The sequence below is a fragment of the Microbacterium sp. MTN4-26 genome (assembly GCF_042846595.1).
Lineage (GTDB): Bacteria > Actinomycetota > Actinomycetes > Actinomycetales > Microbacteriaceae > Microbacterium > Microbacterium luteum.
The window spans coordinates 1-57,493 of the sequence record NZ_BTGO01000021.1 but is presented as its reverse complement, the minus strand read 5'-3'; the positions used below and the strand labels follow the sequence as shown (position 1 = coordinate 57,493).

The window sequence follows — 57,493 nt, the reverse complement described above, 5'->3', positions numbered from 1 at the left end:
AAAAGGCCGGTTCGTCACGAATAAGATTGCGACGTGAGGCCGGCGACGCAGGACACTGGAGACGACCGACCCCACCAGCCTGGGTGCCGCAATCACCTTTGACCAACGGAACCGACCAATTTCATCGACGCTGGTGCTGAATCGGCGTTGCACGGTAGTCACGCTGTGGGTCGACTCGAGCACGGCGACCAGCACTTCAGTCATCAACGTAGACCCGGTGACCGGCGGAGGTAGCTGACTGATGACCAGAACCGAGCTGCGATCATCCATTGCCGCTCACCCATGCCTTGACGATGCTACGCCCAGCCAATGCAACAAAGATCATGTTCCCGATGATGTATCGCTTCCACAACCGTCTGGGCTCAGTGATTAGGCGGAAAGCCCATTCAAGACCGACCCGTCGCATCCAGACAGGTGCCTCCCTAACAGTTCCAGCATAGAACCCAAACGCGGCGCCAACCGCCACAGTCGTTATTCCCGTCAGTTCCGTGAGCCTAAGTCCAAGAATGTCCTGTTTAGGGGTTCCAAGCGCAACCAAAACAACATCGGGTTTCGCCTCACAACTTAGGACCGCCTCCCTACAGAGTTCGACGAAGCTCTCGTCGAGCGGCTGAAAAGGCGGAGAATACTCACCCGCTATGGATAGCCCTGGGAAGTCCAACGCGGCGCGTCGAGTCACACGACTGAGAGTGGTTGCATCTCCGCCGAGGAAATAGAAAGACTTTCCTTCCCTGCAGCCTTGCCGAAGAAGCTCGGTGAAGAGCGATGGCCCTCGCACTCGTCCAGCTGACCGCGATCGCGCAACTGCCCGCATCGCGACCACAACTGGCGCGCCGTCAGGGAGATTCAGGCCCGCACCACGAAGCACATCGCCGTACTCCCTGTTTTGCCTTCCAGCAACCAAGCTGTACGCATTCACGAGCCGCACGGGTTTGCTCTCTCGGAGCGCTAGAACCGAGGCCGTTGCGGCGGCGAGAGACGTGACAGCTATCGGCACCCCTCCAATCCGCGTTGTCGAGTGAGGCAGCGAACTCACGCAGTGTTCCCTTCTTGCGGAATGAAAGATGTAGTTCGTTGTAGAGTCGCACGAGGCGCGATATAGAGCGTCAAGACCTGATGGTAGTGGATGGGAGCGGCTCGATTGTCCAGCAAGCTACGAGTGCGCGAACTGGCGCGACAGACCGTGTGGGGCATGCGCTCGGCAACCGCACGAGAGAAGGGTCACGACCTAGGCACCACCAGGCTGCTATCGGGAAGTGGTCGCAGCGGGACCACCTGGATCCAGGAGATGGCTACCGCCGACTCGAATTTGCGGCCGATTTTCGAACCGTTCGACGCACGCCGGGACGTTCGCTTTGGCGTTCTCCCGTTCGGGCGCTACATCGCACCAGCTGAGGAGGCGGCTGATGTCCACTCCGCAGTGCTTCCAGTCCTCACGGGGCTATACAGATCGCCTTGGTCGGATCAGCTAAGCACCCCTCGCCTCGGGCGCCGGTATCGTGGCCGGCTTATTAAGGACATTCGAATTCTCTGCTCCGTAGGTTGGCTCGCGAAGTCGTTCCCAGAGGTCCCCGTGGCGCATGTCGTCCGTCATCCATTCGATGTCGTCCACAGTGGAAACGCCCTGAACTGGAGCGTAGATCGACTGGACTTTTTACTCGAGCAGGCCTCCCTCGAGGCGGATCACTTGTCCGAGCAGGCCTCAGCACTACGGAAGCTTCGCGAGCCGTGGGAACGCGCTGTCGCACTCTGGGCCGTTGAGAATCACGTGGTGTTCCGCACGCTACCGCAAGCAGGAGCCCGGCTAGTGATCTACGAGGAAGCAGTGCGCGATCCGTCCTCTCTTGCCCCCCTCTGGGATCACTTCCGGATCCCACTGAGCCAGGTAGGTGACGCGGATCGACCGTCCAAGATGACCCGACCCGGCAGCCACATACTGAGCCAAGGTGCGCGCGTTCGTCCTGCACCAATTGACGAAGAAATGAGGCGGTCAGGAAGCGAGGTACTGGCGCTCTTTGGCTTTGACCGCGCATTCGCCAGTGACGGATCAGTCGATGCTTCACTGCTTCGGGCTCTTTGGAAAGACCGCGCGTTGTCGAGCTGATCGCGCCGGAGTCACACTCAGGGGACTTTCGCTCTAGCATGGCAAGCACGAGGGCGGTTCACGCACGCGAGAAGTAGGCCGCGATCGTCACTCATGCCAGCGACCGAGATTGAGGCCCAATGAGACGACGCGCATTGATCACTGGAATCACCGGACAAGATGGTTCCTACTTGACGGAACTATTGCTCGGTAAGGGCTATGAGGTGCATGGTGTGATTCGCCGTGCGTCAACATTTAATACAACCCGAATCGACCACCTCTACACCGATCCGCACAACCCCGACGCCAAGCTGTTCCTGCACTACGGAGACTTGAGCGACGGTGCACGCCTGGTCACCTTGATGGCGGAGATCAACCCGGACGAGGTTTACAACCTCGCGGCGCAGTCGCACGTCCGTGTGTCTTTCGACGAACCAGAGCACACCGCCGACACAACCGGCACGGGAACGATCCGCCTCCTCGAGGCAGTCCGCCTGTCGGGCATCGAGACTCGCTTCTACCAGGCGTCGACCTCCGAGCTATATGGCGCAACCCCTCCCCCGCAGAACGAGGAGACGCCGTTCTACCCTCGCTCGCCCTACGCGGCCGCGAAGCTCTACAGCTACTGGATCACCAAGAACTACCGCGAGGCGTACGACATGTTCGCCGTCAACGGGATCCTCTTCAACCACGAGTCGCCCCGTCGCGGTGAGACCTTCGTGACCCGCAAGATCACGCGGGCGGTCGCCCGCATCAAGGCCGGCGTGCAGAAGGACATCTACCTCGGAAACCTCGAGTCGATCCGTGACTGGGGTTACGCCGCCGAATATGTCGAGGGCATGTGGCGCATGCTGCAGGCAGACGAGCCGGAGGACTTCGTGCTGGCGACCGGTGTCGGTTACACGATCAAGGACTTCCTCGAGACCTCGTTCGGCCACGCCGGGCTCGACTGGCAGGAGTATGTGAAGTTCGATGAGCGCTACCTGCGGCCCACCGAGGTCGACGCGCTCATCGGCGACCCGACGAAGGCAGGCGAAAAGCTCGGCTGGGTTCCCACGATCGATGGGAAGGAACTGGCCAAGCTCATGGTTGACGCCGACGTGAAAGCGTTGGAAGAAGGCCCGGAGTGGATCGACAAGGTCAAGCTCGCTTCGTGGGGCACGGCCGACGCGGTCGCGGCGGCGCGATGAGCGGCGGGTTTCGATACGCCGTCGGCGGCTACTCAACCACCGGAGAGTGTGAGGCGCAGCTTTGAGCAGCAGCGACGGCGTGGAGTACACGCCTCAGGAGCTTGACCGCGATGCGACGTTCTACGTCGCCGGTCACCGTGGGCTCGTCGGATCGGCGATTGTCCGCAAGCTCGAGTCGTCGGGTTTCGAGAACATCGTCGGAAAGACCTCCGCCGAACTGGACCTCAAAGACCGCGACGCCGTCTTCGGCTATATGGCCGACGCCAAGCCCACCTACGTCGTGCTCGCCGCGGCGAAGGTTGGCGGGATCATGGCCAACAGCACCTACCCGGTCGACTTCCTGAGCGACAACATGCGCATCCAAGTCAACGTGCTCGATGCCGCCCTCGCGAACGATGTCGAGCGCGTGCTGTTCCTCGGGTCGTCGTGCATCTACCCGAAGTTCGCCGAGCAGCCCATCCGGGAAGACTCGTTGCTCACCGGTCACCTCGAGCCGACGAACGACGCGTACGCGATCGCGAAGATCGCCGGCATTCTGCAGACGCAGGCGGTGCGCCGTCAGTACGGCCTGCCGTGGATCTCGGCGATGCCGACGAACCTCTATGGTCCGAACGACAACTTCTCGCCCAAGGGTTCGCACGTGCTTCCCGCACTCATCCGTCGCTACGACGAAGCGGCAAAGTCAGGAGCGTCGTCGGTCACGAACTGGGGCACGGGAAGCCCCCGCCGCGAGTTCCTGCACGCCGACGATATGGCTGATGCGTGCCTGCATCTCATGGAGCACTACGACGGGCCCGACCAGGTCAACGTCGGCACCGGGTCCGACGTGACGATCAAGGAGATCGCCGAGACCATCGGCGAGGTAACCGGGTTCACCGGCGAGACCGAGTGGGACACATCCAAGCCCGACGGCACCCCGCAGAAGCTCCTCGATGTCTCGAAGCTGGCTGAGGCTGGCTGGACGTCGAAGATCTCACTGCAGGAAGGCCTCGAGCGCACCGTCGCCTGGTACCGCGAGCACGTCGACACCCTGCGCGAGTAGGGACGTGTTCCGGCACATCGTGCTGTTCCGCATCCACGACCACGTCAGCGATGCGTACGTCGACGCGGTGATCGACACTCTGGAGAGCTTTGTGCTCTTCCCGGGCGTCGTGTCGTGGACGACCACCCGCTCCCTCGATGAGCGCAAGGGGCGCATCGTCGTCGAAGATGCGACGTTCGAGTCTCGGGAAGCGTTCGAGCGATTCCGCGCCGACCCGGCGCTCGTGAGCGCCGCGCAGACGATGTCGGAGATCGCGGACTGGTGGGTCGGCGACTACGAGACTTGACGGGAGAGCAGTTCTTCGATCAAGACCACGCACCCTGGCCAGAGTGGATCGGGCAGCGCATCAGCGGGGAACCAGCCGAAGTCGTGCGCTTCGTGGCGAGGGTTGGGTGCACCTGTCGTTCGAGCGACGAACGACAGGCCGATCGCATGCTTGCGAGGGTCTGAGCCAACAGCAATCTCACTGTCGGGAGTGATGTCTGGCGGAAACCACTGATACACGTAGCTCGGCTGCGGATCGAGCGGGAGCTCAAGATCAACCGCGAGTGTGTCGTCGGCGTGGCGGAGAAGCGCGTCGCGGATGGTTTCGCCTCTCAAGACGCGGCCACCCAGGTGGCACCACACCTCACCGAATGGCGAATCGCGCCGTATGAGGCCGACCTCGCTTCCTCCCCCCTCGGGGTCGCGCAGCAGGATGAAATCCACGCACGCGATGGGCATCGATTCTTCGACGAGACGGTAGAGATCGGGCGGAAGAAAGCTCACGGGTCGATTCTGCCGCTGACGCGCGTCGTGACGCTCCGCGTTCGATACGCTGACGAGACCGCCATCTTGGTCTTCGAGGGAACCGACATGCGCATCTCTGCTCGCGCGGACTACGCCGTCCGCGCAACCGTTGCGCTGGCCCGGACGTCGGGCGATGAGCTTGTGCAGGCGGAGCGGATCGCCGAGGAGCAAGGCATCCCCGCCAAGTTTCTGGAAGGAATCCTGCTGACACTGCGCCGCGCGGGCCTCGTGCACAGCCGCCGAGGAGCGAACGGCGGCTACCGGCTGGCGCTTCGTGCCGACGAGATCTCGATCGGCGACGTCATCCGCGCCGTCGACGGCCCCCTCATCTTCGTGCGTGACGAACGCCCCAGCGAGCTTGACTACCCACCGGCACAAGACTCTCTCGCCACCCTGTGGGTGGCGTTGCGATCGAGCGTGCGGCGCGTGCTCGACGCAACCACCGTCGCCGACATCGCGACGGGTCAGTTGCCAAGCATCGTGACCGGCCTGGCCGCCGAACCGGGTGCCTGGGAGAACGGGCCCGCGTAACCGCACGTTACGAGTGCGAGAACATCTCGTCTCTCGAGTGGCGCCTTCGATCCACCTCCACCAGAATTCCTACTAGTTCAGTCGGTTTTGTTGGGAAAGGCGACTCTTTTGCAAACACTCATTCTTCTCGCGCTCGTGGGGCTCGGTGCGCAGCTGGTCGACGGCGCCCTCGGCATGGCATACGGCGTCACGTCGACGACGCTGCTCCTCGCCATCGGAGCCAACCCCGCTGCGGCGAGCGCATCCGTGCATCTCGCCGAGATCGGCACGACTCTCGCCTCGGGGGTGTCTCACTGGCGGTTCGGAAACGTCGATTGGCGTGTGGTCCTGCGCATCGGCGTGCCCGGCGCGATCGGCGCCTTCGCGGGCGCGACCTTCCTGTCTCAGCTCTCGACCGAGGTCGCGCGTCCGATCATGAGCGCGATCCTGCTCACGCTCGGCGTGTATGTGCTCACCCGATTCACTTTCCGCAGCCTGCCGAAGATCGACCGCTCAAGACGGCTCGGCCTGCCGTTTCTCGCCCCGGTCGGACTCATCGGCGGCTTTCTCGATGCCACGGGCGGGGGCGGGTGGGGGCCGGTCGGCACGCCCGCGCTTCTCGCGAGCGGACGCATCGAACCACGCAAGGTGATCGGTTCGATCGACACCAGCGAGTTTCTCGTAGCGCTCGCGGCAAGTGTCGGCTTCCTCGTCGGTCTCGGCACCAGCGGATTCGACTTCGCGTGGGTGCTCGCCCTTCTCGCCGGCGGGCTAATCGCCGCCCCCGTCGCCGCGTGGCTGGTGCGCAAGCTGCCGCCCCGGCTTCTCGGATCATTGGTCGGCGGAGTGATCGTCTTCACGAACGTGCGCACGCTTCTGCTCGAGTTCGACACCACGGGGTTCGTGACGCCGTGGGTTCTCGCCACCGTCGGTGTGCTCTGGGCCGCCGCTGTGGTGTACTCCTGGCTTGCCCACCGTGCCGAGAAGACTGTGCTCTCAGCCTCGGCTGAAGCGGAGACGGATGAACTGCCCGACGAGGTCGCCTCGCGAAGGTGACGGCAGCGGACACCGGCGACCCTGCGGGCATCAGGTCGCCCCCAAGTCCTGCGCATGCTTTCGTGACAGACCCGAAACGCACGTCTGGTAGATGTAAACGTGGTGTCGATGCTGGCACGCTCTGATCCCAGATCTCGCAGCATCACTAGGGGGGCACATGAAAGGCATCGTTCTTGCCGGAGGTTCAGGGACGCGGTTGCATCCTGTGACGCTGGGGGCGTCGAAGCAGCTGGTTCCCGTCTATGACAAGCCCATGGTGTATTACCCCCTTTCGACGCTGATGCTGGCCGGGATCGACGAAATCCTCGTGATCACGACGCCACATGATGCGGCGTCGTTTGAGCGGTTGCTGGGTGATGGGTCGCAGTTTGGTGTGTCGATCTCGTTTGCGGTGCAGCCGTCGCCGGATGGGTTGGCGCAGGCGTTCACCATCGGTGCGGACTTCATCGGCGACGACACTGTCGCGCTGGTGCTGGGTGACAACCTGTTGTACGGCCCGGGGTTGGGTTCGCAGCTGTCCCGGTTCGCCGACATCGATGGTGGGGCGGTGTTCGCCTATTGGGTTGCGGAGCCGTCCGCGTACGGGGTGGTGGAGTTCGATGACACCGGTCGCGCTGTGAGCCTGGAGGAGAAACCCGCTGCGCCGCGGTCGAACTACGCCATCCCGGGCCTGTACTTCTACGACAACGACGTGGTCGAGATCGCCCGGAACCTTCAGCCGTCAGCGCGGGGCGAATTGGAGATCACGGACGTGAACCGGGCATACCTGGAAGCAGGGAAGCTGCAGGTGCAGGTCCTCCCCCGCGGCACGGCGTGGTTGGACACCGGGAAGTTTGACGACATGCTCGACGCTGCCGAATACGTGCGGACGATCGAGCGGCGTACCGGGATGAAGATCGGTGCTCCGGAGGAGATCGCGTGGCGGCAGGGGTTCCTCACCGACGAGCAGCTCGCTGAGCGTGGAGTGGCGCTGAAGAAGTCCGGATACGGGTCCTACCTGTTGGGGTTGCTGGAGCGGGGGGAACGCTGATGCGGTTGCTGGTCACCGGGGGTGCCGGGTTCATCGGCTCCAACTTCGTCCACCACGTCCTGGCCCACACCGACCATGAGGTGACGGTGCTGGACGCGCTCACCTACGCCGGGAACCTCGCCTCCTTGGACGGGCTCCCAGAGGGCCGATTTCGGTTCGTGAAGGGCGACATCACCGACGCCGGCCTGGTGGACGAGTTCTTCGCCGGGGCGGACGCGGTGGTGCACTACGCGGCGGAGTCGCACAACGACAACAGTCTGGATAACCCGCGCCCGTTCCTGGACACCAACATCATCGGCACCTACACGCTGCTCGAAGCAGCCCGGAAGCATGAGGTTCGGTTCCATCACATCTCCACCGACGAGGTCTACGGGGACCTGGAGCTGGATGACCCGGAACGGTTCACCGAGACCACCCCCTACAACCCGTCATCGCCGTATTCATCCACGAAGGCCGGGAGTGATCTGTTGGTGCGGGCGTGGGTGCGCTCGTTCGGGGTGCAGGCGACCATCAGCAACTGTTCGAACAACTACGGGCCGTTCCAGCATGTGGAGAAGTTCATCCCCCGGCAGATCACAAACGTGATCCGCGGCATCCGCCCCAAGCTCTACGGCAAGGGGGAGAACGTGCGGGACTGGATCCACGCCGACGACCACTCCTCCGCCGTCCTCACCATCCTCGACAAGGGCCAGATCGGGCAAACCTATTTGATCGGGGCGGACGGGGAGAAGAACAACAAGACCGTCGTCGAACTCATCCTGCGGTTGATGGGCGAGCCCGCTGACGCGTATGACCACGTCACCGACCGGGCCGGACACGACCTGCGCTACGCGATCGACTCCACACGCCTGCGCACCGAACTCGGCTGGACACCGAAGTACTCCGACTTCGAAGCGGGGTTGGCGGCGACCATCGACTGGTACCGGGAGAACGAAGCCTGGTGGGCACCCGCGAAAGACGGTGTTGAAGCGTTCTACGCCACCCGCGGGCAGTAGGCGGCCACCGTTTCGTCTCGCTCCGCTCGCTCAACGACCGGCTCCGGCCCGAAGGACTCCATGACGCAGTTTGGTAAACCCCTCACCCGCACCGAAACCCCCATCCCGGGGCTGGTCGTGTTCGACCTGCCCGTGCACGGCGATTCCCGGGGGTGGTTCAAGGAGAACTGGCAGCGGGAGAAGATGACCGCTGCGGGGCTACCGGATTTCGGGCCGGTGCAGAACAACGTCTCCTTCAACGACAAAGAAGGCACCACCCGCGGGATCCACGCCGAACCCTGGAACAAGTTCGTCTCCGTCGCCACCGGCCGCATCTTCGGCGCCTGGGTCGACCTGCGCCAAGGCCACACCTACGGTGCCGTGTTCACCACCGAACTCGACCCCTCGAAGGCGATCTTCGTTCCCCGCGGGGTCGGGAACTCGTACCAAACCCTCGAACCCGACACCGCGTACGCGTACCTCGTCAACGAGCACTGGTCCCCCACCGCCGAATACGCCTTCCTCAACCTCGCCGACGAAACCATCGCCATCGACTGGCCTATCCCGCTGGATGAGGCGGAGTTGTCCGAGAAGGATAAGAACCACCCTCGCCTGGCCGATGTCACCCCCATCCCGCCGAGAAAGACGCTCGTGCTCGGCGCCAACGGGCAAGTCGGGCGGGCACTCCGGGACCTCTGGGGCGATCGGCCCGATGTGGAGTTCGCCACCCGAGCCGACATCGACCTCGGTGACCCGACTTCGCTTGCACACGCACGACCGTGGACACAGTACGACACCATCGTCAATGCGGCGGCCTTCTCAGCCGTTGACAAGTCTGAGACCGTCGACGGTCGCCGCGCCGCGTGGACCGTCAATGTCACGGCCGTGGCCGAGCTCGCTCGAATCGCCACCGCGCTCGGCGCCACTCTCGTGCAGATCTCGAGCGACTACGTCTTCGACGGCACCAAAGAGGGCGAGTACGACGAAGACAGCCCGGTCGCGCCACTCGGCGTCTACGGCCAGACGAAGGCTGCCGGCGACGCCATGGTCGCCACGGTGCCCCGCCACTTCATCATCCGCACGAGCTGGGTCGTCGGCGATGGCAACAACTTCGTCCGCACCATGGCATCTCTGGCAGAGCGCGGTGTGAACCCCGCCGTGGTCGACGACCAGCGCGGCCGGCTCACCTTCGCCTCAACGCTCGCGGCCGCCATCCAACACCTCCTGACCGTGCAACCCGAATACGGCATCTACAACGTCACCAACGCCGGCGAGCCGATGACCTGGTACGAGATCGCCCGCCGTGTCTTCGAGATCACCGGCCACGACCCCGACCGCGTCACCCCGACCACAACGAGCGAGTACTACGCCAAAGCCACCACGCCCGTGGCGCCACGACCCGCGAACAGCACGCTCGACATCGCTCGTCTCGTCGCGACGTGTTTCACCCCGGAGGAGGCCGCGGTTGCGCTCAGGAACTACCTGCGAGCTGGCGACGCGGTGAATGTCAGCGTGTAGTCGAAACTCCTCGGCAGGAGGCGCTGGGCCGGCAGCGCACCGGGGCCGCACGAACCCGAGCCGAGACCGGTCTGCCCCGCGTCGAGGTTCAGCCACACACGGTCCGATGCACGAAGTTCGTTGGGGTGCGTTGCGGCGTCGAGGTTCTCGGTTGTCCATCGACGCACGGTGAAGTCGACATGCGGATCGCTTGTGATCGTGAGCACCGACTCCGGAGACGCGACGCGCAGCCACCGGGCGTGCCGGCGATTGCCATTCTCCTGCGGCATCAGGTACGGCGTCTGCATCTCGTCCACCGTGCGGCGCCAGCGACCGAGCCGCGCGGCGCGCGAGCTGTCGACATACGACTCCTCCGGGCCGGGGCCGTACCACTCCACGTCGCCGAATGCGTCTGGCAGGCTCATCCGCAGACCGAACCGCGGCAACGGCACATCCCAGTCACCCAGCGGCTGCGCCTGAACCCGTAGCCTCACCGCCGCTTCCTCGGCTGACCAGGTGAGCCGTGTGTCGAAGGCCAGGTCGCTGCCATCGAATCCGAGCCGTCCCGGCACCACCACGGCATAATCGGCCACCTCGATCGCTCCCACGCGGTAGCGCGGCAGATCGAGACCTATCTCTCGCCAGCGGGCTTCGTGAGGCTCCCAGGAGAAGTCGCGATCGTTGTCGATCACGGCACGCCAGGTGTCGAACCGCGGTGCACCGACCTCGATGCCGGCCAGTGACCGCAGCCGACCGTCGGTGCCATCCAGGATCGCGGAGCCGACGGTGATCTGCTCGCCGTGCGGCACGGGGCTGATCAGATGGGCGACCGGCTGTGCGCGCTCGGTGACCACAGACTGACCCCACGCCACCTCATGTCCCGCGGGCGCCCAGGTGGTCGGTTCGCGGAGCACCGCCCGCACCGTCACCACGCGCTCCGTGGCCGGATCGTGGTCCGGCACATCCAGCGCCAACGGCAGGCGCACCGTCTCGCCGGCAGGCGTGTGCGGGAGGGCGAGATCGCCGGCTGCCACCTCAACGCCGTCGTCGGCGACCGACCACCGAAACGCCAGGTGCGACAGATCGGTGGCGTCGTAGTGATTCCGCACCACGACCTCGCCCGACGAGACGGTGATGCGCACCGGCTCGAACACCTTCTTCAGCTCGTGCAGGCCCGGGCTCGGCGTGCCGTCCGGGAACACGATTCCGTCGGCGATGAAGTTGCCGTCGTGCCGGACTTCACCGAAGTCTCCGCCATAGGCGAAGAACGTCTCACCGTCGGCTGTTGCCTGCCGTAGACCGTGGTCGAACCACTCCCACGTGAAGCCACCCGCGATCCGCGGGTACCGTTCGAAGATTTCCTGGTACTCCGCGAGGCCACCGGGGCCGTTGCCCATCGAGTGCACGTATTCGCACAACAGAAACGGCATGGCCCGGCGCCGCGCATCGAGGTCCGCATCCGGAAACGGGGGCTCCTGACGCTGGCCGATCAGCTCGAGATCGCGATGGGTGGTGTACATGCGGCTGTAGACGTCGACGTACTCGCACGACCAGTCGCGCTCGTAGTGCAGCAGCCGCGACGGGTCGCGTTCCTTCGCCCATCGCGCCATCGCCCCGAGATTCTCACCGGTTCCGCACTCGTTGCCCAGCGACCACATCACCACGCTCGGGTGGTTCTTGTCTCGTTCCACGAGCCGCTGCATGCGGTCGACCAGCGCATCCCGCCACCGCACGTCTTCGGCAGGGTTGCCGGCCAGCTTGTGGAACCAGTCCACCGGAAAGAATCCATGCGTTTCGAAGTCGCACTCGTCGATGACCCAGAGGCCCAACTCGTCGCACAGCTGCAGGAACGCCGCCTGAGGCGGGTAGTGGCTCGTGCGCACGGCGTTGATGTTGTGGCGCTTCATCATCTCGACGTCGTGCCGCATCCGCTCCAACGAGACGGAGCGACCGGTGTCGGGATCGAAGTCGTGTCTGTTCGTCCCGCGGAACAGCAACGGTCGACCGTTCGCGATCAGCACGCCGTCGACGACCTCCACCCGACGGAAGCCGATCCGCAGCCGCACGCGCTCCCCCTCGGTCACGAGCTCGCCGTCGTACAGCCGCGGTTCGTCGGCCGACCACGGCTGCACCGGAATCCGCACCTCGTCACCCGATGCGATGTCGAGGTCGAGTTCGGGGATGATCACTCGCGCGGGAGTCGAGGACTCCACACGAAGCACCCCCTCGCCGCGGAGGTGGTCGTAGTCGGCGTGCACGAAGTGATCGTGAATCGCCGCAGCGGGTCGCCCGAGGAGGGTCACGCTGCGGAAGATGCCCGACAGCCACCACATGTCCTGATCCTCGAGGTAGCTGCCCGACGACCATTGGTGAACCCGCACCGCCAGCACGTTCTCCGCATCCCGCCGCAGCAGATCGGTGACGTCGAACTCGCTGCGCAGCCGGCTGCCCGAGATCACCCCCACCTCGATCCCGTTCAGCCAGATCTTGGCGAGCGAGTCGACGCCGTCGAAACGCAGCAGCACGCGCTCGACCTGCCAGTCCGCCGGCACGCGGAATGTGCGCCGGTAATCCCCCGTCGGGTTCTCGTGCGGCACATACGGCGGATCGACCGGGAACGGGTAGCGGCGATTGGTGTAGGCCGGAGCTCCATGTCCGTGCAGCTGCCAGTGCGCGGGCACGGGGATGCTGCCCCAGGACTCACCCGGGGGTGCGACGTCACCGATGAAGTCGACGGCCGCATCCGCCGTGTCGCTCAGCCGGAACCCCCACGTGCCGTCGAGCGAGAGCTCAGGCGCATCCGAGACCGCGTCGGCGCGCGGCGGGATGGCGCCGCGCAGCGGGAACAGCTCCTCGAAGTACCGGAACGGACGATCCATCGCCACCGGGGCATGGACGAGCCCACGGCTGCGGTCATCGGCAGCCAGGTCGGCCGCGACGCGATCGTTCATCGCGCTGAGACGGTTCATTCCTTGACACCTCCGGTCGTGAGACCCGACTGCCAGTACTTCTGCAGGTAGAGGAAGACGACCACCAGCGGCACGATCGACACCAGTGATCCCGTGATCACGGTGGAGAACTGCGCCGACGCACCGCCGCCCGCCTCACTCGCGGCCTGCAGCTGCGCGAGCCCGAGTGTGAGCGGGAACAGCGTCGGGTCGGAAAGCATGATGAGCGGAAGGAAGTAGTTGTTCCACGTCGCCACGAGGGCGAACAGCAGCACCGTGACGAGACCGGGAACCATGATGCGCAGGGCGATCTGCCAGAAGATGCGGAATTCGCCGGCCCCGTCGATGCGGGCGGCTTCGAGCAGCGTGTCGGGGATCGACTCCTCGGCGTAGATGCGCATCAAGTAGACCCCGAACGGGCTCACCAGTGAGGGCAGGATGATGGCCCACACGGTGTTGGTGAGCCCTGCTCCGGCGAAGAGCAGATACGTCGGGATCGCGAGGGCGGTCATCGGCACCATGATCGCGCCGAGGACGACCGCGAAGAGGAACTTCTTCGCGGGGAAGTCGTACTTGGCGAAGGCGTAGCCGGCAGCCGCCGACAGCAACGCCGCGCCGACGCCGCTGACCACCGCGTACAGCACGGTGTTCCAGATCCACACGCCGAACACACCGTCACGCAAGGTGAACAGCTGCACGAGGTTGTCAATGAAGTGGTTCTCGTCGGCGAACCACAGACCGAAGCTGGTGAACAGGCCGGTGTTGTCCTTGGTCGACGCGATGATCAGCCAGAACAGCGGAATGAGGAAGTACCCCGCGCACAACCACATCACGACGGTTAGCACCGTGCTGCGCCCCTCGCCGGGAGGCATCCCGGTGCCACGGCGGCGGGCGGACCGCGGGGCGTCGGCGGTGGTGACCGCCCGAGTCATGGTCGTGGTCATCGCCGGGCTCCCTTCTCACGACGCGCGGTGGACAGCTGGAACACGTAGGAGACGATCATGATGATGAATCCCAGCAGGAAGGCGATGGCCGCGGCGTAGTTGATGTCCTGGTTGGTGAACGCCAGGTTGTAGGCATAGAGGTTCGGGGAGAACGACGACCCGATCGCGTTCGGGGCGATCTCGTACAGCAGCTTCGGCTCGCTGAACAGCTGGAACGACCCGATCACCGAGAAGATGCCGGTGAGCACCAGCGCCGAGCGGATCGAAGGGATCTTGATGCTCCACGCGATGCGGAACTGGCCGGCCCCATCGATACGAGCCGCCTCGTACTGCTCCGCGGGGATTGCCCGCAGCGCGGCGTACATGATGACCATGTTGTAGCCGACGAACTGCCACGTGACGATGTTCATGATCGAGCCGAGGATGTTGTCGGGCGACAGGAACTGCGGCGACCCGAGCCCCAAGGCCCGCATCACCTGCGCGATCGGTCCGAAATTGTCGCCGTACAGGTATCCCCACATGAGGGTGGCGACCACGCCGGGCACGGCGTAGGGGATGAAGATCGCCAGGCGCGCGAACTTGCCGCCCCGAACCCGAGCGCTGTCCAGGGCGAGGGCGAAAAACAACGCGAGACCGAGCATGATCGGCACCTGGATGACCAGGAACAGCGCCATGCGGCCGAGTCCGCCGAGGAATCGCGGATCCGTCATCGCTCGCGCGTAGTTCTCGAGGCCGACGAACGCGTCGCCCCCGATCAGCTGCACGCGGAACAAGCTCAGGTAGCCGGCATACAGCAGCGGTACGAGCAGCATCGTCACGAACAGCAGCAGGAACGGAGCGATGAACAGGTACGCCCAGACGTTCCGCCGCTGTCGGTCGGTGAGACCCCGCCGCGATGCGATTGCCAGACCGGTCATCGGTCTCTCCTCTCGGTGGATGGGGGCGGCATGCGCCGCCCCCATCGGTCTCAGTCCGTGACGACCGTGAAGCCCTGCGACTCGCCGTACTCGACGAGTTCGTCCTCCCAGGCCTGCAGAGCGCTGACCAGATCGCCCTTCTCGGTGATCGCCGCGCCGAGGGTCTCTTTGAAGCTGGCGCTGGCGAAGTCGTTGTAGGGAAGCCACTGCCACGACGGGTCGACGGTCGCCGAGATGTCGGCGAAGAGAGCGTTGACCTCCTGGCCGCCGTAGAACTCCAGCTCCTGATCACGGAACTCCGGCATCTCCTGCACCTCGACCGAGGCCGGGAAGAGGAACTGTTCGGTGGCGAGCATGACCGTCGACTCCGGGTCGGCGTTGAGGAACTTCACGAACTCCGCCGAGGCGATCGCCGCATCCGAATCCGTGGTGACGGCCATCGCCGATCCGCCCTGGTTGCCCGATGCCGGCGCCGAGGCATCCCACTGCGGCATCTCGGTGGCCCGCCACAGTCCGCTGGTGTTCGCCGCCGTACCCTGCAGGAACACCGGACCCCACGCGGCCGCCAGCCAGCTGGCATACGTGCCGTTGGACATGCTCTGGTACCAGTTGTCGTCGAGCTGGGGTGCAGTGTCGACCAGGTCGCGCTCGATGAGGCCGCCCCAGAAGTCGATGACCTGCATGACCTCGTCGCTGTCGAGGTCGATCGTGACGGTCTCGTCACCGTCGAAGGCGAACGGCTGCGCGCCGGCCTGCCAGAAGAGGGCGAGGATGGGCGAGAAGCTGTTGCCCGGCAGATCGGTGATGTAGGACCCGGTCTGCTCCTTGATCGCCATCGCGGCCTGCTCGTACTCGTCCCACGTCGTGGGCACCTCGACTCCGGCCTCGTCGAAGATGTCGGTGCGGTAGAGCTGCCCGGTGGGCCCGGCGTCCTGCGGCAGACCCCAGACGGCGTCGTCGTAGGCGACCTGGCCCCACGTGCTCGGCACGTACTCGTCTTCCAGGTCAGCCGCGCCGTAGGGGGTGAGATCCAGCACGCTGTCGGTGATGGTGAAGGACGGCAGGAACGAGTACTCGATCTGCACCACATCGGGCACCTCGCCCGACTGCACCGCCGCGCGCAGCTTCTGGTACTGCGCCGTCGCGCCGCCCTGGTTCGACAGCTGAACGGTGATGTCGGGATACTTCTCCTCGAACAGGTCGATCTCGTTCTGGATGTCGGGCACCCACGACCAGAAGTCGATCGTCGTCGGGGTGCTCATCGCCTCGTCGATCTGCTCCTGTGTGATCTCGTCCTGGTTCGCGGACGGAGACCCGCCGGGCGTGGAGCATCCCGCGAGCACGACTGCGGCAGTACCGGCCAGCGCGGCTGCTTTGATCACTCGGCCTCTTCGCACAGCGTTCATTGACTTCCTCTCTCAGAGTTTGTGGATCGACTTCGATCCGGAGCCCGGTCGCCCCGAGAAGGGGAGACGGAGCTCGGAGAGGGCTGCCGCCGACGACCGCTATGGCGTGAATTTACGTTATCACGCACATCGGTCTAAACGTAATCTTTTTATCAATGCCAGCTTGAAATCGGATCCCCTTGATCAGAGATCGTGTCGATCTCATCGATCGTCTGCAGGAGGATCGATCGCATCAGATCGTGCGCGGCGTCACCGTCTCGTCGCTGGATGGCGCCCGCGACATCTACGTGCCGTTGCAGCGCCACGACGTCGGGCTCCGATGGCACGAGGCCGTGCTCGGTGCGGCTCACGAGAATCTGCGCGATGAGGGAGTCCAGCCGCGCGAACATCGCGTTGCGCGAGAGCAGCAGCACGCGAGCATGAAATTGCACATCAAGCGCCAGGAATGCCTCGCCGTCACCCTCCTCGCCCGCAGCCCACAGCTTTCCCGCCAGAGCGATGAGATCGCTGATCTCCGCCGACGTCGCGCGCTGGGCGGCCAGTCGAGCCGCTTCGGGCTCGACTGCGGCACGCAGTTCGACGAGGGCAGCCAGCTGCGCAGCACGGTCGGGCGAGGCAAGACGCCAGCGGATGATCTGCGGGTCGTAGAGATTCCACTCCGTGTCCGGCAGCACGACCACCCCGACGCGCCGGCGCGAGACCGCCAGCCCCATCGACTGCAGCACGCGAACGGTCTCGCGCGCCACGGAACGTGAGATGCCGTAGGTCGACTCGACGTCATCGAGCGTCAGGACGGATCCGGCGGGAAGCTCTCCCGCACAGATCGCAGCGCCGAGTTCATCCAGAACCTTCGAGTGCAGGCCGGCGAGGGAAGAGAGGCCTTCCGTGGGATGCGAGGCAGTCATGAAAGCTGAGGTTATCAGCCTGGCCAGCCGTTGAGATCATACGAATGGACGCCTCGGCGGTGTCAATGCTCAGCCGACGAGCAGCGGCGCACCCGGTCGGTCATACGCCATCGACGGCGCCTGGGTGGCGAGCTTACCGCCGCTCACGTCGACGAGAGTGCCGGTGATGTACGAAGCGAGATCGCTCGCGAGGAAGCACAGCAGGTGAGCGACATCCTCCGCCGTCCCCCAGCGCCGGAGGCTCAGCGTACTGAGCCGCTCAGCCTGAGCCTCGGCCGACATCTCGGCGAAGCCGTTCATGTCGGTGGGGATCATCCCGGGCGCATACGAGTTGACGGTGATGCCCCACGGTCCGAGCTCGCTGGCGAGCGTGCGGGAGAACTGCACGACCGCCGCTTTCGAGGCCCCGTATGCGGCTGCCCCGACGCTCGGCACGATCGCGGCGAACGAGGCGGCGTTGATGATGCGACCCGACGACTGCCCCTTCATGTGCGGGATGACAGCGCGGCACGTGTTGAAGGTGCCGCGTGTATTCACCTCGAACGCGCGGTCCCACAGCGCCGGATCAATGGCATCGACGTCGCCTTCGGCATTGATGCCGGCGTTGTTCACCAGCACATCCACCCGCCCGTGCCGAATGATGATGTCCTCGACGGCCTCCGTCACCGCATCCAGCTGCGTGACGTCGACAGACCGCCAGTGGATCTGGTCGCCCCCGTCGTCGGGAACGGACAGGTCGAGCCCGATCGTCACGGCTCCCTCGCTCGCGAACGTCTCGGCGATGACGCGGCCGATACCCCGCGCGGCTCCGGTGACGACGACCACTCTGCCGTCGAGTGCGATCTGCATCGATACCCCTTTTCGTCGGAGTAAACATACCTTATGTAGTGTTTGAGATGAAACGTAATCTTTTTAAAGGAGGAACGATGGCGGAGCAGATCACCCGCGTCGCGTGGATCACCGGGGCAGGTAGCGGGATGGGGCGCGCGAGCGCGCGGCGACTCGCGCGATCGGGCTTCGCGGTGGCCCTGTCGGGCCGGCGCGAGGACGCGCTGGACGAGGTCGCGCGCGAGATCAGGAGCGAGGGCGGGACCGCCGTCGTCGCTCCGCTCGACGTCACCGACACCGCTTCGATCGCCGCGTGCCACGACCGCATCCTGGCTGAGCTCGGCACGGTGACCGACCTCGTGCTCTCGGCAGGCCTCAACGACCCGCAACGCTCCTGGCGAGACCAGTCACTGGAGAGCGTCAACGCCATCGTCGCCACGAATCTCCTCGGCCCCGTGGGCGCGGTGCAGGCCGTGCTGCCCGGCATGCGGGAGCGAGGCGAAGGCACGATCGTCTTCATCTCCTCTTACTCCGGGTGGCGGTTCTCCCCCGACGCGGGCGTCGCCTACAGCGCGAGCAAGACGGCCCTGTCCTCGCTGAGCGAAACCCTCAATGCACAGGAGAACGTGCACGGCGTGCGCGCCTGCAACCTCTGCCCGGGCGACGTCGACAGCGACTTCCTGTCGATGCGTCCGTCAGTGCCCGATGCCGTCGCACGCCAGTCGATGCTCAGCCCCGACGACGTCGCCGCCTCCGTCGCCTTCGTCATTGAAAGCCCCGCCACGGTGTGCGTGAACGAGTTGGTGGTGACGCCCGTCAAGAAGCGTGGGTGAGCCCGGCTGACGACTTCGGCTTTTTTTGCCTTGACGACTGTCGAATCTTTGTACTATACTCAGGGCTAACGACAAAGTGCCCATTGTCGCTCCTTCGCTGGACGAGCATGACGTCTCGTCCACCCGCAGACGAGTTTGGGCACCGACATGTTTTCTCCCGGCGACGAGTCATCCGAGGCCGCGCAGCGCACCGCGGCGTTCGTGCACCGTCTGACCGAGGCCAAGGCCGAAGAGGCTGCCGCGGCCGCGAAGACATCCGCGATCCTGGCGGAGGCTTACGCGTTCACCCTCGAGCAGACGGAACGCCTGCGCTCGGCATCGGCCAGAGAGCGCGAAATGCCTCTGCGCGCAATGGCCGCGGAACTCGCAGTCGCCTCGAGAATGAACGACCGCACGATGCAGACGCATCTGTTCGAAGCCCACCGCACGGTGACCCAGTTCCATGAGACGTGGGAGTCGTGGCAGGCGGGCCGGGTGTCCCGGGCGCATGTGAAGGTGATCGTCGACACGGGTGCTGAGCTTGCCGATCCGGGGGCCCGGGAATCGTACGAACGGGATGTGCTCGACTATGCCGAGACCACCTCCCCCGCCCGAGTCCGGTCGTATGCGGAGCAGGTCGCGGAGAACCTCAACCCGAAGAGCATGCAGGAACGACACGACGACGCAGTGCTGGACCGACGCGTGTGGGTCGACGACCTGCGAGATGGGATGTCGATGCTCGGGGTGATCGGACCGTCCGTGGAGGTCCACGGGGTCTACGACCGGCTCACCCGGCAGGGCAAAGCGATCACAGCCGCCGACCGGAAGGCACGACGCGACGCCGCAGAGAGAGCGTCCGGCGAGCACGCGTCCGGGGACGGTGCACCATCCGGGGCGGCCGGTGCGGACGTGGGGACGGACGGTGCCGACACAGGGGCGAGCTTCGGGCTCGATACCCGTGCCAACGGGGCGGAGGCCACCGGGGATGCGACCACCGACGCGGGTGTGTGGTTCGACGAGCGGACGCTGAACCAGATCCGCACCGACCTGCTCCTGGACATGATGCTCACCGCCTCCCCCTCCGTCGACCCGACCGGCGGTGCGGGTGGGTTGGGTGCGATCCGCGCACACGTGCAAGTCACCGTCCCGGCCACCACACTCGCCGGAACCACCGCCGGTGGGGCGGAACTGAACGGGAAATGCGCCGTGGACCCCGAAACGGCGAAGATCCTCGCCGGCAACGCCCCCGGCTTCGACCGGGTCTTCCTCGACCCCATCACCGGTACCGTCCTCGCCGTCGACCGACGCTTCGCCACACCGGCGCAGAAACGGTACCTGGTGGCCCGGGATATCCGGTGCCGGTTCCCCGGATGCCGCAGACCCGCGATCGACTGCGACATCGATCACCGTGAAGACTGGGCCCTCGGCGGCAAGACCGACATCGACAACCTCGGCGCGTTCTGCGAAAGCCACCACACCCTGAAACAAGCCGCCGGGTGGACCGTGACACAACTCCCCGGCGGCAGGCTGCACTTCACCGCACCCTCCGGGCTGGAATACACCGACAACCCACCACCACGGGTCATGTTCACCCCCGACCTCGACAGCGGGCCAGGCGACACGGACCCACCCGAGTCAGAAGCATCCACGCCGCCGTTCTAGGGCGATACGTCCGACCTCGTCGGCCTCCGACGAGGCAAGCGCAGCAGTAACGCAATCGCGCGACCGGTGGCCCGCGAGGGGTGCCTGAGTTGGTGCTCATGCCCGCGGCCGCCGACAAACATGGGCCTGCGAGCCCCCCGGACGTTCGCTGCACTTCAGACGACTGCCTACTGCCTCCTTAATTCGTTGGAAACGCGACGGTAACCCGGCGGGGTCGCGTGACCGATAACGTTCCAGAGTTGGGCAGCGGAGTTCGGTGCATTCATTGGGGGAGCATCGGGCAGTGATGTTGTCCGCGTCATACGAGGTTGGGGACTCATGAAGACGAAACAACGGCGTCTGCTGTCGGCTGGGATCGCGGGAGCGCTGGTGATCGGCGGGATCAGCACCTGGTCCATCACAGCGGCCAACGCAGACAGCCTCTCCGGCTCGGTGTCGGTGGTGCTGGACTTCACGGACAGGGACACGCCCACCGCGACGATCGTCTCGCAGAACCTCTCGGCCGTCACGGCCTGGGGAGTGGCCGAACTTTCGTACGGCAGCACCGTGAAGCGGTGGGGTCCCACGAAGTACGACGCGGGCGAGAGTCGCACCTACTACCACGAGATTCCCGGGTGCACGTGCGAACTCGCGGCCAGCGCGACGGCCATCGCCTGGGGCTTCCACGAAGACGGCGACCGAGAGCCCGACTGGACAACCGGCGAGATGACCACCGCGGATCCGCGCGTCACCGTCATCGGATGCGACGGCCCAACGCCGACGCCCACCCCGACGCCGACCATTACGCCGACACCCACGCCGACGCCGACGGTCACCCCGTCACCGACGCCGACGGTGACCCCGTCGCCGACGCCCACCGTCACGCCCTCCCCGTCGCCGACGGGATCGCCGACGGACACACCGACACCCGACCCGACAGCGACTCCGGCGGCAGCCACCGGGCAGCTCCCGGCGACGGGCGGCGTGATCGGATGGACCCTCGGGCTCGGAGCGCTCGGTGCCGCGGCTGTCGGCACGGGAGTGTGGCTGCGTCGTCACCGACGGGTCTGAGGCGCGGTAACGATCGCGCTTTACGCAGCAATCACACAACGAACGTCGAGGAATCGCCGGTGTGGGCCGTCTGGCATCGACCGACGGCCCACCTGCTGGCTAGCCTCGAAGGTGCGGGCGCTCTGAGCCGCCACGCTGGAACGTTCACCAATCTGGGGGGATCATGAACGCTCGCCGACGCACGCTGTATGCGCCGCGGCAGTCTCGACCGCTGACGCCGTGGTGGCGCTATGAGGTCGGCGGACTGCCGGTGTGGGCGATGATCGTGATCGTGCCGGTCGTGGCCGCGCTTGTCGGCTACACCGTCCTGAACATTCCGAGCTGACGGCAACGTCGCCCCGCCAAGCCGTGGCTCCGTCCCAACACGGTGCCCACGCGCGAGACCCCCGGATTCCTCCGGGGGTCTCGTGTTCTCGTCAGAGGGCCGCCCAGATGGTGGCAAGCCTCGCCGCATCGGGCATCGGACAGTTCGCGTCGTACCAGCTCTGCGGCAGCGGCTCGTCCGCGGCCGCATACGTGTCGTCGACCGTGAACTCGCCCGAAGCGGGCGTGGGCGGGTTGTGCGAGACCACCGTGTTCGATGCGCTCGCGAAGTTCCATCCGCGAATCGACCCGGCGATGAAGCTGTCCGACGCCGTCGCATTGGTGACCGGATCCGTCGTCTTTCCCCACAGCGTGTTCTGCGCCGTCATCACATGTCGCCCGGCACCGATCGGGTAGCGCCCGGTGCCCCGCAGCCCGCCGATGAAAGCGGAATGCGCGAGGCTCACTCCGCTCGTGTGCTCCATCATGAGCACCTGCGAACTGGATGGAAAGAAGACACTGTCCTCGAAACGAAGGTTGCGGATCCCGCCGCTCCCGCTCGACCGGCTCGCCTGGACCGTGTCGCAGTGCGAGCTCGATCCCGCCGCCTTGTAGGCCGGCGCGACGTAGCAGCCGAGCAGCGAGACACCGTCGATCGAGTAGTTGTTGGCGATGCGGAACGCCATGCGATCCGTGTCGTCATCGACCTGATTCGGCAGCACGCACTCGACGAACTCAACCCCGCTCGTATTGGCGTTGTTGGCGGTGATGTTCAGCTGACCGACCGTCGACCATGCCAGCGCGAAGTCCTGAGCGTCTCGCACGAGCACCGCTTGACCGCTGAAGTCGAAGCCCACGACCGAGATCCCCGAAACGTTCACGAACGCGTAGCCGCGGCTGGACGCTTGAGCGATCGTGCCACTCGCGGTGACCGTGCCCCAGCCATCGCGCGGCACGACCAGCACGCGCCACGTTCGACCGCCCGCGTTGATGCTCTGCAGCACGCCGTAGTCGGTGGAACCCGCCCCGTAACCGACGTCGAAGACACCCGGCTTGACCGCGATCTTGATCTTGCCCTGCGGCTGCTGCTGGATGGCATCGGCGATCGCATTCTGGATCGTCCACCAGTTCGGCTCCACCTCCACCACGAGGTCGAAGGCGTCGCCCGGCTCGGGCGTGCGTGCCGGCCAGTGCGACCCGGCCGGGCCGTAGGCGCCGGACGCCGAAGCGGGTGGCTCCGGCACCGGCGTCGGCACAGGGTCTGTCGGCACCTCGCACGAGGGATCGATCGTCGCCGCGCTCGCGCGACCCGGCATCACCGCCTGCGCGACCCCGAAGGCCGGAACCGCGAGAAGTGCGGCACGAAAGACGTCGCGCCTACCCCAACCCGTCTTCTCTAAATGCTGCGCTGACTCCACGATCGCCCCAACCGTCGTCGAACACCATTGGGAAAAGAAGTACACCAGCGGGGCGGGTGTGACAAGAGTGAATATTCAGCAGCGTCAGGCGAGGGCGGACCAGACCGTCGAGAGCCGCGCCGCGTCGGGCAGCGGGCAGTTCGCGTCGTACCACTCCTGGGGGAGGAGATCCCCTTGCTCGCCGTACGTCGCGACGTCGACGGTGAACGCCCCCGTTGCAGGCGCGGGGGGCGTCTCATCGGTCGTGATCACGTCGGCGACGCTGTCGAACTGCCAGGACTCGCGGATGGAACCGAGAATCAGGCCCCCACTCACCGCCACTCCGGTCACCAGATCTCCCTGGGAGACCGGCTGCCCCCACAGGGTGTTCTCCCCTTCGATGAGATGAAGGCCGTCTGCGATGGGGTAGCGTCCGGTACCCCGAAGGCCCCCGATGAAGGCGCTGCGCACCAGCGACACGTTCTGCGTGTGCTCGGCCATGAACACCGCGGAGCTCGACGCGTAGAATACCGAATCCTCGATGCTGATATCGCTCACGTTGCCCGCACCGGATGACCGGCTGGTCTGAAGCGTGTCGCAGTGCGCCGAAGAGCCCGCGACCTTGTAGGCGGGCGCCACGTAGCAGCCGCGCATGCTCACGCCCGAGGCGGAGTAGTCGTTCGCCACACGCAGGGCCATCCGGTCGACGCCGTTGTCGGTGAGGTCGGGCAGCACGCACTCGACCATCTCGACGTCGGACAGCCCGTCGTGATCATTGGACGTGCCGTTCAATCGCCCGAAGGTGGACCACCCGATCGCGACGTCTCGGCAGTTTCGCACCACCACACCGGTCGTGCTGAAGTCGAACCCGATCAATGCGACGCCGGCGAGGTTGACGAAAGCGTAGCCGGCCCCGTCGGCAACCGTACCCACACTCGTCACCGAACCCCAGCCGTCGCGCGGGGTGACAAGAACGCGCCAGTCCCGTCCCGTCGAACCGACATCTCGCAGATCACCGGTTCTCGTCGATCCGGACCCGCCGCCTGCACTGAACGCGCCCGGTCGAACGAGGACCTTCACCTTGCTCGTCGCCCCGGCAGCGGCGATCGCCGCGGCGATCTCGCTCCACACCGGGTCTACCTCGACAACCGAGTCGAACGCGTCATGCACCCAGGGAGTGCGGGTGGGCCAGTGGGAGCCGTCGGGGCCGAAGAAGCCGCTGGGCGCGTTCAGCTGCGGCGCCGGTTCGAAGAGCTCCACGGTTGCGCCGCCGCCGCCGGCCTCCAGCGGAAGCGAGGCGGTGAGGGTTGCGGTGCGGTCGACGTCGCTGCCGAGCGCACTCGTGACGATGTACACGGTGAAGGAGGACAGCGCGTTGCCATCGCCCAGCACGATGACCGCGTCAGCGCCCGAGTATTCGATGCTTCCCGGCAGAGCCGGTTCGGTCAGCACGGTCTCGGCGGTCGGCGTGAACCCCGCTGCCGAGAAGATATAGGTGCCGGCCGGAAGAGCGCCACCCTCGACCGTCTCCACCCGCAACGCGGGGTACTCCCCGACGGTGTCCACCGAGGCGGTGGACGGTGTCACGGTGGGTGAGACCGTCATCGCCGGGACCACCGTCGTCGAGACGATGACCGGTGCCGCCCAGGCACCGGCTTTCAAGAGTGTGCGTCGGTCCATACCGATGCCTGACAGTTCCACGATCGCCCCAAATCGGTCGTCGGATGTAGGTGCTGCACGCGAAACCCTAGAGGAACACTGCGCCGGATCTCGGTACATTCTCCCGGTGAAACGCGGAATTCACATTGACAGCGCCGTCGGCGCCTGATCAGACGCTCGTCGTCACCACGTATGCTGGAGGCCGTGCCTGCTCCATCCCGTTCCCCTCGCGCCCCGCGTGGACGGGCGGCACAGCCGGCAAGGCGTTGTACCGTCGCTCTCATCCATCCGGCACGGAGGCCGTGATGCGAAAGGGAACCGTGATCGCCGTACTGCTGACTCTCGCCGTGCTCGCCGCCGTCGCCACGGGCATCGTGCGACGACTCGACATCGACGCGCTCCGCGAGCGCGAGCTCGACGACTGGGCCGAGACCGCATCCCGCTGAGTCACGTTCGGCACGCTAGAGTGCCGGAAAACACGAATGGGGACTCGTGGAACTCCGTGACTACCTGCGCATTCTGCGCGCGCACTGGATGGGCGTCGCGCTGCTGACGATCCTCGGACTCGCCGTCGCGCTCGGGTGGAGCCTCCTTCAGCCGCGCATGTACACCGCGAGCACCAGCGGGTACGTCACCGCACAGGAGTACGCACAGAGTTCCGGCGGTGGATCGCCGCTCGTCGGCGACCAGCTCGCCCGCAGCAAGGTCACCTCATACCTCGACATGGGCACATGGCGGGTCGTCGCGGAGTATGCGATCGACGAGCTCGGGCTGGAGACGGCCCCGGAATCGCTCGTGCACCGCGTCGACGTCTCGAACCCGCTCGACACCGTCGTCATCCACGTCGACGCCACGGCCTCGTCCCCCGAGGCGGCCCGCGATCTCGCCGAGGCCTGGATCCGCGGAATGACCGCCGCGATCGACCAGATCGAGGGCGACGGCACCCCCGGATCCGCCGCCGTCACCCTCATCCCCGGCGACTCCGCCGTGCTCCCCACCTCGCCATCGTCGCCGAACATCGAACTCAACGTCGCCCTCGGCGGACTCATCGGCCTCGCCCTCGGCATCGGGTATGCAGTGCTGCGCAGCGTGCTCGACCGCCGCGTGCGATCGGCCGACGACATCGAGCGCGAAACCGGCGCATCCGTGGTGGGCACCCTCCCCCTCGAGCGCGACCTCGACAATCACCGCGAGGTGCTCTCGTTCGCCACACCCGACGCCCGCGCACCCCGCACGGCGCTCACCGAGGCGATGCGCGAACTGCGCACCAACCTGCGCTTCATGGACGTCGACAACCCACCGCGCTCGATCGTGGTGACCAGTCCCCTCCCCGGTGACGGCAAGTCGACGACCGCCGCCAACCTCGCCATGAGCCTCGCCGCCGCCGGCGAGCGCGTCGCCTTCGTCGACGCCGACCTGCGACGCCCCGTCGTCGCGAGTCTGTTCGGCCTGCCCGAGGGCGCCGGCCTCACCGACGTGCTCTCCGGCCGGGCACGCGTGCAGGATGTCGCCCACACCGTCGGCGCCGATCGCAACCTGCTCGTGCTGCCGGCCGGGCGCATCCCGCCGAACCCGAGCGAGGTTCTCGGCTCCCAGCGCATGCGGGAGCTCGTCGAGATGCTCACCACGCACGGGCTGGTCATCATCGACACCCCACCGACCCTTCTCGTCAGTGACGCCGCCGTGCTGAGCGCGTCGACCGACGGCGCCCTCGTGGTCGTGTCGGCTGGACGCAGCACGTTCGAGATGCTGGAGAAGTCCCTCGAGAACATCTCGCGCGTCAACGGCCGGGTGCTCGGCGTCGTGCTCAACAAGATGCCGCGGCGGCGCGGCGCGCAGGACTACTACGGCTACGCCCCGGCGACCGGCACCGAGCCCGAAAACGCGTCAGCAGCTCCCCACGGCTGGACGGTCGTCAGTGGGGTGGGTGGCGCCGCACCGCGCTCGAATCGCCGCCCCGGCGTGTAAACGTCATGTGACGGACGGCGGCGCCCCGTCCACCCGGGGGTACTGTCGGCCCTGTGCAGCCGACGTCTCTCCGCCGCCGGTCGCGGCGATTCCCCGCCACCGCTGTCCGCGGGGCGATCGTCGTGGGGGCGGTGATGAGCGTGATGACTCTGGCCGGGTGCGCGGACACCCCGCCACCCGAGCCCACGCCGACGCTGAGCAGCGCACCGACGACGCCGCCCGTCGACACGAGCAGTGTGCGGACGCTCATCGACAGCGAGCGCTCGACACCCGACCTCGTCGTGGGTGAACCGGCTGAGACCGTCGGCGGGGAGAGCGCGGTGCAGGTGTCATACGACAGTGGCGGCGCGAACGTCACCGGCGTGCTCCGCATCCCCGACGCGGACGGACCGGTTCCGATCGTCGTCGTGGTGCACGGCAGCGTCGACCCGGAGGACTACGAGACCGGGCGCGATCTCGTCCCGGAACAGCGAGCGCTGCTCGACGCCGGATTCGCCGTCTTCGCCACCGACATGCGCGGCTATGCCGGATCCGATTCGGCCGACACCGCGGCGAACCTCACCATCGATCCAGGCTTCGGCTGGTCGACGGTGCTCGACTGGGGCATGGCGCTCGATGTCGTGAACGCGCTCGAGATCGCCCGAAGCGGGCAGATCGACGGCGTGGATCCCGATGCCGTCGGTCTGCTGGGGCATTCCCTCGGCGGTCTTCTCGCTCTGGATGCGGCCGTGATCTCGCCGGGCGCGTCGGACCTGGTCATCGCGATGAGCGCACCGGCATCCGACCTCGGTGAGGCCCTGGGTCAGGTCGCCGAAGACGACCCCGACCTCGCGGACGAACTCGCCGCCGAGGGCATCGGCCTGCCGGACGAGGACCCGGAGTACTGGGCCGACATCTCACCGGCCACGTTCTTCGACCGAGCGACCGCGCCCTTGCTGCTGCTGCACGGATCGGCCGACGACGTCGCTCCCGCGACGTGGGCGCAACAGACCGCCGATGCGTGGACGGCCACGGGCGGCACCGCCGAGGTCGTGGTTCTCGACGGGGGCGACCACCACCTCGAGCCGCGCCGCAGCGAGGGAGACGACATCATCGTCGCTGCTTTCGACGCCGTGCTGCGCTGACTCTGCGGGGGCAGAAATCCGTCACATGTCCGTCATGAAACGATCACGTGACGAACAGGTTCCCCCTGCGCTCAGCGGTCTACAGTGAACGCAGCGATGCTGCTTGGGGAAGCATCGCTTTCTTGTGCCAGTGGGGAGGCGCATATGGATCGGCCGCGTGTTGCGGTGATCGTTCGGTACGGACTGAATCCGAACGCCTGGGAAGAGCGCCATCGACGTGGTGAGGTCGCGGACAGGACTCCGTACGGGTACCACCTCGCCGAGTCGGCCTTCGACCTGGAGTGGTCGACCGACCGCGTCGAAGGCTCCACCGCCCGCTGGTGGCGCATGACGGTCAAGCGCGTGCTCGGGTTCGACTTCATCCACGTGTGGCGCAACCGAGACGCCATCGCCCGCGCCGACGCGGTGTGGACGCATACGGAGCGGGAACACCTCGCCGTCGCGCTGCTCAAAATGCTGCGACCTCACCGATATCGCGCGGCGAGCATCGCGCAGTCGGTCTGGCTGTGGGACCTGTGGCCCGAGCTGTCCGGCATCCGCACCCGCTTCTTCCGCCACCTGCTTCGCCGGCACGCCGTCGAGATCGTGCTGAGCCGCATCAACCGCCACGACGCCCAGCACCTCGCGCCCGGTCGCACGGTGCTGCGCGTTCCCTTCGGCACCCACTTCGCCGATGCGGGCGAGCCGGGCGAACGTGCCGAGCCTCGCGTCGTGGTGGTCGGCAACGACCGGCACCGCGACTGGGACCTCATGGCCGGCGCCGCGCGCGCGATGCCCGGCGTCGCCGTCGATGTCATCTCACTGTCGGATGAGGTGCGCGCCCTCGACTGGGCACCCAACGTCACCGTTCGAAGCCTTCGGCAGGCCGACCTGCTCCGCACCCTGTATCGCTCGGCGACCGTGGTCGCCCTGCCGCTTCACGCGAACCGGCACGCCTCCGGCTGCACCGTCGCGATCGAAGCCCTGTCCGCAGGCGTGCCCGTGGTGGCCACGGATGCCGGCGGAATCGACGAGTACCTCGACGGCACCATGCACAGCGCGCTCGTCCCCCGCGGCGACCTCGACGCGTTCACCGCGGCAATCGCCTCGCTCGCGCGCGAGGGCGCCCGGGAGGACACCTCGCTCCCCCGCCGTCGCGGCCTCAGGGAGGTCGACTACATCGCGCGGCTGATCGCCATCACCCACGCCGTCCTCGCCGGGCGGCCCGTCGATCCGGCGGTCGAGGAGTTCGGCGCGATGAGCGGTGCAGACGACCCGGAGCCGGCACGTTGAGCGCCCTCGACTTGCTCCTGGCAGCGCAGCGCACCAGAGATCTCGTCTTCAGCAAGCTCGCCGCGGGCGGTTTCGCGAGCTTCGGACCCGCGTCGCGCATCCTGCTCCCCACCCGATTGTCGGGGGTGGCGAACGTGGCGGTGGGCGACCGGGTGCTCATCGGCGCCGGGTCGTGGCTCATCGTGCCCGAGCAGCGAGCGCCCGGACCGAACATCGTCATCGGAGACCGCGTGCGCATGAATCAGACCTCGATCTCGGGCGTGGAGCGCATCGACATCGAAGAGGGCGTCGCCATGGCGCGGGGCTGCTACATCTCCGACCACTCGCACGGCTTCGACGACCCCGACGCGTTCATCCGCGACCAGCCCCTCTCCCGCGTCGCCCCCGTGCGAATCAAGCGCGGCGCGTGGCTCGGGCAGAACTGCGTCGTCATGCCCGGCGTCACCATCGGCGCGGGCAGTGTCATCGGAGCCAACAGCGTCGTCACTCGAGACATCCCCGACCGCACCGTCGCCGCCGGAACTCCCGCACGAATCCTCAGGAGTCTGCCGTGACGCTCGCCGCATCCTCTCCCCTCCAGCCCGGCACGTCCCACCAGGCGCGCGACTTCGTCTTCACGTTCTCGTACGAGTCCTACGCCGACGCGCACAAGCGCGGCATGATGCGCCCGCCCGATCGCCTGGTGTCGACGCTCATCGACAGCCCCGAGGTGCGTCGCGTGCTCGTCGCCGACCCCTTCCGCTCGTGGATCACCAGCTGGGTGCGAGCGCTCGTCGACATCCGCCACCGGGCGCGCGAGACCGACAAGTTCCGCCACGTCAGCCCGATGCGCATCGCACGCGCCGACCCGGTGCGCGTCGACGACGTGGCCGAGGTGTACCGCGACTACGAGCGCATCGTGCGACGCGCGGCGGAGGCCGCCCAGCTCGAGCAGCCGGCGTTCGTGACGGCCAGCCCCCTCGTCGGCGGCTTCACCGGCCTCGACTGGACCGGCGGCGCGCTGTACTACGCCCGCGACGATTGGCTCAGCTCCCCCGCGAGGCGCCGCTACTGGCCGGCATACCGCGAGGCGTACCACCGCATCGCCGCCAGCGGTCGCGCGGTCGCCGCGGTCTCGCAGGAGATCATCGACCGCATCGAGCCGACGGGGCCGCACCGGGTCGTGCCCAACGGAATCGAGCCGCGGGAATGGCTCGGCCCGCAGCCGACGGCACCGGACTGGCTCAGCCGCATCCCCGGCCCCCGCGCGGCCTACCTCGGCACCCTCGACTCCCGCCTCGACATCGACGGGCTCGAGACCCTCGCCGTTGCCCGACCCGACCTGCACATCGTGCTCATCGGCCCGGTGCCCGACCCGTCGTACATCCGCTCACTGCGCGGCAGACCGAACATCCACATCCGCGGCGAAGTACGGCGTCAGGAGGTCGTCGCCGTGCTGCGCAATGTCGAACTGACGCTTCTCGCCCACCGTCGCACGCCGCTGACCGAGGCCATGAGCCCGCTCAAGGTGTACGAATACCTCGCCGCCGGCAGACCGGTGCTCGCCACCGACCTGCGCCCCGTCCGCGGCCTCGGAGACCGAGTGCTCCTGGCCGAATCCGTATCCGACTTCGTCGACCTGCTGGATCCCGCACTGGGAATCGGGCTCCAGGAAGAACCGGCGAGAGCGTCGTACATCGCAGCCAATGCGTGGACGGCGCGACATCGAGAAATCCTGTCGCTCCTGGGCGGCTGATCACAACCGCTCCGACCATGTCGGGGCACGAAACTCTGGGGGTTTCACAATGAGTACTGGGGACGTCTTGCTCGTCTGTTCCGGCGGCGGCCATCTGCGCCAACTCGCCGGATTCGCCGAACGCCTGGGCTACCTGCCCGAGAACCAGGTGTGGGTGACCTTCCGCAACGCGCTCAGCGAGTCACTGCTCGAGGGCCGCCGCGTCATCTATGCGCCGTTCACGGCCCCGCGCGACGGCAAGAACTTCGCCAAGCTCGTCGCGATGTCGGGGTCGGTCTTCCGCCATCACCACTTCGTCGAGGCGGTGAGCACCGGGTCGAGCCCTGCCGTCGCCTTCCTGCCGCAGGCGGCGATGCGGGGCATCCCCACCCACTACATCGAGAGCGCCGCGCGCGCCGACGGACCGTCGATGACGGGGAAGATCATCGCCAGGGTGCCGCGCATCAAGACCTATACGCAGTACCCGGCGTGGGCAGACCAGAAGTGGCAGTACCGCGGGTCGATCTTCGACGAGTACGAGCCGGGGCCGCGAGAGGTGACACCCCGCACACCGCGCAAGGCCGTCGTCTCCGTGGGAACGCAGGAAGGGTATCCCTTCACCGCGATGATCGAGGCGATCGTCCCGCTCGTGACCGACATGGACGAGGTGCTCTGGCAGACGGGCGACGCCGATGTTGCAGGACTCGACATCGACGCGCGGGTCGGCGTGCCGCACACGGAGTTGAAGGCCGCGATCCGAGACGCCGACGTCGTTCTCACGCACGCCGGCGTCGGGGCGGCGCTCACCGCCCTGGAGGCCGGCAAACATCCGATCCTCCTGCCGCGACGCGCCGAGCAGCACGAGCACATCGACGGGCACCAGATGCAGGTGGCGCGGGAGCTCGATCGTCGCGGGCTCGCCACCCTGCGGCTGCCGGACGCGCTGACCCGCGACGACATCATCGAGGCGGCGCAGCGCTCCGTCCGGGTGACGACTCCGCCCCCGTTCTCCCTGCTGCCCGCCGGCCGTGCACGCGTGAGCGGCTGAGGGGGCCGATGGATTCCGGGAACCTCGACCGACGCACCTTCCTGACCGGTGGCATGCTCCTCGCGGTCGGTGCCGCCGTGACCGCATGCGCGCCGTCGGATCCGCTCGTGGTGGTCACGCCCACGCCTCTGCCACCGTCGCCGACGCCCACCGGCAGCAGCCGGCCGGGGACGAGCGCGACCTTCGGGCCGAATGGCACGCACTATCCCGAAGAGCTGCCCTGGCTCGGTGACACCGCCGTGCACGAGCTCGAGGCGGAATGCGACTGGGTCGACATCGGCCGACAGCTGCAGCGACTCACCCCGCAGCGGGTTGCGGAGGGGGCCGTCATCCGTGTCGCACCCGGAAGCCTCCCGGGAGACGGTGCCACCTCATCCGCACGCCCCGCTCTCGGCGGATTCGGCGACCCGGAGTGGACCCGCAACGTGCTCATCTGCCCGAGAGACGGCTTCGGCTCGATCACGATCGCCGACGTCGGGATCCGCTTCGATCAGTGCTCGCGGCTGTCGCTGTTCGGCTTCGTCAGCGCGGGCAGCTTCGCCCTCACGCAGTGCACGAACATGCAGCTCGGCTGGAGCCGGTTCGCATCGGCCAACATCACCCGCGGCGGCGACGCGCTGGCCTTCTACGAGCTCGTGCTCGGATTCCGCCAGAACCCCGAAGACACCGTCGGCGTTCGACCGACCGAGTCGTTCCCCATGACGAACATCAGCCGCTACGGGTGCGTGTTCGGACCGTCGGTGAAACCCGCCGACAGCGACGCGCACTGCGACACCGTGCAGCTGGAGGGAACCGGCGACGGAGAGTTCGGCCCGTTCCTCAGCGTCGACTGCGTAGACTACGGCTCGTCGAACGCCGCGATGCTGCTGCACGATCGCCTCGTGAGCGCAGAGTACCAGCACTGCATGATCCTCGGCGAAGAACTCCCGTGGCGCATCTATCCGCTGCAGCCCGGCGACTACGAGGGCACGCCGAACGCCTTCTCCGGCGGATGCCGCGATGTGCGGCTCACCGACTCGGTCGTCGCCGGAGCGGTGGGGCGCATGGGTTTCACGATCGTCGAGAACAGCACCCTCAGCTACGAACCCGTCGACTCGCAGCAGCCGAGCCAGAGCGGAGCGTGGCGCGTCGACACGGGTGTCTCGGCGTGGAGCGCCGACGACATCATGTCGCGTCAGGACATCCCCGACTACGACGACGCCACGCTCGCGGGCATCTGGACCTGGTGAGCGGCCACCCTCACCGATCGCGGCTGCGCAGGTCACGGCGCAGGAGGCCGGCCGTGGATGACGCCGTGGGCGCGGGTTCCACGGGTCGCGAGTGGTGGGCCCGGGCCTCCGGCTCCCGCCGCAGCGGCTCGCTCTCCGCCGCCTCGGCGAACGTCTCGGGCTCCATCGGCTCGAGCTCCTCCTCGAGGATCGCCTCCGCATCCTGTTCCTGCTTCGGCGTCTTCGGCGCACGGACCCGCTTGACGAACTCGAGAATGCGCGCGACGTCGCGTCGATAGCCCGGGAGCAGGAACAGCGGGGCGACGCACACGAGCGCGGCCCCGCATCCGACCAGGATCTCGAGGATCGCCACGGGGCTCGGCACCAGGCGCGACACGAAGTACGACGCCACGAACGCGACCATCGCCATGACGGCCGGCCGGAGGATCGGCAGCACGATGTCGCTCCCGCGCACGAAGGTGCCGCGGATCGCGAAGGCGAATCCGGGAACGAGCAGCAGCAGGCTCATCACCCCGTAGGTGATGACGAGACCGTTCAGCCCACCCCACCAGATGCCGAACACGTAACCCGCGATGATGAGCGGCCGGGCGACGAGGTCGTAGACGAACTGGCGGTGCGAGTGCCCCAGCGAGATGTAGATCCAGGTTCGCAGGCGCCCGATCGCCTGCGCGAAGCCGGCGATGGCGAGGAGTGTGAAGATCGTCGCGGCCGTGGACCAGCCCGGACCGAGCAGCAGCAGCACGAGGGGCTGCGCGACCCCCGCGGCGATCGCGTAGGTCGGGAGCGTCAGGTACCCGATCACCAGCGCGGCGCTGCGGATATAGCGGCGATAGCGTTCGCCCTCCTCACGGAGTGTGCTCAGCACCGGCAGCGCGACGCGACCGAGAGGCCCGTTCATCTGCTGCAGCGGCAGCAGGAAGAGCGCATACGCCCGCGAGTACTGGCCGAGGGCGGTCGGTCCGAGCGTCGCACCGATGATGACGTTGTCGAGGTTCTTCTCGGCGTAGCCGAGCAGCTCAGCCCCGAAGATGCTGCCGCCGGTGCCGAGCAGGGGCCACGTCTCCTTGACGATGCGGGGTGGCCCGAACCGCGGTCGCACGATCGCCCACAGCACGACCAGGCGCACGAGGAACTGGGCACCGGCCATGGCCACGAGAGCCCAGAACCCCCACCCGAGGAACGCGGTGACGATGCCGACGACAACGCCGAACGCCATCGTCGAGACGTCGAGCGAGGCGAGCGTGCCGAAGCGCAGCTCCTTGGTCGCCCGGGCCTGCAGGGGCATCACGAGCCCGCTGAGGAAGACGCCGGGCGCCATCAGCAGGGTGATCTGCACGAGCCGCGGCTCGTTGTAGAGCGCCGCGATGAGCGGGGCACACAGCGCGACGATCCCGGCGAGCACCATGCCGATCGCCGCGGACAGCCACAACAGGCTGCGCCACACGCGTTCGCTGAGATTCTGCGCCTGGATGATCGCGCCGGTCATGCCGAAATCGCGCACGAGCTCGGCGATGCCCATGACCGCACCCACCATCGCGATCAGACCGAAGTCCGCGGGGGTGAGCAGCCGCGCCAGCACGATCGTCGAGATCATCTGGAGTCCGGCGCGACCCCACAGGCCGCCCATCGTCAGCAGGATGCCCCGGCTGGCCTTCTGCGCGAGATTCGCCGTACTCATGCCGCACCCACGCGCGTGGTGTCATCCCGCGTCCAGGCGATGTCGGCACGACGGGCGAGGAGCCGTCGCGCGCGTCGGTGCGCGGTCAGGTAGACGCCGGCGTACACGGCGAAGCCGATCCACAGGCCGGGGCGCCGCCACACCCGGCCCATGAGTGCCCTCGCACCGGTCGGCCCCACCGGCGGCGCGAGATGAGGGAACCTTTCGGCGAGCTGGCGGTTGCCCGCGGCGATCCGGGTGTTCCGGCCGACGAGAGCGCCCACCGTCGCGGGCGCGTCGACGCAGAAGTCGAGGTCGCGCGGAGTCAGACGTTCCTCCGGAGCGAACAGCCGCTGGATGAAGAGGTCGTCGGCGATCACATCCGGAAAGCGGTCGAAGCGGTCTCGCCCCGCAGCGGTCAGCATGTAGACGCCGGAGCCGATGTGTCCGCTCGCCCGGTAGTCGGTGAGCGCCCACACCCGGTAATACTGGCGCACCCACCACGAGCGAGACGGGGTCACCTGCATGGCCGGCGCCGCCACGAGGAGCGTCGCGTCGGCCTCGAGGCGGGCGGCGAGGGTGGCGAGCGTCGCTCCCGGGACGCGCACGTCGGCGTCGACGAACGCCACCGGATAGCGCACGACGGCGTCGCTCCCGAGGTTGAGTGCGGCGATCTTCGACGCCGTGCCGGTCTCGACCACGCGCACGCGGGGGTCGACGGCGAGCGCTCGCGACACCGTCTCGTCGGTGCAGCCGTTGGCCGCGACGATCACATCGATGTCGTCGACGGCGGAATCGAGAAGCCCGCGCAGCACGCGGGCGATGACCGCCTCCTCGTCGTGCGCCGGGATCACGACGCTCAGCGCGGTCATCCGGCCACCCGAGCCTCGAACACCGTCGCGTCGCGGGTCTTCGTCGCCTCCCACGTGTCCTTGCCCTCGGTCATGGCCCACGCCGCGACCCCGTAGAGGATGCTCAGCAGCAGCAGCGTCTGCATGAAGGCGAAGGCGTCGTAGAAGAACATCGCCGTGGCATATCCGACGGCCGATGTGGCGATCGCGAACGTGAGGAAGCGACGACTCTCGGGCGCGGACGAGCGAAGCGTGAAGCGCATCATCACGAAGACCGGCCAGACGAACAGGGCCACCAGACCGACGATGCCGAGCACGCCGGCTTCCAGCAGCGTTCCGAGCCACTGGTTGTCGAGAATCTGGGCGTTCGCGTCGTCGCCCACGACGATGCGGCTTCCGACGCCGGTGCCCGCGAGCGGATACTGCGCGAACTCGTCGAAGGCATCGGGAAGGTCGGCCAATCGCCCCTGCCCGGCCATCCCGGGGCTCGTCAGCTGCGAGGCGATGACCCCCTCGATATCGAACAGCGACAGCACCATCGTCTCGACCAGCTGCGGCAGAACGAGGCCCACCACCACCAGCAGCGGCAGTCCGATCACCATGAGGATCCCGGCGAGCTTCGGCCGGAACACCAGGAGGAAGAGGAACATCACCCCGAGGGTGACGACGCCCGTGCGTGAGACCGCGGAGAGCATCCCGACCAGCATCGCGCCGATCGCCGCCGTGTAGACGAGCTTGCGGGTGAAGGCGAACCGCGGCCACGGGCTGAATCTCATCAGGTAGATCGCGATCGGAATGATCATGCAGAACAGCACCGCGAGGGCGATCGGATGCTGCGACGAGGCGTACGCCCTCCCCCCGCCGGCGCGGAGCGATTCGGCGTCGTCGCGCAGGATCGTCAGCGGCAGGAACTGGTGGAGCATGAGGAAGATGTTCTGCCGCGTCAGGCGCTCGACGAAGGCGAAGAAGCCGACGAACGCACCGGCGAAGACGATGACGTTGAGCAGGATCATCGTCACGAGCTCCGTCGAGAGCATCTGACGCGTCAGCACGATCACCGACAGCAGGAAGGCGAGCTGGAAGATGTTCGCGAAGCCGCCCGAGATGAGTTCGGTCTCCGTGAGGGTCACGGCGTTGACCATGAGCGAGGCGAACATCGCCCACAGGAAGATCGCGATGGGCCACCCCCACACGACCGGCTTGAGAGACGAGGCCCCTCGCCGGAAGATCGAGACGGCGAGCGCGATGAGCAGGCCGGCGATGAGCACCCGGTACGGCTCGAGGGCGAAGCCCACCTGGATCGGGAGGGCGTAGCGACGAATCGGGACGAAGAGCACGACCGCCGTGAGCACGAAGAGCATCGTGGTCCAGTTGAAGAAGCCGCGGCGCACCACGAACAGTCCCGCGACGACGAGCAGCACCCCGCCGATGATGAGCGGATCGAGGAAGAGCACCGCCACGATCACGACCGCTCCGATCGCTACCGCGAGCACGACGTCCCAGGGCCTGGTGCCCCGCTTCGGAGTGCTCGGCGTGAGCGAGTGCGCGGTGGTCTGAGAGTCGACCGACACCGAAGGCCCCTACGCTCGCGAAGCGGCGTCGTCTCGATTCAGCAGCTCATCGAAGTCGTCGTGAGCCGACCGGCGACGGCGAGAGCGCGGAGCGGCCTCCGCTTCGGCCGAACCTGCCCCGACGAGCTCCTTCTGACGCTCTTCGACGGGTTCGGGCACCTCATCCGCGTGTCCGTGAGGCACATCGTCCTCGTCGTCAGCGCCGGCGTCATCGTTCACGTCGTCCTCGTCGGATCCGGTCCGACGCCGACGGCGATCGCGAACGGCCTCGATGATGAGGGCGATCGCGACGAACAGCAGGAACACGCCGACGGTCACGACGACCACCGGGATGGCGGGGTTTCCGCCCTCCGGATCGCCCGCGACGGGGGCGTTCAGCTCGTCGAGACTCAGCCGGATGTCTTCGGCCACGCCCCACTCCTCCTGCTGGGCGAGGACCATCTCGCCGAAGACGGTGGTCGCCACGGCGGCGATCTCCTCCGCCCGCTCGGCCGAGGTGGCGACGCCGACGATGTCGATGATCGGCAGGGTCAGACGCCCCCCGAACTGCTCGTCACCGGCAGGCTGGGTGGTGCGGCGCACCGCCGAGATCCCCTCGCCGTCTTCGAAGTCGCCGGTGCGTGCGGCGACCTCGGCGGCCACCTCGTCACTCGACGCCATGTAGGCGAGGATGATCGCGCTGTCGGACAGGTTGATCGGCGTCGGGTCCTGCACGACGACCTCCTGCGCCTCCGGATCGTCGGACTGGGGCAGCGCCGTGGTCTCCCCCGGGATCTCGACCTGGAAGTAGTCCGGCTGCGGCGACGTCAGCAGCACGGTCGACGACGCCATATAGGAGCGGTCCGCTCGCGGCTCGATCTGGCCGTCCTCGACGGTGAACCCCGCCAGCAGGCCGGCCGCCACCGCGACGACGAATCCGATGATGAGCAGAACCTTCTGGTTCAGCAGTCGACGCAGATACGTAGGTTGTTCCATGGGCACCGTCACTCTCCCCCTGAGTTCAGCTCCATGACGATCCGACGTCCCCAGGGACCGGCACGGAGGCGGCGCAGTGCCGGGCCGCTCGACAACTTTCCCACCGCTGTGTTGCGTCCGTGTTAACACGGTGGGAAGACCGATCGCACAACGCCGCTGACGCTTGCAACCGGCACCGAAACCCGCGAATGTGAGTCGCGACGACGGCGCCGCTGGGGAAAACCGGTGCCGTTGACCTTTTCTGGGGGAAGGACACTGGGGTGGAGAACTCTCTCCAAACCTCGGCGGCGCGCAGCACGCCGCCGACGGCATCCGACGTGACGATCGTCGTCTGCACACGGGACCGCGCAGGCATGCTCGCCGGGGCTCTCGATGCCATCGTTCGCGCAACGCGCAGCGCCGAGATCGTCGTGGTCGATTCGGCATCGACCACGACATCCACCCGAGACGTGGCCGAGGCTGCCGGTGTCCGATACATCCGCTCCGACGTCCCCGGCCTCTCGATCGCACGGAACCTGGGGCTTGGCACCGCAGATCGTCCGATCGTGGTGTTCACCGACGACGACTGCGTGGTGGATCCGGGATTCCTCTCGCCGCTGATCGCGCCGTTCGCCGACGCCGCCACCGTCGGCGTCACCGGACGCCTCCGCGACCACGACGACCGATCCGCAGCACCCCCGCCGACCGTCGACGTTCTCACCCGCGTCGCGGACGGTCTGGATGCCGGGCACGGCGCACTGATGGCGTTCCGGCGGGACAGCGTGCTCGCATCGGGAGGGTTCGACCCCGTTCTGGGCGCCGGCCGGCGCTTCGGCGGCGCGGAGGACCTGGACATGTTCTGCCGCATCCTCACCGGGGCGGGGCGGCTCGTGCGCGTGTCGGCCGCCGCCGTGACACACGTCAACACGCGAGACGACGACGACTACACCACTCTCAACGCCGCCTACGGGCGCGGGCTCGGCGCGATGCTCGCGAAGTGGCGTCGCACGCACCCCGGGAGCAGCTGGACGCTTCTCGGCATCGTGGTCCGCCGCGTGGCGGTCGGATCCTTCCGCCGCGCCCGCACACGACGAGGGCGCGCTGCCCAGCGGGCCTATGTGGCGGGACTCCTCGCCGGGTTCTTCTCGGCGCGACGGCGCCCGGTCGACGGCGAGAACCTCGTCGACACCGATCCGCCGGAAGCCGTTCCCGCGAGCGGTGCGGGCGTCCGAGCAGAGGAGGTCGGGTCGTGAGCAAGGTGTCCGGAGTGCTGAGGTCGCTCGTCGATCCCCGCACGTATGCACAGGCGTTCCGGCTGCTTCACTTCGCCGCGTACTCGCACGTTCAGCAGGTGAGGCTGCTCGACCGCGGCGCCGAGGTCAGCTTCGCGCCCAACGTCTCGTTCCGCAACGCCGAACGCATCCGTCTCGGCGCAGGCACGCACATCGGGGAGCACAGCATCATCTGGGCGGGGAACGCCACCGGACGCATCACCCTCGGCGAGAAGTGCCTGCTCGCGCCGCACGTCACCCTCACGGCGTCGAACTACCGAACCGACCCCGGCGAATTCGTCATGGACCAGCCGAAGATCGAGCGGGATATCACCATCGGGCGTGACGTCTGGCTCGGTGCGAACACCGTCGTCGTGGCGGGGGTCACCATCGGCGACGGCGCGATCGTCGCCGCGGGCGCGGTCGTGACGAAAGACGTCCCGTCCGCCGCCATCGTCGGCGGCGTCCCCGCACGCGTGCTGGGATGGCGCGGCGGCACGGAGCCCATCGAGACCGGGCCCGTCGAGACCGGGCCCGTCGAGACCGGGCCCGTCGAGACCGAGCCCGTCGAGACCGAGCCCGTCGAGGACGCGGCATGAACGGCAGCGCGCAGGCGGCCGTGATCGTCGTCAACTACAACACGCGGGACGAGACGGCCACCGCGATCCGCACCCTGCGCGAGAACACCGCGACGTCGCTCGAGGTCGTGGTCGTCGACAACGGGTCATCCGACGGCAGCGCGGTCGCACTGCGGCAGGAGTTTCCCGACATCGCCGTCGTGGAGGCCGGCGAGAACCTCGGCTTCGCGGCAGGCGTCAACCTCGGCGTACGCCACTCCGCCGCTCCGTATGTGGTGCTCCTCAACCCCGACACCGAGGTGCTCCCAGGGGCGGTCGACGACCTCGTCGCGTTCGCACGTACCCACCCCCTCTTCGGCGTCTATGGCGGTCGCACCCTGCGTCCGGACGGAACGACCGACCCCAGCTCGTGCTGGGGAGCGATGTCGCTGTGGTCGCTCCTGTGCTTCGCGACCGGCCTGTCGACCGCCTTCAAACGATCCCGCGTCTTCGACCCCGAATCGCTCGGCCGCTGGCAGCGCGACACCGTGCGGGAAGTGCCGATCATCACGGGATGCCTGCTCCTGACGACACGCACGCACTGGGAGCAGTTGGGCGGAATGGACGAGCGCTTCTTCCTCTACGGCGAAGACGCCGACTTCTCGCACCGTGCCCGCGCTCGCGGACTGCACCCCGTCGTGGTTCCGTCCGCCACCATCGTGCACGCCGTCGGAGGGTCGACCTCTTCGAGTGGACGCAAGATGTGCATGGTCATGGCCGGCAAGGCCACGGTGCTCCGCACGTCGTGGCCGACGCCAGCGCGCGAGATGGGCATCCGATTCCTCGAACTCGGCGCGCTGCTGCGCCGCCGAAACCCCACCTGGGATGAGGTGTGGCGGCGCCGGGGCGACTGGCGCGACGGGTACCCCCGCGCGCGCAGCACCGTGTTCGGGCTTCCCTCCGCACCCGAAGATCCGTCCCGAACACACCGCACCGCCGCCACACCGACGTGAGACCCATCCGGCACCACCCGACCGAAAGATGACGATGATGACCGCTCCGCACACCACGCTCGTCGACGCGCTCCGTCACACCGCGCGCACCGTCGGCGAGACCCACGGGATCCTCTACTACGACACTCCGGATTCGTCGCGGCATCGTCGCTACGACGACCTCGACCGCAACGCGCGCACCGTCGCGCACGCCCTCACCGCACGGGGGCACGGCCTCGGCGACATGGCCGTCATCGGTCTGTCATCCGGCCTCGAGTGGGCGGACGCTGCCTGGGGCACCCTCTATGCCGGCATGGCCTTCATCCCCGCCCCCGTCGCCGGCTACGGGACCGGGGCGGTCATGGGAGAGCGCATCGCCGGGATGGCGCGCGCGGCCGAGGCGACCGTCTTCATCACCGACGCCGGCGTGCTCGAGCGCATCGACGCCGCTTCACTCGGGATGGAGGTGCTCCTGCTCGAGGAGCTGCTCGCAGAGGGCGACGCCGACGCATGGTCGATGCCTGCGCTGGACGGGGACTCGATCGCCTACCTGCTCTACACGTCGGGATCGACCGGCGACCCCAAGGGCGTCATCGCCACGCACTCCACGGTGCTCGGCACCGCAGACGCCGCACGGGACATGTGGGACAGCAGCCCACGGGCGACACTCGTCGGCTGGGCGCCGATGCACCACATCATGGGCCTGATGATGCAGGTCATCATCCCCGCGATCAACGGCGCACAGGCCGTGGCGACGGGCACCGAACAGTTCCAGCGCCGGCCGGTGATCTGGTTGCAGCTGATCAGCAAGCACGGCGGCACCATGAGCGCCGCCGGCAACTTCGCCTTCGCCCTGGTCACACAGCTGGCCACCGACGAGCAGATCGCCGAGCTCGACCTCCGCAGCCTGAAAGTGCTGTTCTCAGGCTCGGAGCCGGTTCGCCCCGAGACGCTGCACGCCTTCCTCGAAAGGTTCGCCTCGACCGGGGTGACCGAGCAGATGGTCGCCCCCGTCATGGGCATGACCGAAGCGAACATGATTTCCGGCAAGTTCCCGGACGACGAGCTGATGATCCGACGCTTCGACGCCGAGCGACTCGAAAACGGTCAGCTGGTGCCCGCCGACGGCGACGGCACCGTCGAGTGGGTCTCCTGTGGCCGTCCCACCGATCAGACGCAGGTCGTGATCGTCGACCCCGAGACACTGGAGCCCGTGCCGGATGGCATCGTCGGGGAGATCTGGGTCGCCTCGCCCATGGTCTCGCCGGGTTACTTCCGCCGACCCGACGCGACCGCCGAGACCTTCGGTCACACGATCGGCGGATACGACGGCGCATTCATGCGCACCGGCGACCTGGCCGCGATCCTCGACGGTGAGCTGTTCGTGACGGGCCGCCTGAAGGAGATGATCATCGTGCGGGGTCGCAACCTGTACCCGCAGGACATCGAGGCGGCCGCCCGCACGGTCTCGCCCGCGATCGGCATCGGAGCGGCGTTCGAGCTCACCGGGCACCCCTCGGTGGTCGGCGTCGTGCTCGAGGTGAACGAGGAAGCCCTCGCGGAAACGCAGGAGAGCATGGATGCCCTCGGCGCCCGCGTTCGGGACAGCCTCATGTCGCGAAGCTCCCTCCCCTCGCTCGCCGTGGCCTTCGTCACCGAAGGCACCCTTCCCCGCACCCCCACCGGCAAGGTGCGCCGCATGCCCACTCGTTCTCACATCGAGTCCGGCACGCTGCGCCCTCTCTACTCGTCAGGGTTCCGCCCAGTGCTCACTCCCGCCTGACGAGACTGCCGGGCCGGACACCCCACATCCCAGCGAGATCCGGCCCGGCAGGTCCCTCCCCGACCGCCACCACCGTTCATCATCCACCCTCGAAGGAGACCGGAGCATGTCTGTTCCGCCCGTTCTCGCCCACGACTGCCTGCAGAAGACCGCCGCCGCGCACGGCGATTCCCGCGGCATCCTCTTCCACCCGAGCCTCGACACGTCGGAGTTCCGCGGCTACGCCGACCTCGATCGACGATCCCGCGCCATCGCGCACGCGCTGACCGAGCAGGACATCGGCGTCGGCGACCGCGTCGTCATCGCCCTGAGTCCCGGGCTGGGATGGGTCGACGCCGTCTTCGGAGCGCTCTACGCCGGTGCCGCCTTCGTTCCGACCCCTGTCGCGGGATACGGGCTGCCACCGGCGATGGTCGCCGAGCGGGTCGGTGCCATCTCTCGTGCGGCGGGAGCGTCCGTCATCATCGCGGACGAGACGCTCGCCCCCGTGCTGGCCGCGGCTGACATCGACATCCCGATCGCCGTTCTCAGCGAGCTGCTCGTCACGGGAGATGCGGATGCGTGGATGCCGCCCGCGATCGATGCCGACGCGATCGCCTGGCTGTTCTTCACCTCGGGCTCGACGGGCGATCCGAAGGGCGTGATGGGAACGCACCGCGCCCTGCGCGCGACCGCGGACGCAGCGTCGGAGCTGATCGCTGCCGACGAGACCTCGACCCTCGTCGGGTGGCTTCCCCTGCACCACGCGATGGGCCTCATGATGCAGGTGCTCGTGCCCGCGGTGAACGGTGGAAAGGTCGTGCTCACGACGACCGAGCAGTTCCAGCGCAGGCCGATGTCGTGGCTGCACCTCATGTCGACCCACCGCGCGACGCTCACCCTCGCCGGCAACTTCGCGTTCGATCTGTGCGTCAAGTTCGCGACCGACGCTCAGGTCGCCGAACTCGACCTGTCGGCCGTGCGGTGCTTCGTCTCGGGGAGCGAGCCGGTGCGTCCGAGCACCGTCGCCGCCTTCACCCAGCGCTTCGCCTCGACGGGGCTCGACCCCGCGACGGTCGCTCCGGCGTTCGGGATGACCGAGGCCATGTTCATCACGTCGAAGCCGCTCGGGGTGCCGTACACCGTCAGCCACGTGGACGCCGACCGCCTCGCCACGGGAGAGTTCGTCCCATCCGCGGCCGAAGACGCCGTCGTACTCATCTCCTGCGGCGTGCCGAGCGCTGAGACCCGCCTCGCGATCGTCGACCCCGACACCCTCGAGGCGGTTCCGGAAGGCGTCCTGGGCGAGATCTGGATCTCCTCGCCCGCAGTCTCACCGGGATACTTCCGCCGTCCCGAAGCGACGGCCGAGACATTCGGATACACGCTGGCCGGTGACGACGAGGCGTACGTGCGCAGCGGCGACCTCGGCAGCATCGTCGACGGCGAGCTCTACGTGACGGGTCGGCTGAAGGATGTCATCATCCTGCGCGGACGCAACATCCATCCGCAGGACATCGAGTCCGCCGCGGCCGCGCTCTCACCCGCTCTCGGCGTGGGGGCGGCGTTCGAGCTGGAGACCGGCCAGCGCATCGCGCTCGTGATCGAGTACGACCCCGATCTGGCCGTGGAACCCGTCGAGACGCTTCTGGCGCGTCTGGAAGACGAACTGGTCACGCGCTTCTCCCTGCCCGCGATCGCGATCGGGCTCGTGTCGGCCGGCGGCGTACCTCGCACCCCGACAGGGAAGGTCCGCCGTGCTCCGGCCCGCGGGCTCGTGGCATCGGGGGCGATGCCCTACCTGCATGCCGTCGGTCTGGAATCCGCCGAAGCCGCACCCGTCTGACCGCATCACACACCGTACGAACACGAAGGAGAGAACATGTCCGACACCACGACCGCTCCCACCGATGCTGTGTCGTCGATGACATCCTGGCTCATCGACAGGATCACCTTCTACGACCAGGTCGATCCCGCGATCATCACCCCCGACGCGCCGCTGACCGAGCTCGGCCTTGACTCGATCTACGTACTCACGCTCTGCGGCGACATCGAAGACACGTACGCCGTCGCCGTCGATCCGACCTTCTTCGGCGAGTTCGCCACGCTCGGTGAACTCGGCGAAGGGCTCGCCGCGCGGGTCGCGGCCGGCTGAGGAACCCTGCCGCTGACCATGTCGCGAGACACCGATGCGCCGCCGAAGAGAGACATTGTGCACGTGCGCGAACGCGCCGTGCACTGGGTGCTCGGGCGCTGCGACGCGCCGCGCCGGGAGCTGACGCACATCGCCGAACGGTGGGTCGAAGACATGGTGACACGCGAGCTCGGACTGCGCTGGCGCGGGATCGATCGGGGATCGGGCGGCGAGAAGCCCCGACTTCGAGGGCTCGACGCCGACTTCTCCGTGTCGCACAGCGGTGACGTTCTGCTCGTCGCGGTCGGGGCCGGTGACGGGATCGGCGCCGATGTCGAAGCGGCACCGTTCACCGCTTTCGATTCCCGGGCCCTGCGTCGGCGCATGTGCTCTCCAGCCGAAGCGGCACGCTCCGAGAGTCTCGACTCACTCGCGCGACGGCGTTGGCTGGCTCCGACCTGGACCGCCAAGGAGGCGGCCGCGAAGGCGACCGGCGAGGGGCTCGGCCTCGACTTCCGCACGCTCGAGGTATCCGCCACGCCCGCACCCGACGACGCCGAGGCGGTTTGCCACATCGCGGTCGCCGACGCCAGCGGCATCGTCGCCGTCCCCCTGATTCTGCGGAGCGAGGGATCGGTTCTCACGGGATCCCCGCTGACCGTTCGAACCGTGACCGAACCGCGCCTGGCTTCCTGAGGAGCAACGATGTCGACGACTGTGACCGCGAGCGATGAGATCGCACCCGAGCGGCCGACCCGGCCGCACGCCGAATTCATGCAGATCTGGGAGGAGGGCTACGTCTCCAACCACATCTCGTTCGAGAACATGCAGACCCCCGGCCTGCTGATCGCCGAGGGAGGCCCGCTGCTGCACCCAGACGGCTCCCTCGATCGAGTTCGGATCCGCGCCTTCGTGCAGGGGGCCGTCGCGAGCACCGAGTCTTTCCGCCTTCGCCTGCAGCGCTCGTTCCTCGGGCTGACACCGCCGGCCTGGGTGCCCGACGACGACTTCGATCTCGATCGCCACCTCGTGTTCTCCGACACTGCTGTGGATCCCGCCACCGCAGACCTGCGGCGCCTCTCCGGCGCCGAGGATCCGGTCTTCTCGCTGCGGCATCCGCTCTGGCGGATCCGGATCACCGCCCTGACCGACGGTCGCGTCGCGGTCGGGATGATGTTCCACCACGCCATGACGGATGGGCTGTCCGGGATGCGCCTGTTCTCCACCGTGACCCAGGCAAAAGCCGACGAGCCGTTTCCCGAACCGCGCGATCCTTTCGCTGCCGTGCCGCCGGCGCGTGCCTGGCACCTGCCGGGGCTCGCGCTCGAGGAGTGGTGGCGCCGCGAGGGTTCGCTCGGCGCAGCGTGGCGCTCCTACTGGAGCCGCCCGGTGTTGCGGCGGATCCGTCGGGTCGGGGCGCGACTGCTGCTGCCGCTGCGCTATGGGCGAGGCGGCGAGGCCGCGCGCCGCGCGGCACTGCCTCCGCGCCACTCGGCGTATCGCGCGCTCGATGCCGGGCTCGCCGGTCGCCGCGCCCGGGAGCACGGCGGCACCCTCAGCGATCTTCAGGCCGCGGCCATGGTGGGAGCGTGGCCGGGCGAGCAGCGCGTGGTGAGTCTGCGGTTCCCGGTGTCGTTCCACTCGTCGGCCGCGTCGCACATCCGAAACCACGTACGCGACATGTCGGTCTCCGGCGATGCCGACGCCGATCTGTCCGCGACCGTGCGCGCGATCCATCGTCAGGTCGAAGAGCGCGACGACGACAAGCCCTACCCGCCGGCGCCCGGATTTCCGATCGGCTACAGCACGCTGCTGCCCTGGGTCTCCCGGCCGCGCTTCTTCGCGGGGGCGAAAATCCTCGATGTCGCGCCGTTCCCGGCGAGCCTCGGAACGGACAGCCTCGCCGCCGCGGGCATCATGTACAACGGCCGGCTGTTCATCGGCGCCAACATGTCCACGACCGCCGATGTCGAGCAGACCGTCGGGCGCATGTACGAGCTCATGACCGGCCTCCCCGACCCCGGTCGCCCGGTCGCGTGAACGGGAACGGGAACGCGCCGACCGTCACGGTGGTGCTGCCGTCGTACCGGCGGCTGCACCGCCTTCCGCCACTCATCCACGAGTACCGCGGCCAGGGCGCCGATCAGATCGTCGTCGTGCTCGACGGTCCGCACGAGGGCTGGCGCGATGAGCTCCCGCTCGGCGACGACGCCCTCGAGATCGTGCAGCTGACCGAGAACGTCGGACTCGCCCGCGCCCGCATCGCCGGGCTCGAGCGCGCCCGCGGAGACGTGGTGCTCGCCGTGGACGACGACGTGATCCCCGGCCCGGGGCTGGTCGCCCGCCATCGTCGATTCCACGCCGAGGGCGGCGCGCGGGTGCTGCAGGGCTACATGCCCGTCTCCCTGCCGACCCGACGCGGGTCCGACCAGGCCCCGACCTATCTCTACGCGCGCGACTACGATGCGCAGGTCGCCGGGTGGCGGCGCGGCGACTCCGACACCATCCTCGGCTCCCTGTGGGGTGGGAACGTCTCTCTCCCCCGATCGCTGTATCTCGCGGTGGAGTCGTTCAGGGCTTCGGAGCGTCTGGAGTACAACGAGGATCTCGATCTCGGCATACGCCTGGCACGCGTGGGGGCCACCGCGGTCTTCGACGATCGTGCGATCGCCGCGCACCACCATGCCCGCGGCATCACCGCATACATGAGGGAATGCGAGGTGCGCGGACAGGCGGTCGCCGACCTCGAGCGCCGATGGGGAGAGCGCCCCGGCCAGCTCACGCCGATGGTGACGATCCCCCGGTCGTACTCGCGCGTGCTCGGCGCGATTCAGCGGCGGATCGCCGATCACGACCGAGGGGGCGCGCTTCAGGCAGCGGTCGTCGGCGCGTACCGGATGAGCGGGGCCCTGCACGCCTGGCGACTGCAGGATGCCGCGACACGGCTGCTGCGGCGGGCGCTCATCATGCGCGGCTACCGCCGGGCGCTCGAGGCTGAGCGCACGTCGCGCGTCGACACCGCCGTCATGCGGCCCGGAACCTGACCGTCGGCGGTGACGCGCGTGGACGCCCGCCCCGTTCCGATCGATCTGGCCGACGCGATCGATCTCGGCCACGCATGGATGCAGGGGATCGCCGAACGGAACGGCATCCGCGTGCTGCTGCTGAAGGGACCGACACTCGCCCGGCAGGGGGTACGGCCCGCGCATGCTTCCGGCGACGTCGACGTGCTGGTGAGCCCGGACCGCTTCGAAGCGTTCCTTGCGCTCATCGAGAAGGCGGGCTGGCAGCAGTTCCCCGACACCTTCGCGAGCGCTCGCTTCACCCTCCATTCGCGCACGCTGAGACACCCGGACTGGCCGCACTCGACGGACGTGCACCGCTACTTCCCCGGATTCCTCGCCGACCCGCTCACCGTCTTCGACCTGCTATGGCATCGTCGCGCCGAGGAGGCGTTCGCACACCGGGTCTGTCAGGTGCCCGATGCCGCGGCGAATCGGCTGATCACCGCTCTTCACGCGTTGCGGGGCGGTCCGCAGAATCCGCGTCACCAGCGCGACCTGGCGCATCTGCGGCAGTCACCGCTCACGGGAACGCAGCGCGACGACCTCGTCTTTCTCGCGCACGCCACGGGATGCGCGGTGACGCTCGAGACGGAGCTGCGCGCGTGGGGGGTCGACATCGTGCCTTCAGCGCAGGAGCGGTCGGCGCCCGGGCTCGACGACTGGCGCGACAAGGTGCGCGGCGCGCAGACGCCGGCGCTGCTGTGGTGGACCGCCTGGCGGCGCGCCCGAGGCCTCGATCGCCTGCGCGTCATGTGGCGGGCCATCTGGCCGAGCCGCGAGGACATGCTGCGCCATCGTCCCGGCGTCCGCGACCGTTGGGCCGACATCATGCTCGCCCGCGTGCGGCGCTGGGGACGCAGCGCCCGGTCACTCTCCCGTGCGCTCGGATGGGCGGTGTCGCATCCCTCCATCGACGGACGCCAACCCTCGCGTGAGCAGGTCGCGGAGGAACGCTGAGACCTGCGCGGGCACGTCATCACTCGTCGGCTGCGACACGGAGATCACGCGTTCGCAGATCTCCGCCTCCGTCCCACCCTCGGCGAGCGCACGCCAGATGACTGCCGCCGAACCTTGCAGAGCGACGGGGGCGCGGTCGTCCCGCAGCGAGCAGGCGACGACGTCGTCTGCTCCGGTCCACGACACATCCGGCGCCACAGCCCAGTGCGCGGCCCCACGCTGCAGCAGCCCCGCCTCCTCGAGCTCTCTCACGGCCGATGCGACGAGAGTCGCAGCATCGTCCGACGGGGGCGTGCCGTGCAGACCGACGGCGCTGGCGCGCAGCGTCTCCATGGACGCCCCGGACGCGTGCCGCCAGAGCGTCGGGGCGACCCCCGCGAGAACATGGACGACAGCCTCACCGCCGGCGTCCTCGCCGTCGGTGTCGTCGTCGCGCCGGAGCACCGCGATGCGGTCGGGAGAGGAGAGGCCGACCGCATCGAGGTGAGGCGAGCGCGCGTACGGCTCCGGAGCCACCTCAGGCGGGGGTGCCGCCACGAGGGGCGGTTCGACGAGTTTCGTACCGGCTGGTGCGGCGCCGACCGCGGCCCCTGTCGCTGTCGCCGCCGGGAGGACTTCACCCCACACGTCGCTGAGCTCGCGGGCATCGGCGTAGGTCGCGCGCACGACGCCGGCGGTCGCCGCCACGTGCGACGCGATCGTGCGCAACGGCGCAGGAAGGTCGGCGAGGAAGCTCGACTGCGCCACGAGGTCGGTCAAGGCGTCGCCGAGATCCATCGCCTCGACGCGCGGCGTGCCCCCGGCCGACGCTGCCCCGTCGATCCGATCGAGGACGACGATGCGCCCGAGCCGAAGTGGACGTTCTCGCACTCTCAGCCCGAGGTCGGTCGGGGCCCATTGCGACTTCGCGGCACGCTCCGGCTCCTTGACCGAAAGCGGCTTGCGGTACGCCCACACGCGCCCGTCGGCATCGATGGCCACGACTTCGTCGGAGACGTACTCGAATGCCGCGCCCGCCGCCTGGCAAGCTGTCGTCTTGCCCCGTCCCGAGGGGCCGACGAGCGCGATCACACGCCCGTCCTCGGCGGCGATGCCGGCGGCATGCAGCATCCACAGCCGACCTCGGTTCAGCTGCAGCGCCACGCGGGTGACCTCGCCGGCGAGGACCGAGAGCCAACTGTTCGGTTCGCCCGTCGGCACCGCCTGCACGTGCGCGTCGGCCGGGCCCGGCGGGGCCACCGCGTCGCGCCAGCACCGCTCGACCAGTTGCCACTGCTCGCGGTCGCAGGCATGACCGTCGATCCGCACACGGCGCCCGAGGGCATCGACGACCAGCGAGCGCTCCACGGTTCCGGAGTGTATCGGGCGCGCCCCCCCCGGGCCCGACCGCCACCGCGGCCGCGCCGGGTATTCGCCGGCAAGGGCGCCCTGGCCGGGCTCGTTCGCGTTCACAACTCCTCAAATCGTGGCGTGACAGCTGCCTGGCAGCGGCTGTGACCTCCGGGCCGACGCGGATTTGAGGAGTCGTGAACCGCGTCGCCTGCTACGCAACGCTCGGCGGGGCTGGCGGCAGTTGCACACCCACCGGCCCGCGTGATGCACGCCCTAGGATGAGGCCGTGGTCACACCTGTCACCCTCCCCCGCCTGAGCTGGGGAGATCCGCGTGCCCCCGCGCGGGCATTGCTCGTGCACGGCCTCGGCTCCAACGGAGCACTCATGTGGCGATTCGGTGTCGCCCTCGCCGACGCCGGATGGAGGGCGAGCGCCGTCGATCTGCGCGGCCACGGCACCGCGCCGCGAGCGCTCGACTACACCCTCGCCGCCTATGCGGCAGACGTCGCGATCGCGCATCCCGACGACGATGAACCGTGGGACCTCGTGATCGGTCATTCGCTCGGCGGGGCTGCGGTCACGCTCGCGGCCGCCGACAACCCCACCTGGACGCGCCGCCTCGTACTCATCGACCCCGGCCTGCGGATCACCGACGGCGAGCGCGGCGCGGTGCGCTCCAGCCAGGACGAGGCCTTCATGGACGTGACGGTCGACGACGTGCGCCGAAACAATCCGCGGTGGCACGAGCAGGACCTCGAGCTCAAAGCGCTCTCGTCACGCCAGGTCAGCCGGTGGGCGGTCGCCGAGACCGACATCCAGAACCCGGACTGGGATGCGCGCGCCGCGGCTGCTGCCCTGCGCATCCCGACCCATATCATCGGCGCCGACCCCGCCGTCTTCTCGATCTTCACTGGAGATCTCGCCGCCGAGGTCTGCACCAACCCGCACATCACGATGTCGGTCGTCGAGAACGCCGGCCACTCCCCTCACCGCGACCGCCCCGACGAGACCCTCCGCCAGCTGTTCGCAGCCCTCTGACGGGAGCCGCATGCGGAGGGCGTTCGCCCAGCTGCCGACGGCGGGTCGATCGGGGGCGCGCGCCGCTAGACGGCGCGTGTCCGGGCCCACGTGTTCACAACTCCTCAAACTTGCGCGAACCGGGCCGCGCATCCGGCGAGGTGACGGCCGACCCGCGCGTTCTTGAGGAGTTGTGCACACGACATGCGATGCACACGACACGCGACCCGCGACACGCGACACTCGATGCGCGACGCGAGACGCGCGATGCCCGACGCGCGCGACACACGATGCACGCGCCACGCGACACAACGCACCGCGTCCGAGAGCGCGCACGCGTCTCGGGTCGCCCCCCAGCCGTTGACCCGAGACGCACGCGCAACGATGTCGCCCGCCCCCTGTGGGCGTCCTTGGTCAGTGACCGTCGGGTACCGTCGCGTGAAGTCTATGAATCCGGCCGCGCCGGCTCACTCGTATCGAATGACAGTCGTCGTGTCAGTCCGCTGCGTCGATCACGCGGGCGATCTCACGGCGGCTCGAGAGCCCGAGCCGCACGACGATGTTCGTGACGTGGTAGTCGATCGTGCGCTTGGAAAGGAACTCGATCGCGGCGATCTCGTCGCTGGTGTACCCCTGAGCGACCGCACGGGCGATGCGTACCTGCTGGGGGGTGAGCGAGGCAAGCGGATGCGCGGCGCGCTCCCGTTCGAACCGGGCCATCATCCGATCCACGATGCGTTCGCACCGCTCGGCGAGCGCCAACGCGCCGAGCCCCCGTAGCTGAGCGATCACGCGGTCCCACACCTCCCGCGCGCGGTCCGGATCCGGTGAGCCCTCATCGCCGTACCGGACGAAGTAGCGGCCGACCACCATGAGCACCCACACCTGACCCATCGGGTCCTGCGCGGGGCCGAGCACGGTCAGCGCGCGCTCCGCCGCCGCCAGCGCATCCGAATGACGCTGCTCGAACTCCGCCGCGAGGCTCGCACATGCCCAGTAGTACGGGTCGTCCACCGCATCGCTGGTCAGCGCCCAGTCGGTCAGGCGACGGCGAAAATCGGCGAAGCTGCGTCGGTTCCAGGCGGCGACCAAGGTGAGAACCCGCCACTCCCCGTCTCGATACGGATGCCGGTATCCGGGCTCCTCCGAGTCGTCCAGCGCGTGCTGCAGCCCATCCCAATCTCCCCGGGTGACCGCCTCGACGATGCGCGCATGCAGCATCACCATCGCAGCAAGGTTGCTCGGCGTTGTTTCGGCGAGCGCACGCGCCTCGCGAAGGTCGGCCGCGCCCGCATCCAGATCGCCCGTCACCACCCGCAGCAATCCGCGCACGGCGAGGATCTGGGTGCGGATCCAGTCCCGTTCGATCGTCTCGTTCGGCTCACCCAGGCGCTCCACCTCGACCGCGGCATCCGCCCATCGGCCCTGCCGAATCCGGATGAACGCGAGCAGCACACGCGCATGGCTGATGAAGCCCGGTCGCGAAGCGGCCGTCAGGCGAGCGCCGCGGGACAGATTGACAGCGGCGCGTTCGAGCGATCCGTGCAGGTGATTGACGTCACCGAGGGCGATGAGCGCCAAGGCATGTTCGCTGGAGAGGAGGTTGCGGCTGCGCAATGGCGCCAGCGCGGACTCGAGAGCGACAACGGCCTCGTTCTCCGTGCCGGTGTGAGCTTCGACCATGGCCGCCATTCCGAGCAGGTCGAAGCGCCCGATCTCATCGTCAGCGTCGGCCGACTCGGCATCGAGAAGGGCGCGAACCGCCGCGAGGCACCGCGCTGCCACCACCCACGCACCGGAGGCGATCGCGCCGAGTGCGACGTAGGCGATCGCCGCGCTGCGCAGCGATGTCGCGCTCGCGATGGGGCGGTCGTCTGTGGCGGCGATCTCGTCGGGGCTGATCGCCAGCACAACCAACGCCGCCTCGTCGATGCGACCCTCCCCCACGAGCACACTCGCCAGCACGCCGTCGCGCTCCACGCCCGCATCGAGCGCGGAGATGTCATCGATGTGAGACATGAGCAGGTCCACCCGGTGGCTGCGCAGCGCCATCGCGCAGGCCGCCCGCAGCATCCGAACGTCCGCCGCGTGCTGCAGGGCGACGGTGATCGCGCCTGCCGCATCTCCGCGCACCCACGACGCCCAGACGCGGTCGTGGGGCGAAGGTGCGGGCATGGCGTGTCCTGTCTTTGCGGGATGGATACATTCTGGCCCCAGCGGCACCGTCCCCGGAGGAGCCTTGTGCAGACGACGCAGATCGATCCAGCGCCCCCTCCTGCTCCGCAGTCACAACCTGCGGGTCGTCCCGCCCCCACACCCGCACTAAGTGACTGCGGAGCGATGGACGGCACGTCATGACACGCAGCGGAACCGTTGCTCGGCCGGACGCCAGATCGGGCCAGGCGATCTCTATTGGATCGCGACAGGCGGTCCAATTATGAGGTCTACTCGATGCAAGCAGTCCACTGCCATCGAGGAGGCGACACCATGCTCATACTGGCCCTGTTCGGAACGCTTTCCGCCGCCGGCATCATCGCCACGGTGCGCGCTCTCGTCACCGACGGTCAGCGGCGCATCCCGACCCGCGGTCGGTGACCGCGCGCCGACGCCTCAGGACGCCGGTCGACGACGCCACCACTGCCACACCGCGACGGCGAGCAGTCCGATGCAGGCGCCGGCAGTGTTGGCGACCATGTCGAGCTCGCTGGGCGTGCGGCGATCGAGCAGAACACCCTGCACGCTCTCGATCGCGAGCGTCAGGACGATCGCGATCGGCAGCACGAGAGCGCGATCGCGCAAGATGAGCGTCAGCAGCACCCCGAGCGGGACGAACAGCAGGATGTTCGCACCGAACTCGAGGCGGGCATATGTGAGCATCGGCGCCACCCGGGTGATGAGGCGGATGAGCGGGCCGGCGCCCGCATCCACGGGCGACGGCCAGAAGGCGATGAGGGTGAGGGCGACCAGGTAGGCGCCGAGAATCCACGCCGCGATCGAACGCTCACGCGGGGCCGCGCTGACGGTCGCCGGGGCGTCGTGCGTGGGCGGTGTCGGCGATTCCTGCGACGGCCGGCGATCGGGCGGCAGCGGGGGTCGCGGCGGCACGGCGATCTCGGTTCGGCGCGGCGGCGCAGCGATGCCCGGGCGTTGCGGTGGTGGCTGCTCGGGCATCATCCCATCATGCCCGGCGCCGTCGCCCATGGTGTTGCGGCGGCGTTACGACCGAGGCCGGTCGCGCGGGACGAGATCCGCGTCAGGAGTCGGACCAGCCCTCCAGGTCGGGGTCCCAACCGACCTCTTCATGCGGTGCCGCATACGAGACCCCGGCACGCTCCTGGTCGGGGTAATGGCGGTGGCGGCGCATGGTGGCGGCCGCCTCCGAGAAGTCCGGCTCGTCGCCGTCCCAGTCGATGGGAGCCGACAGCACGTCGTTGCCGACCCCGATCACGAGATCGGCCTGCGCCACGGACCCGTCCTCGCGCACGATCGGGATCCGTGCGGCCTCAGCCTCCCGGTGGCTGGCGATCGCGGCCGTGAGGGTGACAAGCACCTCTGCGACGTCGTCACTGGTCATGACCGACTCTCCGGCGTAGGTGATGCATCGCATGTTCCTACTGTGCCGCGTGGCTTCGACCGGAGGCCGGGGGTTGTGAATTCCGGATCGAGGGAGTAGCTCCGCCCTCGCCCAGGACTGGGCACCCGGCCTCAGCGCGGTTGCACGTTCACAACTCCTCACGCCCGCTGCATCCGCGCGGTCTTGCCGCCGATTCGGCAGGGCCGACGCGCGATCTTGAGGAGTTGTGAACGACGACCGCTGGCTACCGCCCGGCTTCGATGCGGCTGTCGCCGGTTACAGCGCGAGGTGCCGCGCGAGGTACGGGGCGAGACGCTCGCCGATGAGACGGTGGGCTTCCCGGCCGGGGTGCAGCGCGTCCGGCAGCGGAAGCCGTTCTTCGTCGGCCGCGCCGAAGAGCTCGAGGCCGTCGACGAAGGTCAGGTTCGCGTCGTCGGAGCGGCGCGAGGCGACCTCGCGCAGCGCGTCCCGGATGACCTCGAGCGTCAGTCGGCCAGCGGCGACCTCGGACGGGTCACCGGTCGCGGTGAAGCGCACGCCGCCGGCGGCGAGGGCATCCGGATCGAATGCCCCCGGACCGGGCGTGGCCTCATGGATCGCGCAATGCAGCGGCGAGATCACCAGGAGCGGAGTATCGGGATGGCCGTCGCGAATGGTGTCGAGGAAGCCGTGCACGGCGGGCACGAACGAGCGCAGCCGCATGACGTCGCCGTTCACGACGTTGACGCCGAGCTTGACGCTGATCACGTCTGCCGGGGTGTCGCGGATGACGCGCGCCATGAAGGGATCGACCATCGCACTGCCGCCGAAGCCGAGGTTGGTCAGCTCCACGCCGTCCGCGGCGCGGGCCGCGACGGCCGGCCAGATCTCGCTCGGCGCCGTCGCGTTGGAGCCGTGGCTGATCGAGCTGCCGTGGTGGACCCATCGCCGCACGCCGTCGGTTCGCGCCGGCGCGATCGGCGCGTCGACGTGCAGGTCGACGAGGCGCACGGTCTCGTTGTGCGGCAGCCAGAACTCCACCGTCGATGCGCCGTCGGGCAGATCGACGGTCACCGTGTGCGGCGCACCGTCGCGATGATCGCGGGCGCCGGTGGTCAGGTCGGTCTCGACCACATCCCCTCCGGTCAGCTCCTCTCGCGCGTGGAGCGCACCGTCGACGAACACGTCGACGACGCCGCGGGAGCGGTCGAGACCGCGAAAGACCGCGCGGGTGGTGTGGAGGGTCAGGGCGACGCGGGATCCGGTCGTCTCGAAGGCGACGCGCACCCCGGACGGCTGCGACTCGCGGTCGAGCAGCAGCGGGTCGGGGAACCGCTCACGCACCGCACGCGGGAGGCGGTGCACCGCCACGCCCTGAGCATCCGGGGCGAGCTCCGCGGCGCCGCGCACGATGTCGAGGGTGAGCGGGTGGCTGATCATGCGGTGTTCTCCGGGTCGCTCGGGTGGATGCGTTCGGTCGGCCAGGTCGAGAGGGCCCGGTCGAGAGCGTCGACGGCAGCGCGCCACGAGGCATCGGTGGGCTCGGCGCGATGGGAGAACGCGTCGTTGCGCGTGAGCGCGAGGTAGCCGTTGATCGTCGCTCCCACGAAGCGGGCGGCGTGCACGCGCTGGTCGTCGGGCATGGGATAGCCGCGGAGCGTCGCGAGGGTCAGCGATCCGACGCGCGCGGCCTCTGAGGAGGCCACCGTGGACGGGCTCGCGACACGTTGCAGGAGCTCCCATCGCCCCGGATGCGCGGTCGCGTATGCGCGGTGCGCGTCGGCGAAGGCGCGGAGGGCGTCGGCTCCGGCGAGGCCGGCGACGGCATCCGCCACCGCCGCCGCGAGCTCACCGAGCGCGAGCACGTGCGCGCCGTCGAGGAGTGCCGAGAGACCGGCGACGTGCTCGTAGAGGCTCGCCGGCTTGACGCCGACCTCGCGGGCGACCGACGACACCGTCACCGCCGCCGCGCCGTCGCGGTCGGCGAGGCGTGCGGCGGCGTCGACGACGGCGGCTCGGGAGAGGTTCGCGCGGGGCATACGCGTTAACCTACATGCTTTAGGTAATACGGGTGCTAATGCAGGGAAGGCCCGCGACGGTCCTATAGCTGTCAAGTGGTGAGTAGGTCGGTTTTGAGGGCGTTGTAGGTTTCTCTGGCGATGGCGCGTTTGAGGCATCGGAGGATGTCTCGGGTGGTGAGTCCTTTGGCTGCTCGGCGGGTGGCGTAGTCGCGGGTGCGGGGGGCGGAGCGTAGTCGGCCGACGGCGATGAGGTGGAGGGCCCGGTTGGCTTGTCTGTCGCCGCCGCGGTTGAGGCGCATGCGTCGGGTTTTGCCGGAGGATGCCGGCAGTGGTGCGGTGCCGGTGAGTTTCGCGAAGGCTGCTTCGTTTCCGAACCGGTCGAGGTTCTCGCCGGCGCAGACCAGGAGGGTCGCGGCGGTCTGTGTGCCGATCTGGGTGTGG

Annotated in this window: 53 protein-coding genes and 1 pseudogene (1 of these 54 cut by a window edge); 32 read left to right on the top strand and 22 right to left on the bottom strand. The window is 68.1% G+C overall.

Annotated elements, in window-relative coordinates:
- Both ACGG9C_RS15270 and ACGG9C_RS15265 read right to left on the bottom strand, forming a co-directional pair.
- On the bottom strand, positions 1-204 hold the beginning of the coding sequence (locus ACGG9C_RS15270; protein ID WP_390178835.1) for a glycosyltransferase family 4 protein. 831 nt of this gene lie to the left of the window's left edge; only the first 204 of its 1,035 coding nucleotides appear in the window; it begins with the start codon at positions 202-204; its stop codon lies beyond the left edge, outside the window.
- A 58-nt stretch (positions 205-262) separates the two neighbouring features.
- A complete protein-coding gene (locus ACGG9C_RS15265; protein ID WP_390178839.1) occupies positions 263-868 on the bottom strand; it encodes a WecB/TagA/CpsF family glycosyltransferase in 606 nt (201 codons plus the stop codon).
- 258 nt (positions 869-1,126) lie between these two features.
- Between ACGG9C_RS15265 and ACGG9C_RS15260 the strand changes: the two genes are divergently transcribed.
- The 4 genes from ACGG9C_RS15260 to ACGG9C_RS15245 all read left to right on the top strand — a co-directional run bounded on the left by ACGG9C_RS15260 (position 1,127) and on the right by ACGG9C_RS15245 (position 4,601).
- Positions 1,127-2,104 (top strand): sulfotransferase, encoded by a 978-nt coding sequence (locus ACGG9C_RS15260; protein ID WP_390178834.1) that lies wholly within the window; start codon positions 1,127-1,129, stop codon positions 2,102-2,104.
- A 119-nt stretch (positions 2,105-2,223) separates the two neighbouring features.
- Positions 2,224-3,273 carry a GDP-mannose 4,6-dehydratase gene (gene gmd / locus ACGG9C_RS15255; protein WP_390178833.1) on the top strand — a complete coding sequence of 350 codons (1,050 nt, stop codon included), beginning with the start codon at positions 2,224-2,226 and terminating at the stop codon, positions 3,271-3,273.
- Positions 3,274-3,334: 61 nt separating this feature from the next.
- Complete coding sequence (locus tag ACGG9C_RS15250; RefSeq protein WP_390178832.1) at positions 3,335-4,315, top strand: GDP-L-fucose synthase family protein; 981 nt, start codon at positions 3,335-3,337, stop codon at positions 4,313-4,315.
- 4 nt (positions 4,316-4,319) lie between these two features.
- On the top strand, positions 4,320-4,601 hold the full coding sequence (locus ACGG9C_RS15245; RefSeq protein WP_390178831.1) for a Dabb family protein: 282 nt from the start codon (positions 4,320-4,322) through the stop codon (positions 4,599-4,601).
- On the opposite strand, the gene ACGG9C_RS15240 is transcribed toward ACGG9C_RS15245, so the two are convergent.
- Complete coding sequence (locus tag ACGG9C_RS15240; RefSeq protein WP_390178830.1) at positions 4,589-5,083, bottom strand: DUF4916 domain-containing protein; 495 nt, start codon at positions 5,081-5,083, stop codon at positions 4,589-4,591. The two genes, ACGG9C_RS15245 and ACGG9C_RS15240, sit on opposite strands and share 13 nt — an antisense overlap.
- 87 nt (positions 5,084-5,170) lie before the next feature.
- Between ACGG9C_RS15240 and ACGG9C_RS15235 the strand changes: the two genes are divergently transcribed.
- From ACGG9C_RS15235 to ACGG9C_RS15215, 5 genes are all read left to right on the top strand, one after another.
- Positions 5,171-5,635, top strand: coding sequence for an RrF2 family transcriptional regulator (locus ACGG9C_RS15235; RefSeq protein WP_390178829.1), 465 nt, complete (start codon positions 5,171-5,173; stop codon positions 5,633-5,635).
- A 108-nt stretch (positions 5,636-5,743) separates the two neighbouring features.
- Positions 5,744-6,670: a sulfite exporter TauE/SafE family protein gene (locus ACGG9C_RS15230; RefSeq protein ID WP_390178828.1), complete on the top strand. Its 927-nt coding sequence runs from the start codon at positions 5,744-5,746 to the stop codon at positions 6,668-6,670.
- A 157-nt stretch (positions 6,671-6,827) separates the two neighbouring features.
- Positions 6,828-7,700 carry a glucose-1-phosphate thymidylyltransferase RfbA gene (gene rfbA / locus ACGG9C_RS15225; RefSeq protein ID WP_390178827.1) on the top strand — a complete coding sequence of 291 codons (873 nt, stop codon included), beginning with the start codon at positions 6,828-6,830 and terminating at the stop codon, positions 7,698-7,700.
- Positions 7,697-8,695, top strand: coding sequence for a dTDP-glucose 4,6-dehydratase (gene rfbB, locus ACGG9C_RS15220; protein ID WP_390178838.1), 999 nt, complete (start codon positions 7,697-7,699; stop codon positions 8,693-8,695). Before rfbA ends, rfbB begins: the two co-directional genes overlap by 4 nt.
- Before the next feature lie 60 nt (positions 8,696-8,755).
- Complete coding sequence (locus tag ACGG9C_RS15215; protein ID WP_390178826.1) at positions 8,756-10,192, top strand: sugar nucleotide-binding protein; 1,437 nt, start codon at positions 8,756-8,758, stop codon at positions 10,190-10,192.
- On the opposite strand, the gene ACGG9C_RS15210 is transcribed toward ACGG9C_RS15215, so the two are convergent.
- The 6 genes from ACGG9C_RS15210 to ACGG9C_RS15185 form a co-directional block, all read right to left on the bottom strand.
- The gene (locus ACGG9C_RS15210; RefSeq protein WP_390178825.1) at positions 10,153-13,140 is read right to left on the bottom strand and encodes a glycoside hydrolase family 2 TIM barrel-domain containing protein; all 2,988 of its coding nucleotides are present in this window, start codon (positions 13,138-13,140) and stop codon (positions 10,153-10,155) included. The genes ACGG9C_RS15215 and ACGG9C_RS15210 overlap by 40 nt on opposite strands.
- Positions 13,137-14,063, bottom strand: coding sequence for a carbohydrate ABC transporter permease (locus tag ACGG9C_RS15205; protein ID WP_390178824.1), 927 nt, complete (start codon positions 14,061-14,063; stop codon positions 13,137-13,139). Before ACGG9C_RS15205 ends, ACGG9C_RS15210 begins: the two co-directional genes overlap by 4 nt.
- Positions 14,060-14,980 (bottom strand): carbohydrate ABC transporter permease, encoded by a 921-nt coding sequence (locus ACGG9C_RS15200; RefSeq protein ID WP_286720359.1) that lies wholly within the window; start codon positions 14,978-14,980, stop codon positions 14,060-14,062. Before ACGG9C_RS15200 ends, ACGG9C_RS15205 begins: the two co-directional genes overlap by 4 nt.
- Positions 14,981-15,030: 50 nt before the next feature.
- A complete protein-coding gene (locus ACGG9C_RS15195) occupies positions 15,031-16,362 on the bottom strand; it encodes an ABC transporter substrate-binding protein (RefSeq protein WP_390178823.1) in 1,332 nt (443 codons plus the stop codon).
- 176 nt (positions 16,363-16,538) lie between these two features.
- Positions 16,539-17,291 (bottom strand): FadR/GntR family transcriptional regulator, encoded by a 753-nt coding sequence (locus ACGG9C_RS15190; protein ID WP_286720355.1) that lies wholly within the window; start codon positions 17,289-17,291, stop codon positions 16,539-16,541.
- Between the two features lie 69 nt (positions 17,292-17,360).
- Positions 17,361-18,140 (bottom strand): SDR family NAD(P)-dependent oxidoreductase, encoded by a 780-nt coding sequence (locus ACGG9C_RS15185; protein WP_286720352.1) that lies wholly within the window; start codon positions 18,138-18,140, stop codon positions 17,361-17,363.
- A gap of 77 nt (positions 18,141-18,217) precedes the next feature.
- Here ACGG9C_RS15185 and ACGG9C_RS15180 point away from each other — a divergent pair, with 77 nt between their 5' ends.
- From ACGG9C_RS15180 to ACGG9C_RS15165, 4 genes are all read left to right on the top strand, one after another.
- Positions 18,218-18,952 (top strand): SDR family oxidoreductase, encoded by a 735-nt coding sequence (locus ACGG9C_RS15180; RefSeq protein ID WP_390178822.1) that lies wholly within the window; start codon positions 18,218-18,220, stop codon positions 18,950-18,952.
- A 147-nt stretch (positions 18,953-19,099) separates the two neighbouring features.
- Entirely contained in the window at positions 19,100-20,593 is a 1,494-nt protein-coding gene (locus ACGG9C_RS15175) for a DUF222 domain-containing protein (RefSeq protein ID WP_390178821.1), read from the top strand.
- Between the two features lie 318 nt (positions 20,594-20,911).
- The gene (locus ACGG9C_RS15170) at positions 20,912-21,643 is read left to right on the top strand and encodes a hypothetical protein (RefSeq protein ID WP_390178820.1); all 732 of its coding nucleotides are present in this window, start codon (positions 20,912-20,914) and stop codon (positions 21,641-21,643) included.
- 163 nt (positions 21,644-21,806) lie between these two features.
- The gene (locus ACGG9C_RS15165; protein WP_194383737.1) at positions 21,807-21,968 is read left to right on the top strand and encodes a hypothetical protein; all 162 of its coding nucleotides are present in this window, start codon (positions 21,807-21,809) and stop codon (positions 21,966-21,968) included.
- 91 nt (positions 21,969-22,059) lie between these two features.
- Here ACGG9C_RS15165 and ACGG9C_RS15160 read toward each other — a convergent pair whose 3' ends face one another.
- Positions 22,060-23,217 (bottom strand): hypothetical protein, encoded by a 1,158-nt coding sequence (locus tag ACGG9C_RS15160; protein ID WP_390178819.1) that lies wholly within the window; start codon positions 23,215-23,217, stop codon positions 22,060-22,062.
- A 231-nt stretch (positions 23,218-23,448) separates the two neighbouring features.
- Positions 23,449-25,023, bottom strand: coding sequence for a hypothetical protein (locus tag ACGG9C_RS15155; RefSeq protein WP_390178818.1), 1,575 nt, complete (start codon positions 25,021-25,023; stop codon positions 23,449-23,451).
- 284 nt (positions 25,024-25,307) lie between these two features.
- Here ACGG9C_RS15155 and ACGG9C_RS15150 point away from each other — a divergent pair, with 284 nt between their 5' ends.
- The 8 genes and pseudogenes from ACGG9C_RS15150 (at position 25,308) to ACGG9C_RS15115 (ending at position 33,357) form a co-directional block, all read left to right on the top strand.
- Positions 25,308-25,448 carry a hypothetical protein gene (locus ACGG9C_RS15150; protein ID WP_390178817.1) on the top strand — a complete coding sequence of 47 codons (141 nt, stop codon included), beginning with the start codon at positions 25,308-25,310 and terminating at the stop codon, positions 25,446-25,448.
- Between the two features lie 46 nt (positions 25,449-25,494).
- Positions 25,495-26,970, top strand: a complete 1,476-nt coding sequence (locus tag ACGG9C_RS15145; protein ID WP_390178816.1) for a polysaccharide biosynthesis tyrosine autokinase — start codon at positions 25,495-25,497, stop codon at positions 26,968-26,970.
- A 53-nt stretch (positions 26,971-27,023) separates the two neighbouring features.
- Positions 27,024-28,094, top strand: a complete 1,071-nt coding sequence (locus tag ACGG9C_RS15140; protein ID WP_390178815.1) for an alpha/beta hydrolase family protein — start codon at positions 27,024-27,026, stop codon at positions 28,092-28,094.
- A gap of 144 nt (positions 28,095-28,238) precedes the next feature.
- Positions 28,239-29,366 (top strand): glycosyltransferase, encoded by a 1,128-nt coding sequence (locus ACGG9C_RS15135; RefSeq protein WP_390178814.1) that lies wholly within the window; start codon positions 28,239-28,241, stop codon positions 29,364-29,366.
- Between the two features lie 407 nt (positions 29,367-29,773).
- Positions 29,774-29,861: pseudogene (locus ACGG9C_RS15130) on the top strand (DapH/DapD/GlmU-related protein); the annotation flags it as partial.
- Between the two features lie 55 nt (positions 29,862-29,916).
- Positions 29,917-31,101, top strand: coding sequence for a glycosyltransferase (locus ACGG9C_RS15125; RefSeq protein ID WP_390178813.1), 1,185 nt, complete (start codon positions 29,917-29,919; stop codon positions 31,099-31,101).
- Positions 31,102-31,150: 49 nt separating this feature from the next.
- Positions 31,151-32,128, top strand: coding sequence for a glycosyltransferase (locus ACGG9C_RS15120; RefSeq protein WP_390178812.1), 978 nt, complete (start codon positions 31,151-31,153; stop codon positions 32,126-32,128).
- 8 nt (positions 32,129-32,136) lie between these two features.
- Positions 32,137-33,357 (top strand): hypothetical protein, encoded by a 1,221-nt coding sequence (locus tag ACGG9C_RS15115; protein WP_390178811.1) that lies wholly within the window; start codon positions 32,137-32,139, stop codon positions 33,355-33,357.
- A 10-nt stretch (positions 33,358-33,367) separates the two neighbouring features.
- Here the strand turns inward: ACGG9C_RS15115 and ACGG9C_RS15110 are convergent, their stop codons facing one another.
- The 4 genes from ACGG9C_RS15110 to ACGG9C_RS15095 are packed head-to-tail and all read right to left on the bottom strand — an operon-like array spanning position 33,368 to position 38,411.
- The gene (locus ACGG9C_RS15110) at positions 33,368-35,035 is read right to left on the bottom strand and encodes a lipopolysaccharide biosynthesis protein (protein ID WP_390178810.1); all 1,668 of its coding nucleotides are present in this window, start codon (positions 35,033-35,035) and stop codon (positions 33,368-33,370) included.
- Positions 35,032-35,886 (bottom strand): glycosyltransferase, encoded by an 855-nt coding sequence (locus ACGG9C_RS15105; protein ID WP_390178809.1) that lies wholly within the window; start codon positions 35,884-35,886, stop codon positions 35,032-35,034. The genes ACGG9C_RS15110 and ACGG9C_RS15105 overlap by 4 nt, the downstream gene beginning before the upstream one ends.
- Complete coding sequence (locus ACGG9C_RS15100) at positions 35,883-37,436, bottom strand: O-antigen ligase family protein (protein ID WP_390178808.1); 1,554 nt, start codon at positions 37,434-37,436, stop codon at positions 35,883-35,885. The genes ACGG9C_RS15105 and ACGG9C_RS15100 overlap by 4 nt, the downstream gene beginning before the upstream one ends.
- A gap of 9 nt (positions 37,437-37,445) precedes the next feature.
- Entirely contained in the window at positions 37,446-38,411 is a 966-nt protein-coding gene (locus ACGG9C_RS15095; protein WP_390178807.1) for a hypothetical protein, read from the bottom strand.
- A gap of 260 nt (positions 38,412-38,671) precedes the next feature.
- On the opposite strand from ACGG9C_RS15095, the gene ACGG9C_RS15090 reads away from it, so the two are divergent.
- The 10 genes from ACGG9C_RS15090 to ACGG9C_RS15045 all read left to right on the top strand — a co-directional run bounded on the left by ACGG9C_RS15090 (position 38,672) and on the right by ACGG9C_RS15045 (position 49,128).
- Positions 38,672-39,643, top strand: a complete 972-nt coding sequence (locus ACGG9C_RS15090; protein WP_390178806.1) for a glycosyltransferase — start codon at positions 38,672-38,674, stop codon at positions 39,641-39,643.
- On the top strand, positions 39,640-40,260 hold the full coding sequence (locus tag ACGG9C_RS15085) for an acyltransferase (RefSeq protein WP_390178805.1): 621 nt from the start codon (positions 39,640-39,642) through the stop codon (positions 40,258-40,260). Before ACGG9C_RS15090 ends, ACGG9C_RS15085 begins: the two co-directional genes overlap by 4 nt.
- Positions 40,257-41,231: a glycosyltransferase family 2 protein gene (locus ACGG9C_RS15080; protein WP_286793328.1), complete on the top strand. Its 975-nt coding sequence runs from the start codon at positions 40,257-40,259 to the stop codon at positions 41,229-41,231. Before ACGG9C_RS15085 ends, ACGG9C_RS15080 begins: the two co-directional genes overlap by 4 nt.
- A 37-nt stretch (positions 41,232-41,268) precedes the next feature.
- Positions 41,269-42,993: an AMP-binding protein gene (locus ACGG9C_RS15075; protein WP_390178804.1), complete on the top strand. Its 1,725-nt coding sequence runs from the start codon at positions 41,269-41,271 to the stop codon at positions 42,991-42,993.
- Between the two features lie 106 nt (positions 42,994-43,099).
- Positions 43,100-44,818 carry an AMP-binding protein gene (locus tag ACGG9C_RS15070; RefSeq protein WP_390178803.1) on the top strand — a complete coding sequence of 573 codons (1,719 nt, stop codon included), beginning with the start codon at positions 43,100-43,102 and terminating at the stop codon, positions 44,816-44,818.
- A 36-nt stretch (positions 44,819-44,854) separates the two neighbouring features.
- Positions 44,855-45,127, top strand: coding sequence for an acyl carrier protein (locus ACGG9C_RS15065; protein WP_390178802.1), 273 nt, complete (start codon positions 44,855-44,857; stop codon positions 45,125-45,127).
- A 63-nt stretch (positions 45,128-45,190) separates the two neighbouring features.
- Complete coding sequence (locus ACGG9C_RS15060) at positions 45,191-45,802, top strand: 4'-phosphopantetheinyl transferase superfamily protein (protein ID WP_390178801.1); 612 nt, start codon at positions 45,191-45,193, stop codon at positions 45,800-45,802.
- A gap of 9 nt (positions 45,803-45,811) precedes the next feature.
- The gene (locus ACGG9C_RS15055; protein ID WP_286720285.1) at positions 45,812-47,146 is read left to right on the top strand and encodes a wax ester/triacylglycerol synthase domain-containing protein; all 1,335 of its coding nucleotides are present in this window, start codon (positions 45,812-45,814) and stop codon (positions 47,144-47,146) included.
- Positions 47,143-48,150 carry a glycosyltransferase gene (locus ACGG9C_RS15050; protein ID WP_286793334.1) on the top strand — a complete coding sequence of 336 codons (1,008 nt, stop codon included), beginning with the start codon at positions 47,143-47,145 and terminating at the stop codon, positions 48,148-48,150. Before ACGG9C_RS15055 ends, ACGG9C_RS15050 begins: the two co-directional genes overlap by 4 nt.
- An 18-nt stretch (positions 48,151-48,168) precedes the next feature.
- The gene (locus ACGG9C_RS15045) at positions 48,169-49,128 is read left to right on the top strand and encodes a nucleotidyltransferase family protein (RefSeq protein WP_286793335.1); all 960 of its coding nucleotides are present in this window, start codon (positions 48,169-48,171) and stop codon (positions 49,126-49,128) included.
- Here ACGG9C_RS15045 and ACGG9C_RS15040 read toward each other — a convergent pair.
- Entirely contained in the window at positions 49,039-50,475 is a 1,437-nt protein-coding gene (locus ACGG9C_RS15040) for a PqqD family peptide modification chaperone (protein WP_194383761.1), read from the bottom strand. The two genes, ACGG9C_RS15045 and ACGG9C_RS15040, sit on opposite strands and share 90 nt — an antisense overlap.
- A 271-nt stretch (positions 50,476-50,746) precedes the next feature.
- On the opposite strand from ACGG9C_RS15040, the gene ACGG9C_RS15035 reads away from it, so the two are divergent.
- Positions 50,747-51,499: an alpha/beta fold hydrolase gene (locus ACGG9C_RS15035; protein ID WP_194383762.1), complete on the top strand. Its 753-nt coding sequence runs from the start codon at positions 50,747-50,749 to the stop codon at positions 51,497-51,499.
- 474 nt (positions 51,500-51,973) lie between these two features.
- Here the strand turns inward: ACGG9C_RS15035 and ACGG9C_RS15030 are convergent, their stop codons facing one another.
- From ACGG9C_RS15030 to ACGG9C_RS15005, 6 genes are all read right to left on the bottom strand, one after another.
- Positions 51,974-53,653 carry a helix-turn-helix transcriptional regulator gene (locus ACGG9C_RS15030; RefSeq protein ID WP_286793336.1) on the bottom strand — a complete coding sequence of 560 codons (1,680 nt, stop codon included), beginning with the start codon at positions 53,651-53,653 and terminating at the stop codon, positions 51,974-51,976.
- Between the two features lie 435 nt (positions 53,654-54,088).
- Positions 54,089-54,649, bottom strand: coding sequence for a VanZ family protein (locus tag ACGG9C_RS15025; protein WP_390178800.1), 561 nt, complete (start codon positions 54,647-54,649; stop codon positions 54,089-54,091).
- A gap of 82 nt (positions 54,650-54,731) precedes the next feature.
- Positions 54,732-55,052 (bottom strand): hypothetical protein, encoded by a 321-nt coding sequence (locus ACGG9C_RS15020; protein ID WP_194383764.1) that lies wholly within the window; start codon positions 55,050-55,052, stop codon positions 54,732-54,734.
- A gap of 276 nt (positions 55,053-55,328) precedes the next feature.
- Positions 55,329-56,471 carry a GDSL-type esterase/lipase family protein gene (locus tag ACGG9C_RS15015; protein WP_194383765.1) on the bottom strand — a complete coding sequence of 381 codons (1,143 nt, stop codon included), beginning with the start codon at positions 56,469-56,471 and terminating at the stop codon, positions 55,329-55,331.
- Complete coding sequence (locus tag ACGG9C_RS15010; protein WP_194383766.1) at positions 56,468-57,070, bottom strand: TetR-like C-terminal domain-containing protein; 603 nt, start codon at positions 57,068-57,070, stop codon at positions 56,468-56,470. Before ACGG9C_RS15010 ends, ACGG9C_RS15015 begins: the two co-directional genes overlap by 4 nt.
- A 71-nt stretch (positions 57,071-57,141) precedes the next feature.
- The coding region (locus tag ACGG9C_RS15005) for a transposase (RefSeq protein ID WP_390178799.1) at positions 57,142-57,493 on the bottom strand (352 nt) is incomplete at its 5' end.

What these genes read in the sequence shown, in the direction of transcription:
- ACGG9C_RS15260 (WP_390178834.1), top strand. Translation starts at nt 1,127, where the DNA reads ATGGGAGCGGCTCGATTGTCCAGCAAGCTACGAGTGCGCGAACTGGCG.
- gmd (WP_390178833.1), top strand. Translation starts at nt 2,224, where the DNA reads ATGAGACGACGCGCATTGATCACTGGAATCACCGGACAAGATGGTTCC.
- ACGG9C_RS15235 (WP_390178829.1), top strand. Translation starts at nt 5,171, where the DNA reads ATGCGCATCTCTGCTCGCGCGGACTACGCCGTCCGCGCAACCGTTGCG.
- rfbA (WP_390178827.1), top strand. Translation starts at nt 6,828, where the DNA reads ATGAAAGGCATCGTTCTTGCCGGAGGTTCAGGGACGCGGTTGCATCCT.
- ACGG9C_RS15215 (WP_390178826.1), top strand. Translation starts at nt 8,756, where the DNA reads ATGACGCAGTTTGGTAAACCCCTCACCCGCACCGAAACCCCCATCCCG.
- ACGG9C_RS15210 (WP_390178825.1), bottom strand. Translation starts at nt 13,140, where the DNA reads ATGAACCGTCTCAGCGCGATGAACGATCGCGTCGCGGCCGACCTGGCT.
- ACGG9C_RS15205 (WP_390178824.1), bottom strand. Translation starts at nt 14,063, where the DNA reads ATGACCACGACCATGACTCGGGCGGTCACCACCGCCGACGCCCCGCGG.
- ACGG9C_RS15200 (WP_286720359.1), bottom strand. Translation starts at nt 14,980, where the DNA reads ATGACCGGTCTGGCAATCGCATCGCGGCGGGGTCTCACCGACCGACAG.
- ACGG9C_RS15190 (WP_286720355.1), bottom strand. Translation starts at nt 17,291, where the DNA reads ATGACTGCCTCGCATCCCACGGAAGGCCTCTCTTCCCTCGCCGGCCTG.
- ACGG9C_RS15185 (WP_286720352.1), bottom strand. Translation starts at nt 18,140, where the DNA reads ATGCAGATCGCACTCGACGGCAGAGTGGTCGTCGTCACCGGAGCCGCG.
- ACGG9C_RS15180 (WP_390178822.1), top strand. Translation starts at nt 18,218, where the DNA reads ATGGCGGAGCAGATCACCCGCGTCGCGTGGATCACCGGGGCAGGTAGC.
- ACGG9C_RS15175 (WP_390178821.1), top strand. Translation starts at nt 19,100, where the DNA reads ATGTTTTCTCCCGGCGACGAGTCATCCGAGGCCGCGCAGCGCACCGCG.
- ACGG9C_RS15170 (WP_390178820.1), top strand. Translation starts at nt 20,912, where the DNA reads ATGAAGACGAAACAACGGCGTCTGCTGTCGGCTGGGATCGCGGGAGCG.
- ACGG9C_RS15165 (WP_194383737.1), top strand. Translation starts at nt 21,807, where the DNA reads ATGAACGCTCGCCGACGCACGCTGTATGCGCCGCGGCAGTCTCGACCG.
- ACGG9C_RS15155 (WP_390178818.1), bottom strand. Translation starts at nt 25,023, where the DNA reads ATGGACCGACGCACACTCTTGAAAGCCGGTGCCTGGGCGGCACCGGTC.
- ACGG9C_RS15150 (WP_390178817.1), top strand. Translation starts at nt 25,308, where the DNA reads ATGCGAAAGGGAACCGTGATCGCCGTACTGCTGACTCTCGCCGTGCTC.
- ACGG9C_RS15135 (WP_390178814.1), top strand. Translation starts at nt 28,239, where the DNA reads ATGGATCGGCCGCGTGTTGCGGTGATCGTTCGGTACGGACTGAATCCG.
- ACGG9C_RS15120 (WP_390178812.1), top strand. Translation starts at nt 31,151, where the DNA reads ATGAGTACTGGGGACGTCTTGCTCGTCTGTTCCGGCGGCGGCCATCTG.
- ACGG9C_RS15115 (WP_390178811.1), top strand. Translation starts at nt 32,137, where the DNA reads ATGGATTCCGGGAACCTCGACCGACGCACCTTCCTGACCGGTGGCATG.
- ACGG9C_RS15110 (WP_390178810.1), bottom strand. Translation starts at nt 35,035, where the DNA reads ATGAGTACGGCGAATCTCGCGCAGAAGGCCAGCCGGGGCATCCTGCTG.
- ACGG9C_RS15105 (WP_390178809.1), bottom strand. Translation starts at nt 35,886, where the DNA reads ATGACCGCGCTGAGCGTCGTGATCCCGGCGCACGACGAGGAGGCGGTC.
- ACGG9C_RS15095 (WP_390178807.1), bottom strand. Translation starts at nt 38,411, where the DNA reads ATGGAACAACCTACGTATCTGCGTCGACTGCTGAACCAGAAGGTTCTG.
- ACGG9C_RS15080 (WP_286793328.1), top strand. Translation starts at nt 40,257, where the DNA reads ATGAACGGCAGCGCGCAGGCGGCCGTGATCGTCGTCAACTACAACACG.
- ACGG9C_RS15075 (WP_390178804.1), top strand. Translation starts at nt 41,269, where the DNA reads ATGACCGCTCCGCACACCACGCTCGTCGACGCGCTCCGTCACACCGCG.
- ACGG9C_RS15070 (WP_390178803.1), top strand. Translation starts at nt 43,100, where the DNA reads ATGTCTGTTCCGCCCGTTCTCGCCCACGACTGCCTGCAGAAGACCGCC.
- ACGG9C_RS15065 (WP_390178802.1), top strand. Translation starts at nt 44,855, where the DNA reads ATGTCCGACACCACGACCGCTCCCACCGATGCTGTGTCGTCGATGACA.
- ACGG9C_RS15055 (WP_286720285.1), top strand. Translation starts at nt 45,812, where the DNA reads ATGTCGACGACTGTGACCGCGAGCGATGAGATCGCACCCGAGCGGCCG.
- ACGG9C_RS15030 (WP_286793336.1), bottom strand. Translation starts at nt 53,653, where the DNA reads ATGCCCGCACCTTCGCCCCACGACCGCGTCTGGGCGTCGTGGGTGCGC.
- ACGG9C_RS15025 (WP_390178800.1), bottom strand. Translation starts at nt 54,649, where the DNA reads ATGCCCGAGCAGCCACCACCGCAACGCCCGGGCATCGCTGCGCCGCCG.
- ACGG9C_RS15020 (WP_194383764.1), bottom strand. Translation starts at nt 55,052, where the DNA reads ATGACCAGTGACGACGTCGCAGAGGTGCTTGTCACCCTCACGGCCGCG.
- ACGG9C_RS15015 (WP_194383765.1), bottom strand. Translation starts at nt 56,471, where the DNA reads ATGATCAGCCACCCGCTCACCCTCGACATCGTGCGCGGCGCCGCGGAG.
- ACGG9C_RS15010 (WP_194383766.1), bottom strand. Translation starts at nt 57,070, where the DNA reads ATGCCCCGCGCGAACCTCTCCCGAGCCGCCGTCGTCGACGCCGCCGCA.